This window comes from Bradyrhizobium sp. AZCC 2176 (assembly GCF_036924645.1).
Classification (GTDB): Bacteria; Pseudomonadota; Alphaproteobacteria; order Rhizobiales; family Xanthobacteraceae; genus Bradyrhizobium.
Map to the genome: position 1 here is coordinate 916664 of NZ_JAZHRX010000001.1, position 57671 is coordinate 974334.

The window sequence follows — 57671 nt, forward strand, 5'->3', positions numbered from 1 at the left end:
GCCGCTCGGCGCCATCGATCATCTCGACCAAACGGGACAGCTGAGCGGGACCGGGATGGGCGGCAGCCCGCACGTAGCGACCGGCATTCGCGACCGGGGCTCGCTCTGTAAGCATGTCCTCCGGCAGCGAGACCACGACCGGCCCCGGGCGCCCGGACACCGCAACATGGAAGGCACGGCTGACCAGTTCAGGGATGCGCTCGGCGCGATCGATTTCGACGACCCATTTGGCCATGCCACCGAACATCCGGCGGAAGTCGACTTCCTGCCATGCCTCGCGTCCCAGCATGTTGCGGGCAACCTGGCCGATGAACAGGATCATCGGCGTGGAATCCTGAGACGCCGTGTGAACGCCGATTGCGGCGTGGCTTGCGCCCGGCCCTCGCGTGACAAAGCAGATTCCGGGATGCCCGGTCAGCTTACCATACGCCTCGGCCATGTGCGCGGCGCCCGCCTCATGCCGGGTCACGATGGTCCGGATCGCATCGCCCGCCCCGGCGAGCGCATCGATCGCGGCCAGAAAACTTTCCCCGGGCAGGCAGAATACCGTATCCACGCCGTGAATCTTCAGCGTATCGACGAGAATCTCGCCGCCACTGCGCTGGTTTGAAGTCATCAAGATCGGCAACTCTTCGGCTCAAAATACATGGCAGGTCGAACGGATTGGTCCTGGTGGCCATCTTTTTGTTTGAGCATGACCTTTCCGGAAAACCGGTACCCACTTTTCCGGATCATGCTCTAAGCGCCCCTCGAAGAACACGAGAGATCGCGGCCTCGGGACTGTTCTGCAGGGCCGAAGCGAGATCGACGCGCTCCTCACCCTTGACATGAATGCGCTTGAAATCGAGTTCCGGCGCGTCGACCGGCACGGTCGCATCGAGTCCCATCTTGGCGCTGATGCCATCCTTTGTGGTCGGATCGAGCTTGGACCCGAGCGCGCCCGAAACGACCAGAAGATCGCGATCGGCTTGGAAGCGCGTCGCTACCGCCCATTCGATTTCCTCGGAATCGCCGATATTGACGTCCTTGTCGACGACGACAACCTGCTTGATGTCATAGTGGGCGCCGAAGGCACACATGATGATGTTTTTCGGCTCGCCGTCGGACGTCTTGTCGATCTTGACTGCAAGATGGTAGCGGCAGGTGCCGCCGCGCGGGAGACGTACGTCGAGTACGTTCGGGAAGCTGCGCCGCAGATGCTGCAGCAGCGTCGCCTCGCGCGGCACGGCACCGAGAACGAGGTGCTCGTAGCCCCCGCCGACAATGGTGTGGTAGATCGGCCGGGCGCGGTGAGTGACGGCGTCCACTTCGATCACCTCGCGGTTTGCCCGCGGGCCATAGTATTGGGGAAACTCACCAAACGGCCCTTCCGGCTCGCGCACGCGCGGGAGAATTCGCCCTTCGATCACAATCTCCGCCTGGGCAGGCACGCGGACGGAATTGGTCTTGCACTTCACGACATCGACGGACTGACCTAGGAGCGCGCCGGCAATCCCCATCTCGTCCTCATCGAGCGCAGCAATCGCCTGCGACGCCAGCAGCAGTGCCGGATGGACCCCAATGACGATTGCGATCTCAAGCGCTTCGCCTGCCTCCTCGGCCATGCGGAAATAAGAGAGCGTATGCCTGGGCAACAACAGAACGCCGATCCGGTTCGGACCGCTGATCTGACACCGATGGATCGATACGTTCTGGATGCCGTTGCGCGGATTGCGAGCGATCAGCAGGCCTGCCGTGATATAGGGTCCGCTGTCGCGCTCGTTGTGCTTCGGGATTGGTAGCTGCCTGAGAAGGTCCACCTCGTTGTGGACGATTTCCTGAACCGGGCCGCTGCTCACTTCGCGGCTCGGCAGAGGATCGCGCGCCGCAGCAAGGAAGCGCCCCAGCAACTGATCGGCGCCGACACCAATGGATTCGGCGACCCAGTCCCGCGCTGCGAACAGATTGGCGACCACGGGGATGTCGTGCCCGCCGGGCTTTGGAAACAGCACCGCGCGGTCGCGCTCCAGCCGCTTCGAAATGGCGGCAAGCTCATCGGCGAGTTCCACGCCCTCGCGGGCGACAGCAAGCTTGCCGCGCTCGGCAAGGTGGGCGAGCCAGGAGCGCAAGTCCTTCGGCGCGTCCGCCGCAGCGGTTCTAGCCAGGTTATCGGTCTGCATGATGCGATCTTTCCGTGGTCTTCTGCAGGCGTTCAGGGAGCAATTTTTCGTGGCGAACGACGCTTGAGCGCCTCGTCCTCACCCCAGCGGCGCACGACGCCGATGTCGACATCGAACAGGTCGAGCACGCGCCCGACGGTGTGTTCGACCAAGTCCTCCAGACTGTCGGGCTTGGCGTAGAACGCCGGCACGGGAGGCGCGATGATCGCCCCGATTTCAGAAAGCGCGGTCATGGTGCGCAGGTGACCCGTATGCAGCGGTGTTTCGCGCACCATCAACACGAGTCGGCGCTTCTCCTTGAGGACGACATCGGCAGCTCGCGTCAGCAGCGTCGTGGTGACGCCGGAGGCGATTTCCGACATTGACCGCATCGAACAGGGAGCGACGATCATGCCCGCTGTGCGAAAAGAACCGCTGGAGATCGAGGCAGCCATATCGTCAATGGCATGGTTGAAATGGGCGAGCGCCCTCACCTCGGAGATCTTCAAGTCGGTCTCGTAGGCAAAAGTCTGCTCGGCCGTCCTCGACATCACTAGGTGCGTCTCGATGCCGGCATTTCGAAGCAACTGCAGCAGCCGCACACCGTAAGCCACGCCCGAGGCCCCGGAGATACCGATAATCAACCGCGTGGGTGCGCGATCCTGCATCGCCTTCACTCCCTGTTTCGCGATGCCCGCGACGCCAGGCGTTTGCAGCGCGAGATGATTGCTATTGCCTGAACCGCGTGGCGCTCCGGCCCCGGACCACCCGCGTCCGGTCGTTTGAAGGAAGCGTAAAGGCAAGCTAATATCAGCACAAATAATGATTGATGATATACTCGATCATTCGGAGTGATGAGACGGCCGATGCGGAGCCGGCCCGTCGCCCGACAGGGGGAGACGTCGATGGAATTCAGGCAGATCCAATATTTCCTTTGTCTGGCGGAAGAAAAAAGTGTCACCCGCGCGGCGCGCCAGCTCAATATCGTACAGCCGGCGCTCAGCATGCAGATCGCCAAGCTCGAGGCCGAGCTTGGTCAAAAGCTGTTCGAGCGCAGCAGCCATGGAATGACACTGACGGTCGCAGGCGAAGCGTTCTGCCGGCTCGTTTCGCCGATCGCTCGCGATGTCGAATATGCCAAACAGGAAATGGCGCGGCTAAACGGCCGCATTTCCGGCCGGGTATCGGCCGGACTGATCACCTCGGTGGCACAAAGCACCATGGCGAGTTCGTCCGCAACCGTGGCACATCTCTATCCGGAGATCACGCTCTCGGTCTGCGAGGGCTACACCGAGACATTGACCGACTGGGTGAATTCCGGGCTGCTCGACTTTGCGCTGATCAACGTGCCGCGTCGGCGCGTTTCACTCGCGGCGCATCATGTCATGGACGAGGAAATGGTATTCGTCTGTCGAAAGGATGCGCCGACCAAGCCGCCGGCGAACCTGCGGTTCGGGCATCTGGCCGAGTTCGACCTGGTCATGCCGTCGAAGCGGCACGGCTTGCGCATGATCCTGGAGGAGCACGCTGCCGCGGCGGGCATCGAATTGCGGCCGCGGCTCGAACTCGACACCCTGCCCGCTCTCTGCGATGTGGTTGCCACCACGAACCTTGTGTCGGTACTACCGACGATCGCGCTGCAGCAATCGCTGGCAGATGGCAGGGTCAAGGCGCATCGCTTTGCCGAGCCGCGGATCGTCCGGTCGATCGCCTGGGTTCATCATCCGCGCCGAATGGTGTCCGCGGCTGCGCGGGCAGTACTCGATATCATTCGTCACGACCTGGTCGAGGCCGCGACATCGGCGAGCAACTACATCCAGCCGGTTTCGGAAACGACTGCACGGCACCGGAGCCCACGGCGCGCCAAGTCACGGTCGGTGCGTTCCTGATATCACTGGAAGCTATCGCATTCATCATCGGTAATTATTTGCGGAGATGACACGCCGCACTCTATGAGAGAGCCCTGCACAACGGGGACAGTTCTCATGACAGGCGATCTTCGCATCTCCTCGCCGCGCGCGCGCAGCTGGGGCGCCGGCAGCGGAACGAACCCTGAGGATCGCCTGCGGCAACGCCTGCCAGCGCTTGACGATATTGAGCGCTGCGCCCGCCGCCGTATCCCGCGCTTTGCCTTCGACTTCCTCGAAGGCGGCACGGGAGGCGATCTGAACACGCGGCACAATCGAGAAGCGCTCGATGTCGTGGAACTGGTGCCGCGCTACGGCAGTCCGGCTGCCGTGCAGACGGAGGTTGACCTGTTCGGCGTCCGTTGCGCCGCGCCGATCGGCATTTCTCCCGTCGGGGTCGACGGCATCATCTGGCCCGGCGCCACGCGGATTCTCGCGAGCGCCGCCGGCAAGGCACGAATTCCTTATATCGCCGGCACGCTGGCCACCGCTGCGATCGAAGAGGTCGCCGAGCTTGCCGGCCCCTATGCCTGGTTCCAACTCTATGGATTGCCCGCCAACGACCACGCCGTCACCTTCGATCTGATCAAGCGGGCGGATGCTGCCGGCGTGCGGGTGCTGGCCGCAACACTGGATGCACCGGTCCGCTCCAAACGGCCGCGCGACCTGCGCAACGGTTTGGTGGTCCCGTTCCGGCCCACGCCAAAGACGATCCTGGATGTCGCGCTGTCGCCGTCGTGGCTGCTCGCGCTCGCTACCGCGGGGACCCCGGCCTTTCGCAACATGGAGCGCTATGTTGAACAGCCGGCGACGCTGGCGAACACGGCCGGCTTTGTGCAGACCCAGATCAAGGGCACGTTTTCGTGGGAAGTGCTGAAACGGATGCGGGATGCCTGGCCGGGGGCGCTGGTCGTGAAGGGTGTCATGCATCCCGACGATGCCGAGATGGCCATTGCAGCGGGAGTGGACGGCATCCTGGTTTCCAATCACGGCGGCCGGCAATTCGATGCAGCGCCTGCCGCGATCGATGTCCTGCCCGCGATTGTTGCATCCGTTGGCAGCAGAGCCACTATCCTGTTCGACAGCGGCATCCGCTCAGGCCTCGATGTTGCACGCGCCATCGCGCTCGGCGCCCGCGGCACATTTGCCGGCCGCGCTTTCCTTCTCGGCCTCGGTGCGCTCGGCGAGCGAGGCGCCTCCTATGTGGCCGGACTGTTGAAGGAAGAGCTGGAAACCGCAATGGGGCAATTGGGCGCGCATTCTCTCGAAGCATTAGCGCAACTGACATGTCGCCATCGGGGCGCTTTCGATTTTGCCTGAGTGCGCGACACGTCGCCGGCGAACGGTTGGCGTCTTAGATCGAGCCTATTCGCCGCAGAACCGCAATCGACAGCCTGGCCAGCTCACCCGACTACGCTTTTTGAGACACTTTGGTAAGTCGCGAGACTCGACGGGATCGAGGCGCGTCCGTTACTTGCTCAGAATTGGACCTCAAGTGCACCCAAGTGCGCCAGGAGGAGACGTTCGGGTACGCGTCGTGTGCCACATGGACAGGGCTGTCCGGGTGGTCACGGTCCGCCAGCCCCTCACCCATTGAGGACGCCAATGCTATCTCGCTCTACTGCCATTGCGCTTTGCACATTGTCAGCTCTCTTCATGCACGGTGCTTCGGCAACCGCAGACAATTATCCCTCCCGCCAGATTACGTTGGTGGTGCCTTTTCCGGCTGGGGGCGCAAGTGACGCCATCACGCGTATCCTTGCCGACAAGTTGGGAGAGTCTCTCCGCAGCACCATTGTGGTCGAAAACAAGGGAGGCGCCGGCGGCAACATCGGCACTCACAGCGTGGCGAGGGCTGCTCCGGATGGTTACACGCTGCTGCTGAGCTCTTCAGGTCCGCTCGCGGTCAACAAGACATTGACGGCAGATCTTCCCTATGATCCGGAGACTGCCTTCGAGCCGATCTCGTTGATCTCGACGATGCCCAATGTTCTGGTCGTCAATCCGAACAAGATTCCCGCATCCAACGTGCAAGAATTCATCGATTTTGCGAAGGCGAGCCCAGAGCAGATATCATTTTCGTCGATCGGCAATGGAAGCTCGCAACATCTTGCTGGCGTGCTGTTCGAGCGCCGGACAGGAACGCGTTTGATTCATGTCCCCTACCGTGGGGCCGGCCAACTTACCGTCGATCTTGTTTCGGGCGACGTGCCGGCCAGCTTTCAGCTCATACCCAACATTGCAAGCCAGTTGCAGGCTGGTCAGATAAAGCCACTCGCGGTGACGAGCAAGCAACGCAGCAAGGTCCTTCCGAATGTCCCCACGATGGCGGAAGCGGGAATTTCGGATCTGGAATCCTTTGCATGGTTCGGCCTGCTCGTTCCGAAGGGAACGCCAAAGCCAATTGTCGATCGACTGCATGGCGAGGTGGTCAAGATCATGTCCGATCCGGCGGTGCAGAAACGGATGATCGATATCGGAGCCGATCCGGTCTACACAAGCCAGGCCGAATTCAAGGCTCTGATCTCGTCGGAAGTGATCAAATGGCGCAATCTCATCAAGGAAGCCGGCATTTCCAGCAACTGACGACAATGGCCCTGCCCGAATCTGCTGCTCGTCGGCGCAGGCTGACAGATCATGGCTACAAGATGACTAGCTGGATGGCCGCCTCAATTGTCCCGTCGAATCTGCAAGACCGCCGAGGTAATGCGCGGCTTCCGTGATGTCGGCGACGATCTCGCTTCCCGCGCGATCAGCGTCACCCGCCATGATCGCCTTCAGCGCGGCAGTGTGGTGATCCCATCCTTTCAAGAGCACGACATATTCGGGAATCACGAAGGACAGCACCGGTCCGCAGCGCAGCCACATGTTCTCGATGGTCTCGACCAGCAGCGGGATCCCCGACATCGCGTAAATCCCGAAATGAAATTTCCGATGATGCTCGAGATAGCTTTCGAGCTTTCGCGCCTTGATCAGCGACTGCATTGTCGCCAGCCGCTCCTCAAGACGGCGAAGCGCGGCAGCATCATGTCGATGCACGGCGGCTTCGCGCGCCGCACGTCCTTCGAGCGCGCAGCGCACCACCGTAAGATCTGCCAGTTCCTTGCGTGTCAGGTTTGGCACGATCGCCGAATTGCGCGGTCCCTGCTGCAGTACGCCCTGCGCCACCAGACGGGTGAGCGCGTCGCGTACAGGCGTGATCGACGTCCCAAAACTTTCGGCCAGCGCGCGCAAGGTCAGGACCGTGCCGGGCTCGAACCGCCCGGCCAACAACGCATCGCGCAACTGCGCGTGCGCGAGATCCCACAGCGGCTCGCGTTCGATTCGCTTCAATGACGTTGTCATCGGACGCTCGCTATCGCAGCGCGCAACATGGCGCAAATCCCTCGCAAGGCGGCCTATTGACCACCAGATGTTGTTTATTATAACAAACAACAAAACGGGAGGAAACAAGAATGCTCAAATCACCAGCGATTATTCTGGCGTGGGCGCTGGCCGCGTTTCAGGCCACCGCTGCCCAGGCCCAGACCGCCTATCCGGCGCGAGACATCACCTTGATCGTGCCCTGGAATGCCGGCGGCTCGAACGACGTCGCAGCACGGGCGCTGGATCCGATCCTGCGAGAGCACGGCATCAAGATCGTGATCGAGAACGTGGTCGGCGCCACCGGCACGATCGGCATGCGCCGGGTGGCGAGCGCCGCCCCCGACGGCTACACCATCGGCATGGGCACCAGTTCGACGCTGGCGCTGATCGCGCAGGGCAAGACGCCGCTCACCAATGCGCAGTTCACCCACATCGCCCGCGTCTCCACCGATCCGCTGATCCTGCTGGTGCCGACGAAGGCCGAGCAGAAATCGCTCGACGATTTCATCAAGCTCATGAAGGCCAATCCCGACAAAGTCACGATCGGCACGCCCGGCAACTACAATCTCAACCACATCTTCGCGTCGATGACCGCGCGCGCCGCAGGCGTCAACTATGTCAACGTGCCCTACACCGGCGGATCGAAGGTGGTCGCCGACCTGCTCGGCGGGCACGTCGCTTCCGGCGTGCTCAAGCCGTCGGAAACGCTCGGGCAGATTCAGGAAGGCCTGCTCAAGCCGATCGGTGTCTTCGCCAACGAACGGCTGGAGATGTTTCCGGATGTGCCGACCTTCAAGGACAAGGGATACGACGTGTTCCCCTACGGCCCGGTCGTCCAGATGGCCTATGTGGTCGCGCCGGCCAACCTGCCCGCCGATGTCAGAACCAAGCTGATCACTGCGTTTCGCGCAGCGATCCAGGATCCGCGCTTCAAGGAATTTTCCAAAAAGAACGCGTTCCTCGTCGACGACCTGACCGGCGATGCCCTGACCAAGGAAGTGGACAGCGTCGCCGCCGCGCTCGGCACGGTGGCAGCGCAGGTCTTCCCGAAGGACCAGAAAGAATAAGCGGCGGCATCGCCGCTCTCCCTGTTCCCCGCATTCCAGACAAAGGCCACGCGCTTGCCCATCAAGAAAATCACCTGTCACGTCGTTGCGGCCCCGGTGCAGCGGCCCTTCACCTCCTCGCGCGGCTGGCTCTACAAGACCCGCGGCACTTGCCTGGTCGAGATCGAGACCGATGACGGCATCGTCGGCTGGGGCGAATGCTACGGCCCTTCCGCCGTCGCCAAGGCCTTCATCGACACCCAACTAGCGCCGCGCGTGATCGGCCGTGATCCGTTCGACGTCGAAGTGATCTGGGAAGACCTCTATAACCGGATCAAGGATTACGGCCCGAAGGGCATGTCGATCGCCGCCATCAGCGGCATCGACATCGCGCTGTGGGACATCGTCGGCAAGGCCTGCAACAAGCCGGTTCACAAACTGATCGGCGGCGCGTTCCGCACCGAAGTCGATGCCTATGCCACCGGACTCTACTTCACCGACATGAACCGGCTGGTCGACGAGGCCGTCGAGGAAGCATCGGGTTACGTCAGGAAAGGCTTCAAGGCGATCAAGATGAAGATCGGCCTCGGCGCGATCAAGCGCGATTTCGATCGCGTCAAGGCGGTGCGCGAGGCCATCGGCCCCGACGTCAAGCTAATGGTCGACGCCAATCATTGCCTCACCGTTCCCGCCGCGATCCGGCTTGGCCGCAGACTGGAGGAACTGGATATCGAGTGGTTCGAGGAGCCGATCTCGCCGGAGGACATCGACGGTTATGTCGAGGTATCGCGGGCGCTCGACATGGCCGTGGCGGGCGGCGAGAATGAATTCACCCGCTGGGGTTTTCGCGACGCCATCGTGCGCAAGGCGATGGACATCGTGCAACCGGACGTCTGCGCGGCGGGCGGCATCACCGAATGCAAGAAGATCGCGGCGCTTGCCTCGACGCATGGCGTGGAATGCGTGCCGCATGCGTGGGGCTCCGCGGTCGGTATCGCCGCCACCATCCACTTCCTGGCGTCGATACCGAACCAGCCGCCAAGCCTGTTTCCAATGCCGCCGATGCTGGAATTCGAGCAGGAGGAAAATCCGTTCCGCGATCATCTGGCCGTCGTGCCGATCAACCAGGTCAAGGGCACGATTGCGGTTCCGACCGGCGCCGGCCTCGGCATCGAGATCGATCGCGGCGTGATCGACCGCTACCGCGTCGCCTGAAGTGGTTACCGCATTATGAAATTTGTCAGCTTCAGCGCGCAGGGTTTTGTTCGCGCAGGCGTGCTGCTCGGCGATGGCGCCGACGCGAGCGACCAGGTCGTCGATCTCGCGCATCCGTCGATGCGCGAGGCGCTGCGAGGCACCGCGCCGCAGATGCTGGCCTTGATCGAGGCTGGCCTCGCGGGCGCCGTGGTACGCATCGGCGCCCACGGTTTGGCAGAGGACGCAAGACTTCCAGTCACCTCGGTCACGCTGACGGCACCGCTGCCCGAGCCGCGACGTATCTTCGGCATTGCGCATAACTACCGCGATGCACTGGTCGAGCGCGGCATGGCGCCGCCGGACAAGCCGGTGCTGTTCATGAAAGCGCCGCGAACGATTACCGGACCCGGACAGTTGGTCGTGCTGCCGGCAGGAATCGGCGGCGTCACCTATGAAGCCGAACTTGCCGCCGTGATCGGCTCCCGCGCCGAAAACGTCGGCAAGGACCGGGCACTCGATCACGTCGTTGGCTATGGCTGCTTTAACGACATCAGCGCCAGCGAGATCATCAAGGCAGACAGCCATTTCGACCGCGGCAAGAATTTTGCCACGTTCGGGCCGTTCGGCCCGTATCTCGCATCACGCGACGAAGTGAAGGACCCTCACGCGCTTTCGGTGTCGCTGAAGGTCGACGGCCGCATGCTGCAGTCCGGGTCGACGCGGGACATGCTGTTCGACGTAGCCGATCTCGTCTCCTATCTGTCCAGCTTGCAGGCGCTCGAGCCCGGCGACATCATCGCCACCGGTACACCGGCCGGCGTGGCCGCCCTGCACAAGCCGCCGGCGTGGCTCAAACCAGGCTCGACTGTCGAAGTTGAGGTCGAAGGCCTCGGACGCCTGCACAATCCGATTATCGAGGGACCTGCGCCAGATGCCTGACAAACCGATCGTCCTGCTGACCAATGCGATACATCCCGATGGCGAAGCGATCCTCGCACCGCATGTCAGCCTGATCGTCCCGCCCGACGCACGGCCGGAAACTTTGCGCGAATGGGCCAGGGATGCCGACGGCATCATCGTGCGCGCCAAGCTGCCCGACGATATTATTGGACATGCGCCGCGCCTGAAAGGGATCGTCCGGCACGGCGTCGGTCTCGACTTCATCCCGGTCGCCGCCGCCACCGCGCGCGGCATCGCGGTGGCCAATTTGCCGGGAAGCAACACCAACGCGGTGGCCGAATATGTGATGTCGGCCTTGATGCATCTGCGCCGGCCGCTGCAGCGGGTGGACGGATGCCTGCGCAGCGAAGGCTGGGCGGCTTCGCGCGCGGCCGCGGACGGCCTAACCGAATTGAGCGGGTCAGCGCTCGGCATCCTCGGCGTCGGCACGATCGGCCGCCGCATCGCAAATATCGCCCGCGACGGCTTCGGGATGACGGTCCTCGGCACCTCGCGCCGCAAGGGATCGCTGCCTGCCGCCATCCAGGAAGTCTCGCTCGAAGACCTGTTCGCACGCAGCGACGCAATCGCGGTCTGCTGCGCGCTGACCGACGAGACCCGCGGCCTGGTCAGCCGCGATCTTATCGCCCGGATGCGGCCGTCCGCCGTGCTGGTGAATGTCTCGCGCGGCGCCGTGATCGAGACCCCCGCCCTCGTCGATGCGCTGCGATCGGAGAAGATCCGCGGTGCGGCGCTCGACGTGTTCGACGTGCAGCCCTTGCCGTCGAACGATGTTCTGTTCGATTGTCCGAACCTGCTGCTGACGCCCCACACCGCGGGGATCACCGCCACCAGCGGCCACGCGATGGCCGTCGGCTCGGCCGAGGAAATGCTTCGTATCCTGCGCGGCGAAGCGCCGCTCAATCTCGTTAATCCCGCCTACAAGGCGGCATGAGGTCCAACATGCGCATTACATCGATCAAGGCGGTTCCGATCTCCTATCGCGTACCGGAAGGCCAGAACGTCCGACTGGGCATCGGCCGCGCGGTCAAGCGCGACGCTGTGCTGGTGAAGGTCTCCACGGATGAAGGCCTGACCGGATGGGGCGAGGCCCATCATGGCCGCTGCCCCGGCGCGATCGCCAAACTGATCGACACCACGATCTCCGAACTCGTCATCGGTATGGATGCGATGAACGTCGTCGGTGTCTGGCAGCGCGTCTACCAGATGCAGCTGGCGAGCCACGGCATGGGTTATGCCGCAGCGATGGCCTTGAGCGGCCTCGATCTCGCGCTGTGGGATATCAGGGCCAAGACGGCCGGCTGGCCGCTGTACCAGTTGCTCGGCGGCGCCTCAAAACCGATCAAGGCCTATGCCGGCGGCATCTCGCTCGGCTACCAGCCGCCGGCCTCGCTGGCGCAGGAGGCACTCGGCTACGTCGCCAACGGCTACAAGGCGATAAAACTGCGCGTCGGCGACAATCCGCGCGACGATGTAGCCCGCGCCACCGCGGTGCGCGAAGCGGTCGGCGACGTCATCGAGATCCTGGTCGACGCCAACACCGGCTACACCGTCGACGACGTGCGCCGGGTGATGCCGGCCTATGATGAGCTCGGGATCGGCTGGCTCGAGGAGCCGTTCCCGGCGCAGGATTATCGTTCCTACCAGACCGGCGCATCGCTCGGCACCACACCGATCGCGGCCGGCGAAAACCATTACACCCGCTTCGAGTTCACCCGCCTGATCGAGGAAGGCGCCGTCAGTTTTGTGCAGCCGGATCTGTCGAAGACCGGCGGCGTCACCGAAACCATGCGGATTGCAGCGATGGCTTCGGCTTGGAAGCTGTCGTTCAATCCGCACACCTCGGCGACCGGCATCAACATGGCCGCGACCATCAACGTGCTCGCGGCCGTCGATCTCCCCGGATACTTCGAAGGCGATGTCGCCAGACACAACCCGTTCCGCGACGAGGTCGGTGGCGCCCCCTACACGCTTGACGCCGACGGATGCGTCAAGCCGTCGGAAATGCCCGGGCTTGGCGTCGAGATCGATGAAGCCTTCATCAACGCCCATCCGCTGATCGAGGGACCTTGCTATGTCTGAAACGCAGCGGGCTGAAGTCACGTCGAGCGCACGCCGTCTTGTTCACTTCGCCTGCCGCGCTCTCCTCGCTCTTGTGGTCGGCACCACCGCCGCATCGGCGCAGACCGCCTCAACACCTGTCGACCCGGACAACTACCCGAGCCGGACCATCCGCTACGTCGTTCCCTACCCGCCCGGCGGATTCAATGACACGCTGGCGCGGATTGCATCGCAAAAGCTCGCCGAAGCCTGGGGCGTTCCCGTCGTGGTCGAGAACCGGCCGGGTGGCGGCACGCTGATTGGCACCGAATCCGTCGCCAAGGCCGCGCCTGACGGTTACACCCTGCTCGGCGTGGCTTTCCCCTTCGGCACCAATCCCAGCATCTACAAGAATCTGCCCTACGATACGGTGAAGGATTTCACGCCGCTGATCTTTGCGGGTCAGACGCAAAATCTTCTCGTCATCAGACCCTCGATGCCGATCAACTCCATCACGGAGCTGATCGACTACGCCAGGAAGAATCCCGGCAAGATCAGCTATGGTTCCGCCGGCGTCGGCTCGTCCAACCATCTCTCGATGGAGCTGTTCAAGAGCATGGCCGGGATCGACATCGTGCACGTACCCTACAAGGGGAGCGCGCCGATGGTAAACGACCTGCTCGGCGGGCACATCGATACCGCCTTCGACAATACCCCCAACGTATTGCCCCAGGTCAATGCCGAAAAATTGCGCGCGCTTGGCGTCAGCAGCAAGACGCGCGCGGCGCTCGCCGGAAATGTACCGACGGTGTCGGAGGCAGGTGTTCCCGGATACGAGGTTACCGTGTGGTTCGGCATCGTAGGGCCGGCAGGCATGCGGTCGGAGATCGTGCGCAAACTGAACGCCGAGCTGAATGCGATCTTCGCGATGGACGATGTGAAGCGCAGGTTTGCCGAACAAGGCGTCGAGCCCGTCGGAGGAATGCCGGCTCGATTCACGGATCATATTCGCGCGGAAATTCAGAAGTGGGCCAAGGTTGTCAAGGAAGCCAACATTCAGCCGGAGTGAGTTCTCGTTGCAGCGCTCGATGGCTGCGTCGACATCACAAATTCTCCCCAAAAATGGGCCATTCAAGATTCAACGAGTAAAGTAATTAGCGCTGCATTCCCCAGCGTTGCACCGTGCGTTGCTCGATGGCGCGGAAGATCATCATCGGGAAAGACAGCCGCAAGGCCGACGCGGTGCTCGCTCCAACTAAAATATCGAAAACAACCCCATGCAAAGTAGGATTGTGGTCGTCGGCATGGATGCTTTGGGCGATTCCCTCAAAACCTTTTGACACGTCGGGCAAATCAGGGGCACTACTCGATCATCGCGCCATTTGTAGAACCGCCCCTGGCCCTGCCCGACAAAGGGTTGTTCGGCGCGATTGCAGGCAAAATCCGGACAATTGAAGTTGCACCGGCTCGCGCGCGGTCGATCACTCAATTCACCTCGCCGAAATCGTTGAGAACCAGCTCTTGTCGTAAGTGGCTATGATCCGTCACGACAAGTGCTCACCAAGTAGATGCTGAGCTCGTTTGTCTTGATCAGATCATAGGGATCGTCCACCCCTTGTTCGCGCAGCCATTTGATTTGTAGGTCGTAGGCCTGGCGCTCAAGCGCGGCGAGACAAGGCAACTCTATCTTGTTGAACCGCTGCACATGATGCACCAGTTCATGCAACAGGGCGCTCTTCTGCCGCAGATCATTGGGTCGCCACTCCTGAGGCAGGTAAATTGAGGCCTCGTTGCGATTATAGAGCGCTTGCAACTCCAGCCCGCTATTTTCCGGCGAGCCATGTCGCATTGCCATTTCCGCCGGTGTCACGAAGTGGATCGGCGGATGATCGGGAGCCGACAAACCGGTCTGGGCAACGATCCATGCGATGTAGATTGCGATCAGACTATTCAAGGGAACGACCTCCTGCAGCAAGACCGCAGTCCCCGCGCGGTGCAATGCCGCGGATGAATCAGGACCATCGGTCAGTTCGAATGATGAAGCGCAACGGCTTGCACCATCGCGCAAGCTGCGTTGTGCTTCGCTAATCGTACAACGAGGATATTGCCTGAGAGGCCGTGGTCTCATTCTCGGAAGCGCGCGGCCAGATCGTCCCGGCGACGATGTGAATGATTAAAAATGCCACGGCCACGGCCACGAGCCAGCCCATCCCGTTTCGGGCAGAAGGCTGAGCAGGCAACCTCGGTTGAGCCGGCCTGCTGCTGACGAGCATTTCCCGAGTTTCGGAATCCTGGTTCGATTGGCGCAGAGCGGATTGCTCGGAAGACGCGATCAAGTGTTCGTATTGACGCAGGATTCGACCCGCCTGAAGGCGCCGTGAGCTGTGCAGCGCCGAAGTGATAAAAGCGAAGAAGCTTCGCCTTTCCTTTTCGACGTGAAACGAAGCGAGAGGCGGCAGTACGGCCGAAGGGCGCGAAGTGTTTTTCATTATCAGGACACCACGGTAGATTGATGATTTGATGCGTTGTCAGCACAATATCTGGAACCAATGGCCTCGACGGCTGACCGCGCGATGGCGGCAGTTGCAGGGGCATAAGCTCCCAGGACAGTGCACGATGTCAGGCAATAGATCGCAGCAGCCGCATCATCGGAATCGCTGATGCCGCGGAACCGATTATGGCCGCTTCAGCGTGATCGGTTGCCAGAAAAAGCGGCACGCTTCAGCATGCGCTTCCAGCACGTCGATGCCGACATCGCGCAGAAAATCAGATCTGTCCCTGATATCCGCGCGCAGCTTTGACCGGAAGCGGGCGCGCTCCCACCATGTCAAAGGCAGCCCCAAGATGTCGGCGACCACGATCTCGGTGCCGTCAGGCTGCGGCGGACATTGCTCCAAACGTGTCACTGAATAATTCGAGATTGTCATCGGGTCACCACGCCGTTGTTGCGGGAGCTTTCAACGGAAGCCGACTGAGCGCGGTGGCCATCGGCGAGGGAAGCGCCGGATTTCTGGCCGAATTCTGCATGCAGGATCATCATGACCAGGATGGAACCGTAGAAGCCGACCGCGCCAAAGGTCCATCGCCGCGCAATGGCATGGTCGGCATGACGAAGTTTATTTCTGTAAATTTGCAAGAAAACCTCCTGAGGCAGTTGGTCCGCGATGATTTTTTTGAAACGAAGGCGCTTAAATATTCACCGCTCAATATCGATTGCCGCTCCGGGTGTGAGTATTAAGAAGAAAGGCAACGCCCGCGTTCCGAAGGCGCTAGATCGTGCGATCAACCGCCACTGGAGATACGAACGTCATGTCGTGAAAATTTTCCACCGGAAGATCTTTGATCTCTCGGTGTATCTCGGCGACGTCAATGCTCGCGCTTTTGGTGGAGCGTACGTCCGCCGCAGCCATCGGCGCGGAAAAGAAGGTGAGCTTCACGCCGACCCCGACCAGGATAAGTGTGGCGACCGCGACAACAGGATGTGCGCGCATGACGGTTCCTTCGGTTGCACGTGCCCAGAATTGGCGATGCTTGATGTTATGCAATCGACCGCAGCCGCCGCATCATCGGAACCAATGAGGCTGGTACTGCTGTTGCTGTGCGTCTTCCGGTCGTACTGTTCGGGCCCGCCGGCCACGCAAACCACCTCCAGGTCAACCGTTTCGCTGGCCGTGCCGCCCGACAGTGTGGATGATGGCGATGTGGTCTTCGCAGGCGAAGGGGCCAGCCCAGACCGCAATTGCGCCGGTCCCGTCGCCCATAGGGCGCGGTGCCGATTTAGAGACAGGCCGCCTCAGGAATAATGAACAGCCTGCTGTGGGGCCCGAACCTGAGGCGTCGAGTTCTGCAACAGGCGCAGGAGATCGGCCTGCCGGGTCGTGTCGGTCTTGGAGAAGATGTGCTGCAGGTGGGTGCGCGCGGTCGGCTCGCTGATGCCGAGCATGTCGGCTGCCTCCTTGGCGCCCAACCCCTGGGTAAGCGCCAGCAGCACGCGGAGTTCGCCGCCGGTCAGCCTGTAAAGCCTGGCAAAAGCCTCACCCGGCATCAGCGGCGCCTCAGCAGGATCCTTTGTGAACACCGCTACCGATGCTGCAAACGGCGCGATAATGCCGCTGCGCTGACCGCGATCGACCGGAAGGAGGGTTGCGACATAGCCGGCGCCATCGATATCCGGGATCGCAAGGGAATGCTCGCTTGTATCCAAGTCGATATCGTCGCGCGACGCCTTGTCAATGGCCTTCGACAATGCAGCGCGTGTGGCGGGATCGGTGGGAGAAATCCGGTTGTTCACGATGCGAATGGAGTTGCCGGTTTTGACCTGCCTCTCGGCAGCGGCATTCATATAGACGACGCGGCCATCGCGTGACGTGAGGAAAACACCTGTGACGAGTGCATCAAGCGTCTTTTCCAACATCTCCGACCTCAGCGCCCTGATATCGAGCGCATCCGAGATGGCGAGGGCACGGCAGACGTGCGGGGAAAGAAGCTTGAGCAGGCCGATCTCGAGCTGTTGGTAATGCGGCGCCTTCCCGCTCCGTGAGGCATGCATGGAGGCCATGCGACCGCCAGTCCGCAACGCCGGGAACCAGATTATGTCCAGTAGTCCGAACGGCTCTAGCACTTCTCGAGCGAAACGGCTTCCCAACAGTTCGAGGCGCATCATAGAGAGAGCACTAACGTCGCCGATCTTCGAGACGATATCCGCCGCTGCCATTGGACTTTGTGCATATTGGCTTCCCAGCTTTTCAAGGAATTCCGGCTGGTATCCGAACACGAATAACTGATCATTTTGCACGTGCCGCATGTCGTGAACGCATATTCCGCCCGCTGTGCTCTCGCACAGGTCGGCAATCTTCCGGCAAGTGTCTGGCCACTGATGTGGATCGAGCGCGCAGTCGTAGATCGCGCCGATCGTATCGGATAGCTCCTGGGCGGAGACACCGTCCAAACCGATCACGTAGAGCCCTCCCTGGCAGCACCACTCGATAGTGCGCCGAGGGATGCAATGATCGCGATGGAGCGCATGGTGGTCCTCCGATTCTTGCGGCGGGATGCCCGGTACCTCGCCAATTGAGCCCTGCCGCCGTCGTCGCCAGCGTCAGTCCGGCGTGACAGCGGCGTTAATCTTGCTGGAAGGGGCGAGAAAAGCGTAGAACTTGCCTCTTGGAGGGCTTCGTCGTGCAAATTCCGCGTGCGCCAATGGACGGCGTGCTTTTTCCAAGATTTGGTCTTTCGCTGCTGGGAGGCTTCGAGCTGACCGGGCCGGATGGCGTGGTCGACCTGCCGAGCAAGAAGCTCGCGGGTTTGTTGGCCTTTCTGGCCTGCACCGCGCCCCGGCCGCAGTCGCGTGAGAAGCTGTCGGCCCTGTTGTGGGGCTCCCGCTTCGACGCGCGGGCCAGGCAGAACCTGCGCCAGGCCTTGTTCCGGCTGCGCAAAGTGCTCGGCGAGGACGCTCTGGAGAGCGATGGTGAGGTCGTATCGCTCAATGCGGCGGCCGTCCGCTGCGATGTCAGCCGATTCGAGGCCCTGGTCCGTGACGGCAGCCGGGATGCGTTGAGCGCGGCAGCCGATCTCTACCGGGGTCGGCTGATCGACGACATTAGCGTAGGCGAGGAGGGCTGGACCGAATGGCTGACTGGTGAACGCGAAAGATTGCTGGATCTTGCCCTTGGCGCCATGATGGGGCTCGGCGAACAGGATCTGGCCGCCGGCCGTGCCGAACAAGCGCTGAAGGCCGGCCAGCGCGCCATCGCGCTCAACAACATGCGCGAGGACGCCCACCGGTTGATGGTACGGGCGCTGGCGGCTACGGGACGCAAGGCCGAGGCTCTCAAGCATTACCAGGACCTCGTTGCGCTGCTCAAGCGCGAACTGAACACGGAGCCCGATGCTGCGACCAGATCGCTCGCCGCCGAGCTTCGCGCCACGGAGCCGCCGAGCAGGTCGTCCGCTGAAAGGGAGATCGCCAAGCCCACCCTGCCGCAACCCGACCGGTCATCGATTGTGGCGTTGCCCATTGGCAATATGAGGAGAGACCACGAGGAAGAGAACGCCGACAACCCCGCAGCGGACGGCGATGAAGCATCGTCTGCGGTGGCAGTCGGCTCCGGAAACCCCGAGCGGCGACAGCTGACGATCATGGTTTGCAATATGGTCGGGTCGATGCCGCTTTCGGCGCGCCTCGACCCTGAAGACATGCACGATCTCATCGCCGCCTTCCACAAATCGGTCGCCGATGTTGTTTCGCGATTCGATGGATTTGTTGCCCAGTACCTGGGCGATGGCGTGATCGTCTATTTTGGCTACCCCGCTGCTGGTGAGCATGACGCCGAGCAAGCCATGCGTGCGGGCCTTGCCATCCTTGACACGATCGGCACGTTGAAAGCGTCTCCAGGCGTGACCGTTCAGGTGAGCGTTGGCATCGCCACCGGGCTCGTTGTCATCGGCGAGCGGTCAGGGACCGGCGACACACAGCAGTGCGTTGCGATCGGCGAGGCGCCAAACGTAGCAGCGCAGCTGCAGGCCGCGGCAGCGCCCGGCGAGGTCGTGATCGCCGCCAGCACGCATCGGCTGGCGGGGCGGATGTTCGACTGCCGCGCGCTTGCTGCCATCGACGTGAAGGGGCTGCCGCAACCGGTGGAGGCTTGGCAGGTGCGCGGCGAAACGGCCGGCGTCAGCCGCTTCGAGGTGCGGCGCGCGGGCGCGCTGACCCCGCTCGTTGGCCGGCAGGAAGAGATTGAGCTGCTGCTGCGCCGTTGGAATCAAGCCAAGCTCGGCGAGGGTCGGGTCGTGCTGCTCACGGGCGAGCCCGGCATCGGCAAGTCGCGTATCGCTGAAAGCCTGCTGGCCGCGCGCGAGGGCGAGCCGCATGCTTGCATTCGATATTTCTGCTCGCCCTACCATGTGCAGAGCCCGCTCTACCCGTTCATCGCGCAGCTCGAGCGGGCCGCGGGCTTCGAACCGGGGAGCAGCGTCAGTGTGAAACTCGACAAATTGGAGGCCTTGCTCAAGCCGACGACGGAGAATGTGCTACGCGACGTGGCGCTCGTTGCCGAGCTGTTGGGGGTGCCGGCGGACTGGCGCTATCCGGCGTTGGCGATCAGCCCGCAGCAGAAGCGGGAGCTGACTCTCACCGCGCTTCTCGATCAGCTCGACGGCGCAGCGGCGCAGGGCGCCGTCCTGATCGTGGTCGAGGACGCCCACTGGATTGATCCGACATCCCAGGATTTGCTCGATCGAATGGTTGCCCGCGCCGCCAGCCTGCCGGTGCTGCTGGTCGTCACGGTCCGGCCGGAGCTCCAGCCAACCTGGGTCGGCCAGTCGCATGTGACGATGCTGCCCTTGAGCCGCCTCGGCCGTCGCGACAGCGCCAGCATTATTGGTGGTGTCGCCAAGGGCAAGGCGCTGCCCGACGCGGTCGTCGATCAGGTCCTTGCGCACACGGATGGCGTGCCGCTGTTCATCGAGGAGCTGACCAGCGCGCTGCTCGAGAGCGGGCTGTTGCGGGAGACAACGGACCGCTACCTGCTCGACGGACCGCTGCCAGAGCTCGCCATACCGACGACGCTGCAGGCCTCGCTGGTGGCCCGCCTCGACCGGCTTGGCTCGGGCAAGGATGTGGCGCTGATCGGCTCTGCGATCGGACGGGAGTTCTCCCACGAGCTGATTGGCGCGGTGGCATCTTTGACCCCGGGGGACCTCGACGCGGCACTTGAGCGGCTGACGGCCTCCGGCCTCATCTCCAGCCGCGGAACGCCGCCGGACGCGAGCTACTCATTCAAGCACGCACTGATACAGGACGCCGCCTACGCCACGATGCTCAAGAGCCGGCGCAGGCAGTTGCATGCGAGCATCGCCAATGTGCTGGTCGAGCGGTTCGCGGCGCTGGCCGAAACCCTGCCTGAGATTGTCGCCCACCATTTCACCGAGGCCGGGCTTGCAACGGAGGCGATCGGCCATTGGTTCAAGGCGGGCCAACGCGCCACCGAGCGCTCGGCTGATCAGGAAGCAGTCCGCCATCTTGAGCGAGGATTGGCGCTTCTGAGGACGCTCCCGGAGTCGGAGGACCGCGATCGCCATGAGCTCGATTTCCAGATCACCTTAGGCACACCTTTGGTGGCAGTGAGTGGATACTCAAGTCCTGAGGTCGGGGCTGCGAGCGAGCGCGCAATTCTCCTCTCCGAGAAGCTGGATGATGTCGGACACCTGTTTGCGTCGCTCTATGCCCAGTTCTCTTACTGCAACACGACCGGCAACACTTACAAGGCACTGGAATTCGCAGAACGCTGCCGGACGCTAGGCATCCGCCAAGGCGACCGGGCGATGCAGCTGATGGCACACCGCGGAACCGGGATTGTGTTGTATCAGCTTGGAAAGTTTGCATTGGCTCGGAAAGAACTCGAGCAGTCTCTTGCGCTGTACGATCCCGAGCGTGACCGATCCCTTGCGGCCCGGTACATCACTGATCCATTCGCGTCTGCATCAGCATTGTTGGCGTTAGTCGAATGGATTTCAGGCTTCCCCGACCGTGCAGCAAGAATGCAGGCACAAGCTCTCAGCTACGCAGCCGCACTCAATCACGTCAACACAAGTGGTTTCGCTCACTTTTTAGCGGGAGCCGCGCTTGAGCAGCTTTTCGGGAATACGGCCGCAGTGCTAACTCATACGCAAGCGTTGAGTGCTCTTGCGACGGAGCACGGCGTGTTGGCATGGCGGAGCAGTGGGATCATTTTTGAGGGCTGGGCCCTCTCATTGACTGGTGGACCGGAGAGCGGCATTTCCCTGATGCAAAAGGGCATTGCCGATGTCGACGCCAAGAACCTGACATTTCTTGTTCCGCTTTTCACGAGCCTGTTGGCCCGGGTTCGTGGTCGCGCCGGCGACTTCCGGTCAGCCGTGGCTCTGTGCATCGATGCGCGAGAAAGATCACAGCGCTCCGAACAATACATTTGGGAGGCGGAGCTGCACCGGAATGAAGGCGAGCTGCGGCTCGCCGCGGGTCATTCATTGACCGATGTGGAAGAGTGTTTTGGTAGGGCGCTCGACGTGAGCCGCGCGCAGGGCGCCAGGATGTTTGAACTCCGTGCCGCCACGAGCCTCGCGCGGCTATGGCACGACCAGGGGAGGCATGTTGAAGCCCGTGATCTACTTGCGCCTGTCTATGGCTGGTTCACCGAGGGCTTCGACACAGTCGACCTGGAAGATGCTAAAGCGCTCCTAGCTCAATTGCGAGCATAGGTCTGACTGGGTGGACCATTGCTGAATGGCCACTTGTGTGAAGGGTTTCGGACGTCGGCCGCTTCGGAGATGGCACCGCGTGTTTCGACAGCCGGCGTCCAAAACCCTTCACAGGACCGGCCACTCGACCGACGCGCGCGGACCGCACCAGTTTCGCACCAGAAACGATCTCATTCAAACGCAACAAACGCTATCGAACCCAAACGAAACCACAGCAAAATCAACGAACCTGACCGCTATCCTCCCGCTCATAACGGTCTGGTTGCAGGTTCGGGTCCTGCCGGGCCCACCAAAAATCAATCACCTGGCAGGTTTTCATTTCGCCCCCTCCGAGGCACCGCACCAGAAACGCCTATCTTCATTGCTCCTCGACGTACTTCAGCAGTCGACAAACTACCGGTGCGCGAGTGATCTGGCCACGATGTCTCCACTTGATCGTAGATTTGGTGGCTTCATCGCAAAAAAGCGAAACACCGCGATGCAATTTTATCGGCGCGCGGCCCATAAACGCTCGACTACGTTTCGCAAGTGTCCGCCTGCTCGATAGCAGTCTTCGCACCGGTGTCCGGGCCAAACTCCGTGGAAGAGGGAGTTTTGCAGAGAACGGCCCTCCTTTTGGGTACTCCCTGGTCGAGAGCGAAACGCCGCCGTCTATGGATAGATGATCGCCTTGATAATCCCATCGCGGCGCGCGACCTGTTGCTCAAATGCCAGCGGCGCCTGGTCGAGCGAGAAGCGATGCGTGGCCAAGGGTGCAAGCCTGACCCGGCCGCTCTGCGTTAATGCGATTGCTCGCGGATAGACCTCCGGCATGCGACGCGAAAATTTGATCGACAGGCCTTTGCGACGCGATTCGGCGCCGCTCAGGACGTATTGATTGTTTTCCGGAATGCCGACGATGACGACGCGGCCGCCGATACGGGCACTGCGCGCCGCGTGCTCGAAACCGTGCGAAGAGTCGGTCGCCTCGACCACGAGGTCGGCGCCGCGGCCATCGGTCGCGCTCGCGACCTCTTCCTGGCTGCGGCAAGCAACGTCGGCGCCGAGATCGCAGGCCAGCGCCGTGCGTTCATCGACCGGGTCGATCGCGACGATCTTGCCGGCACCGGCCAACCGCGCCAGTTGCACCAGCAGCAAACCTACCGGCCCGCAGCCGAGCACCGCAACCGTTTCCATCAGCCGCGGGCGCGCCAGGTCCATGGCGTGGATCGCAACTCCGAGCGTCTCCAGGATGGCGGCAGCGGCCGGATCGATACTGTCGGGCACGATATGCACGGCGGACTTCGGCACGCAGACGAACTCGGCCATCGCGCCGTCGTTCGGCGCGTAGCCCAGGAAGCGCACGTTCGGGCACAGGTTGGTGTGGCCGCGGTGGCACCATTCGCAGCGGCCGCAGGAAATCGCGGGGTCCACCGCCATCAGCGCATCCGCCGGCAACCCTGCCCGTCGCGCGGTGTCGGGGGTCAACGTGCCCGAGAATTCATGGCCGAGCACAAAGGGATTGATCCGGGTCGGGCCGGTGGTGCCGCCTTCGAGATAGGAATGCAAGTCGCTGCCGCACACGCCGACGGCCTTGACCCGCACAATCACCTCGTCCGCCGCCGGCGTCGGCGCCGGAATGTCAGTGACGCGGATGTCGCGAATGTCGTGAAGAACCGCTGCGCGCATGTCCAAGCCTTGATCCCTGCATGTCGTTGGCACCACGACGGGCAACCGTCGGCACCATACATATGTCCTTTTACAATTACAAATGTTCTACCAGCCGCCGAAGGCTCAGGAACCTCGCATTTTTGCATAGTGCTGCCGGTAGATCGCCCGCCGTTCCTGCAGGCCGGCGCGGGATGGCGCGTCCGGCTCGAGTGTGATCGTGGCGTTCCTCTCCGCCTCCCCGGTCAACGCGCCACCGCTGGCTTGCCGCGCCAAACGCGCGGCGCCGAGCGCCGGCCCGAGCGGGGCGAGTGGCGGCAACTGCAAGGGGCGATCGATCACCGTGGCAATGATCCGTCCCCAGAAACGGCTGCGCGCTCCGCCGCCGATTAGCGCGATCGTTTCAATGGGCGCGCCGGCTTCCGTGAGCGCGTCGTGGCAGTCGGCCATCGCAAAGGCGACGCCTTCCAATACAGCGCGGCCGATATGAAGCGGGCCCGCTGCGGCGCGCAGGTTCGACAGCGTGGCGCTGGCGAGCGGATCGTCATGCGGGGTTCGTTCGCCGCTGAGATAGGGCGAGAACACCGGGATCTCCGCCGGCGAAAAATTCGCGGCCTCGATCTCGGCGAGGAACCGCTCGATCGACGCGACGCCGAGGATACAAGCGATCCATGTCAGCGCGCTTGCAGCGCTCAACACGCATCCGTGCTGGCCGAACAGACCAGGCACGGCGTGCCGGTGGGTGTGCATGCCTTGGCCTCGGGCCGGCACGAAGCGATCATTGGCGACGAAATAGACGCCTGACGTGCCAAGACTGATGAAGGCGTTGCCGGTCCGAACCACGCCGGCGCCGACCGCACCCGCCATGTTGTCGCCCGCGCCGCCGGCGACCGGAAGATGCGCCCGCAACCCGAAGCGCTGCGCCAGCTCCGGCCGCAGCGTGCCACCAATCATGCCGCTCTCGACTAGCTCTGGCAGGACATCGGTCGCGATCCCGCACGCTTCGGCAAGCCGCGGCGACCACACGCCGGCCCGCGTATCCATCAACAGCGTCGCGGAAGCGTCGGCACGATCGGATACGGCGTCGCCGGTGAGACAGAGCCGTACATAATCCTTGGGCAGCAGGATCCGGCGCGTGCGCCGGATCGCATCCGGGTCATGGCGCGCCAGCCACAGGATCTTCGGCGCTGAAAAGCCCGGCATCGGCCGGGCACCGGCGAGTTCGGCGAAATCGGGGAGCCTGGAGTCGAGCTCGGTGCATTCGGCCGCCGCCCGCCCGTCATTCCACAACGGCGCTGGCCGGATTGGCCGGCCGGAAGCGTCGACCAGCGCGACACCGAGCATTTGACCCGACAGGCCGATCGCTGCGATACCGGACATCAGCTTCGGATGGTCTGCGGCGAGACGATCGAGAACGGCAGCCGCCGCCGTCCACCACGCGTCGGGATGCTGCTCCGACCATAGCGGTCGCGGACGATCGATCGAGAGCGGCGCCTCGGCGCTCGCCTGCTCTCGGTCCTCGGCGTCTACGATGATCGCCTTGACGGCGGAGGTCCCGATGTCGAGCCCGAGATACAAGCTCACCGCCGCTTGCCGATCAGCTTAAGTGCGCCGGCCGCGGCCTTTTCATCCGTCACCAGCACCTTGCCGATCCGTCCCTGCAGCGCCGCCGCAATGATCGGCGCCTTGTTGGTCCCGCCGGCAATCAACATTACGGTCGGCGCCCGCGCGAGCTTTTCGATCGGCAACGCGATGGCGCGCGCGTTGATGCCGTGGCTGATCTGCCGGCCCGACTGGTCGAGGTACTGTCCAAGCACGTCGCCGACGGCGCCGGCACCGCGCAGATCCTCGATGCCGACGTCGGGCGGAAGTCCGTGGCGCACCAAGAGCGAGCGCGGCGAGAGATCCCCCATGCTGAGCAGCGCGAGATCGATCCGGTCGACGCGGTCCAAGACCTCCGCATAGACTTCCTGGGCCATGAAGGTATCGCGCGAGCGGCGGCTGCTGGCATAGATCGGTGCCGCCAGGTAACTACATTTGGCATGCAGCCGGCGCGCGAGCTCACCCGCGATCTCGAAAGTGTTGAGTTCGAGCCCGCGCGAGAGCCCGCCCATCATCGAGACGATCCAGAGGTCGGGATACTCCGCAGGTGTGACGTGACGGATGGTTTCGCGCAAGGTCGCGCCCCAGCCGATGCCGATGGTGCGCGGCTTCTTCTCTTCCAGGAATTTCGACAGGTAGGCCCCCGCCGCCATTCCGATCAGGCTCGCCACCAGTTCGGTATTTTCCGGGCTCGGAATCACCACCGCATCGTCGAGCCCGCATTGCTGCCGCAACTGATGCTCAAGCTCAGTGCAGCTTGCGAACGCCGAATTGAGCCGGATACTGACGATGCCACTGTGGCGCGCTTCCGAGAGCATGCGGTTGACCCGCGCGCGCGTCAGTCCGAGCCGCTCGCCGATCTCGGCCTGGGTCAGGTTCTCCATGTAGTAGAGCCAGGCGACCCGCAGGATGGTCTGGTCACTCAAGGTGTAATCTCCTGCAGCAGCCTCAGAAGCTCGTCATGGATGTGACCATTTGAGGCGATCTTTTCCAAATCGTCAAACTGCGAATCGGCGCCGGCGACCGTGGTCACGCGTCCGCCCGCCGCGCGCACCAGCGGCATCGCGGCGGCATGCGAGACGAGATCGGCCTTGATCGACACAAAGGCATCGAGCCGGCCGGCCGCAATCCATGTCATTTCGAGCGCGCCCGAGACGACGATGCGGACACCGCGCACCGCCGAGCCAAGCCGCTCGATAATGGCCGCGGCCGTCCGGACTTCGTCGGGCTGGTAATGCGAGGTCAGGATCACCGACACCACCGCGTCTGCAAGCGCGCGCGTGTGCGACACCCGCACCGGCTCGCCATTCACCGTCGCCAGCGCGCCCAGCACGTAGCGGCCACGGATATCGGCCAGCGGCGACTCGATCAGGCCGACCAGCGCTTCGCCGCCATCATGATAGGCGGCGCTGACCGAGAACCACGGCAGACCGACAGCGTAATTCACGGTACCGTCGAGCGGATCGATGATCCAGCGCGACGGGCTTGCGCCACCGCTAAAACCCCTCTCCTCCGACAGGATCTCCGCCCCCGGTGTCAGCGCTCTTAGCCCATCGATCACGATCCTCTCCGCGGCGAGATCGGCATCCGTAACGATGTCGCGCAGTTCCTTGCGCGCTGTCGCAAGCGGCGCGCGCTGCATCGCGACCAGCGTCGCGGCCGCCTCTGCTACCACCGGCTCGGCGCCGCGCATCAGCGCCATTAAATCCTTCTCAGCAGACATCGGCATCAAGCTCTGTTGGTGGAAGCTGTTCAATTCAGGCTGCCTTCACGCCGGGCACGCCATCCTCGACCACGAAGGTTGCGAGCCGACGCACCGCGCTGTGCGCGTCCTTGACGTCGTCGACCGCCTCGAAGCCGACCGTGCAGGATCGCGAATCGAGCTCCATAACCGCGTAACCGCGCTTCTCGCCATTGGCATAGATCAGTTCCGGGTTGCCGGCGAGCGCGCTGCGCACGCCGCTCTCGCCTGGCCCTTGCGAGGTGATCGAGGTGCCGACGAATTCGGCCGCGATGGTCGGCTCACGCGGTCGCGAAAACTCGCGCTTGAGATCGGCAGCAAAGTAAGCGTGGCGGTCACCGCCGATGACGACCGGATTGCGCACCTTGTGTGTGACGATCGAATCGAGCAGGCGGCGGCGGGCATTGGGATATCCATCCCAGCCATCCATCCAAAAGCGGTCACCGCTCTCGGCGTCTTTTCGCTTGGCTTCAGCCATCAAGGTCTGCTGCGCCACGACGGTCCAGCGCCCGCGCCTGTCTTGGAACCGTGCATCAAGCCATTGCTCCTGCGGACGCCCGAGCATGCTACGCATCTCTTCCGTGCGCTCCGGGCAGTCCTGTACCCATGTCGGACGTCCGCCATTCACGCAGGCTGGCGCGGAGCGATATTGACGGTCATCGAGCAGCAGCATGTCCAGCATGTCGCCGAAACGATAATGCTCGTAGATGGTCGCGTTTGGGCCATGCGGACGCGCCGACGGCGGCAACGGCATGTGCTCGTAATAGGCCTGATAGGCGGCGGCCCGGATTTTCAGGAAATGCTCCGGATCGCGCGTCGTGTAGGAGCGATCATTGGCATAGTCGTCCGCTACCTCGTGGTCGTCCCAGACCGACAGCCACGGAAAGGCGGCGTGCGCGGCCTGCAGGTCGGCGTCGGATTTGTAGAGTGCGTAGCGATTGCGGAATTCAGCAAGCGTTGTCGGAATCCCGACGCCGTGCTGGCGGACGTGGCGCGAGCCCCAGGACTTCTCGTAGATGTAGTCGCCGAGATGCACGACCAGATCGAGGTCGCGCGCGGCCATGTCGCGATACGCGGCGTAGTAGCCCTGCTCGTATTGCTGGCAGGAAGCGAAGGCAAAACGGAATCGGCTATTGCCCCCTGCCGGCGCGGTGCGGGTGCGCCCGACCGGGCTCACCGCCGACCCGGCGCGAAACCGGTACCAGTAGACGCGGCCCGGCCGCAGGCCTTTCGCCTCGGCATGCACCGAATGCGCAAGCTCCGCGGTCGCGCGAACGACGCCGTGTGCTGCGATGCGCGCAAATCCTTCATCCTCCGCAACCTGCCACTCGACCTCGACCGGCGAAGCCGGCATCCCGCCCTCCTCGAGCGGTCGCGGCGCGAGGCGTGTCCATAGGATGACGCTGTCCTCGCGCGGGCAGCCGGACGCAACGCCGAGCGTGTATGGATCCGTGCTGAACGTCACCGGCGCACCGCGCACGATCCCGAATGGCGAAGCCACCGCGGCGCTGGCCAGCGAGCCGGTGAGGAATCGCCGGCGTGGAATCATGACGCTGCTCATGATGGCGCGGCCGCGGATATCATCTCGCGCCGGATATTCACCGCGAGATCGGGCCGGTCTGTTGTGATCTGCCGCACCGGCTGCGCCAGCCAGTGGGCGATCTCCTGCGGCTCGTTCGTCACCCAGGCACCGAGCCGGTCGCGACCCAGAACTTTCAGCGCCAGCGGCAGCGCCAGCGCCAGCAGCGACTTCTCGATCGCCACGATGCAGTCGGGAATGGCGGCCAGACGGTCGAGCGCCGTCGCCATGCCGCCCATCATCTCCGCCGACCGGCGGTCCAGCGAGACCAGCACCCGCGCCTGCGGGTTCAGCCGTCGCACAATCTCGATCGCGCCAGGCACGAAGCAGGTGAGCACGGCGCGTTGCTCGAGTCCGCGCCGCTTCACCGCGTCGACCAGACGCTCTTCGATGCCCGGATAGGGATTGCCGAAGGCGTCGGTCTTGATCTCGATGTGAAGTTCGAGCGGTGAATCGCTGAACAGGTCGAGCACGGCATCAAGCGTCGGAATGCATTCCTCGCCGGCGTCGCGCAGGCGCGTCGCGGTCAATTGCTTCAACGTACGGACCCCGACCGGTCCGGTGTCATGCGTGGTGCGATCGAGCAGCGGATCGTGAATGACAACGAGCCCACCGTCGGCGCTCTGGTGAATGTCGAACTCGACCGCCTCGACGCCAAGTCCGCTTAGATTGCGGAAGCCGAGCAGACTGTTCTCCGGCCAAAGGTCGCGAGCGCCGCGGTGTCCGGCGATGAAAACCATACTTCGTTCCTATTTGCTGCTGTCGATGAGCCCTTTGAGGAACCAGCGCTGCAACAGCAATATCACCATCGTCGGCGGCAGCATCGTAAGCAGCGCGCCGCTCATGGCGATGTTCCAGGCCGGCTCGCTGTCGGAGCGCGGGATCAGGTTCTTCAGCGCGATCACGGCGGTCGCCATGTCCTTGTCGGTGGTGAACAGCAACGGCCACAGATACTGGTTCCAGCCGAACAGGAACAGGATGATCGCGAGTGCGATGATGTTCGAGACCGACAGCGGCAGCAGGATGCTCCAAAAGAAACGCAGCGGCGACGCGCCGTCGAGCCTTGCGGCCTCACACAATTCATCCGGTACGGTGAGGAAGAATTGCCGGAACAGGAAGGTTGCGGTGGCCGACGCTATCAGCGGCAGGATCAGCCCCGGATAGGTATTGACCATGTTCCATTCCAGCGTGATCGTAACATCGTGACCGCTGATCCATTTCCAGAAATCGGCAACGTGAAGCATATCGGCGAGCCATTGCAGCGGCAGCGCGGCATTCGCCACCGCTTCGAACGTCGGCACGATCCGAACCTCGATCGGCAGCATCAACGACATAAAGATCAGCCAGAACGCCAACATCCGGTAACGGAAGCGGAAATAAGTGATGGCGAAGGCGGAGAGTAACGACACCGCGATCTTGCCGGCGGTGATGCCAACCGCCACCACAATGGAATTGAGGAACGTGCGGCTGAAATCGGCCTTGGCCCATGCCGCCTGCAGATTGGCGACAAACTGGCCTCCCGGCAGCCACGGCAGCGGCACCTTCTGCACCTCGGCGATCGTCAGCGACCCCGCGACAAACGCAAAGTAAAGCGGCACGCACACCAATAGCGCGCCGGCGATCAGGATCGCGTGGCAGATCGTGTCGAGGACGGGCGCTCGTTCCACCATGCGGTCAGACCCCGTAGTTGACCTTGTGGTCGAAATAGCGGAATTGCAGCAACGTGCAGATCAGCGCGAACGTCATCAGCAGCACCGACTGCGCCGCCGAGGAGCCCAGGTCGAGATTGATGAAGCCGTCGACATAGACCTTGTACACCAGGATGTTGGTCGCGCCGGCCGGCCCGCCATGGGTGACCGCATCAATGATGGCGAAGGTTTCGAAGAAACCGTAGATGAAGTTCATCACGGCGAGGAAAAAGACGGTTGGTCCAAGCATGGGAAGCGCAATCAGGAAGAAACGCCGTATCGGCCCGGCGCCGTCGACGGCAGCCGCTTCCATCAGCGAGGCCGGCACCGCCAAAAGGCCGACGGCCAGGAAGATGTAGTCGTAGCAGATGTGCTTCCATGACGCCGCCATGATCACAAGCCACAGCGCGTCGTTCGGATTTCGGTTGGGATCCCAGGAAATCCCGAGCGCGTGCAGCATGTGTGCGAGCGGGCCAACGACAGGATTGAACAGGAACGCCCACAGGATGCCGGCGATCGCGGGCGCGATCGCATAGGGCAGCAGGATGAGGGTCCGGTAGACGGAACGTCCGCGCACCACCCGGTCGCTGGCGAATGCCAGTACCACGGCGACCGCAAGCGTAATCACATTCTGCGTCACCGTGAACCAGATCGTCGTGACAATCGACTGGCGATATTCGCCGCTTGCGAACAGCGCCTTGAAATTGTCGAACCACACAAACTGGACGTTGCTGCCGAACGGATCGCTCAGCAGCACGGACTGCATCAGCGCGCGCAGCGACGGGATGAAGAAGAAGCAAACCAGGATCAGCAACTGCGGCAGCAGCAATAGCGTCGGCAAGCCGGCCTCACGGCCGAAATTCGCCCGCTTCAGCCCCGGCTCGCGATCGGGCTGGCCGCGCTTGGGCGTCCGCGCCCTGATGGGCCGGGGCGTCACTGGGCTATGCTCGGCAACGGTTGCGCCGGGCGATGGGTGCTGCGATCTGGCCAGGCCGGAAGGCTGCGCTACCTGCACCGCGGGCGATTCCGGCCAGATCGGCGCGCTTGCGATCGGCGAGCTTGCATTCATTTCGGCTCGCGGCCCGCCTCGGCGTCTTTTCCGGCGTTGAGCTTCTCGAACTGCCGCAGGATTTCGTTGCCACGCTTGACGGCGTCATCCATCGCCTGCTGCGGCTGCTTCTGGCCGGTGAACACCGCTTCGACCTCGCTGCGCTGCGCCAGCATCGTCTGTACGAAATTGCCGAAACGGAATCCGCGCGAATTGTCGTTGGGCGTGCCGCGCGAGAGCTGCAGCACCGCGATCTCGCGAGTCGGATGCTCCTTGTAGTAGCCACGCTCGCGCGCCAGCGCATAGGCTTTGCTGGTCGCCGGGACGTAACCGGTCACGCCATGCCACCACACTTGCGTCTCCGGTTGAGCGACGAAATCGAGGAAAGCGGCGACCGCGTCGTAGCGCTCCGGCGTATGGCCTTTCATCACCCAGATCGCGCCGCCGCCGATGGTGCTGTTGAGCGGCGGATTGATATCGTTCTCGTGCGGCAGGAAGGTGGCGCTCCACTCGATCTTGGCGTTGCGCTCGATATTGCCGTGCGACGCGGTCGAGTTGACGAAGGTCGAACAGCGTCCGGAGGTGAACAACTGCTCCGGGCTTAAACCCTGGCCGGCGATCTGCAGGACGCCATCGTCAAGCCATTTCTTCAGGCGCGCGACTTGCGAGACCACCTTGGTCTTGTTGTACACGAATTCGGTGCCGAGCCCACCGAAGCCGTTGGCGAGCGTGCCGTAGGGCTGGTTGTTGATGGCGCTGTAGTTCTCCAGCAGGCTCCAATAGAAATCGCCCGGCAGTACCGTGCCGCACTCGCTGACGCCCTTGGCCTTGATGGCGTAAAGCTGCGCCTCCAGCTCCTGCCAGGTGTCAGCCGGCTTGTCGAAGCCCGCTTTGCGGAAATGCTCCTTGTTGTACCAGAAGATTGGGGTCGAGGAGTTGAACGGCATCGCCGACATCCGGCCCTTGTAGCTCCAGAAGCTCGCCACCGGCTTGATGAAGTCGGGCCAGTCGATCTTGTAGCCCTTCTGATCCAGGAGATCCTGCACCGGCACGATCGCGCCGGAGAGCAGCATCGTCATGTAGCCGCGCTCGGCGATCTGCACCATTTCGGGCGGCCGCTTGGCGCGATAGGCCGCGATTACGCCATTGGTCACCTCGTCGTAATTGCCCTTGGCGACCGCAACGACGGTGTATTTGTCCTGCGAGGCGTTGAATTTCTCGACAAGTTCGTTGAGCCGGTCGCCCAGCACGCCGCTCATGGCGTGCCACCATTGCACCTCGACGCGTGCCGCCTGCGCAGGTGCTGCCAATGCCAAAACCCCCAACAAAACCGCCATGAATGCCGTTTTCTTCATGGGTAATCCTCCCTCCCGCGGTCCGGCGAGCTGGCGCCTCAAAAAACCCGTCCGCGATCATTTGTATTTCTACAATGACATATGTGTCGGTATGATGAAAGGGCCCGGGTGCGGTGATTTTTGGGCGACTTCAGCGCCGCTCGCTAAGTCCGGTTGGTCCGTGCGCCAGGTGCCTGGCACGATCGACCGCGAGCACGGCCGGACATTGGCTCAGGAAGGCCCCCTACTCGATCGCTGGAGCGACGCGCCATCTGCTCAATCAGCGAGTTCGATGAGGATGGGTTGATGATCGGAGGCGTCGGTCTTGCCGTTGACTTCGACGCGGCGGACCAGACCGGTCAAATCTTCTGTCGTGAAAATAAAATCGCGACAGTCGGGGCCATCAACCCACTGCGCATGATCGTAAAGTCCGCAGGTCGGCGATCTCGATTGGCCCGGGTGACAGATGGTCCATGCGTCCCGATAGTTGAGGCCGGAACGCACCGATTGATGAATCAACGCGTGCTGCGAATCAGACACATCGAAGTTGAAATCACCGCACAGTAGGCTCGACGCTGCCACCGTCTGACCTCCGTAAGGGTCGTTGTGTTGGGAATCGGACACTTTGGGGCTCGTCGAGGCTTCCTGCTGCAGGTCCAGCAGCCGGGTAATCTGGGCTTCGCGCTGGCCTGCAGAGTGATATTCGAGATGCGTGTTGACGATCCGCAGAGCGCCGAACGCGGCCTGAACCGTGACCTCCAGCGCGTGACGGCGCATGCTGCGCATGGCACCTGCTCCCGGCCACGGCAGAAGGTGATTGGCAATCTGCAAGATCGGCAAGCGCGACAGCGTCATGTTCCCGAATTGGTGTAATACGTTCGCGCTGTCCATCGTTTCGATAGCCGGTCTAAACACCGGCAGATAACCGGGTAGCAGTGCAGCAATTTGCGCACTTTGATCCATATCGCCATCGAGTTTGGAAAAACCGGAAGATACCTCCTGGAAACAGAAGACATCGGCGTCGGCCATTTCCTTCGCGACGGCAACGATCCGCGCCAGGTCGGTCACGCCATCGCAACCCTTTCCGCACTGGATATTCCACGTGACCAACCGCATCAGCGGATACCCGCGCGCATGAAGGATTGGACGAACTGCCGCTGGAACAGCAGGAACGCGAACAACAGGGGCGCCATCGTCATTACAGTCGCGGCGGTGATGATCGACCAGTCTACGCCGGTTTCCGGTGCGCCGAACACCGCCAACCCTACCGTCAGAGGTCGCGCCTCGACCGAATTCGTGACGATCAGCGGCCACAGGAAATTGTTCCAGTGATAGCTGACCGAAACGAGACCGAACGCGACATAGGTGGGCCGCGCCAGCGGAACGTAAACCCGCCAGAGGATCTGCAACGGCCCTGCCCCCTCGACCCGGGCCGCTTCCACCAGCTCCAGCGGAACACTCTTGAATGTCTGGCGTAACAGGAAGATGCCGAACGCGCTCGCGAGATACGGCAGCGCGATCGCCGGAATGGTGTCCAGCAATCCGAGCTTTCCGATCATGCGGTAATTCTCGACAATCAGTACGTCGGGCATAATCATCAATTGGAGCAGGACGAGCGCAAACGCGATGCCGCTGCCTTTGAACTTGAAGCGCGCGAAGGCGTAGGCCGCCAGCGTTGAGAGGACGAGCTGTCCGATCAGGATCAGAACAACCAGGATGACCGTATTCAAGTAGTAACGACCGAACGGCGCCTGATGCCATGCCCGCACAAAATTCTCCAGCGTCCAGGGCGCAGACAGGCTGAACGACGTTGCATAAGCGGCAGGATGCAGTGCGCTCCAGAACGCGTAGGCCAGCGGCGCAAGCCACAGCAACGCCAAAAGCCACGCGGCAACTGCCTCAAGAGGATGCGTCCGCCCGTTCATTGATAGTGGATCCTGCGATCAAGATAGCCGAACTTGATCAATGCGACGGTGCTCAGCAAGACCAGCAGCACGACGGTCAGCGTTGCTGCATAGGCCGAATCCTGGAACGTGAATGCAACTTCATAGATGTAATACAGCAGCAACGTACTTGCGTTATTGGGGCCGCCTTTGGTCATGATGACAAGGTGATCCACCAACTTGAATGAATTGATGACCGCGTTGATGGCCACAAATAACGTGGTCGGCATCAGCAACGGGAAGGTGATCCGCCGGAACGTGTACCAGCGGCTCGCTCCTTCCACGGCCGCCGCCTCCTCGAGGTCAGGCGAAAGCTGCTGAAGCGCGGCGAGATAGAAGATCATGAAGAAGCCGGCCTCCTTCCAGATCACCATGACGATCAAACAGCCCATCACCGTGCTTGGATCGCCAAGCCAATTCCAGCCCCCGAAACCGAACAATCCGCGCAACTGATCGAGCAATCCATAGTCCGGCGTATAGAAGAACAGCCAGATGTTTGCGACCGCTATCATCGGCAGCACGGTGGGCGTGAAATAAGCGAGCCGCAGGAAGCCGCGTCCTCGCATATTGCGGTTGACCCAGATCGCCATCAGCAGCGCCAGCGCGATCGACGTCGGAATGGTACCGAGCGCGAACCAGAAATTGTTGGCTAATGCTCTCCAGAAAATCGGATCGGCTGCCATCGAGTGATAACTGTCAAGGCCGACGAAGGCCTCGGTGCCATTCCGGCGCGTGATAAAGAAGGAATGCCGGATTGTCGCCAATATCGGGTAGTGCGTGAACGCAAGCAGCAGCACGGCCGCCGGCAACAACAGCAGCCAAGCGTTCACTGCGTTCCACCACGCGTGCGATCTCGCCTGGCGCGCAACTGATGACATGACGAGTTGATCGGACATTGGCTTATTGGGCCGAGTGGCGGCGAATCCCTACCCGGCCCCTTCTTTTTATTTATACGCGCGGAGTACGCGGTCGGCCTGCTGCTGAGCAGCAGCAAGTGCCTCCTGCGGCTTCTGCGCGCCGGTGACCGCCGCCTGCACGGCATCTCCCAGAAACTTGTAGATGCGGCCATTTTCGTGAACCGACAATTCCGGCACGGCATGCTCAAGCTGATCACGGGCAACGGTCGCGGCAGGGAAACCCTTTGCATACGCCTCCATCGCCGGGGTCTTGTAGGCCGCCGGAGAAACCGCGACGTAACCGGTTTTCATGCTCCACTCCGCTGCGCGCTCAGGAGCTGTCATCCACTGGATGAATTTCACGGCGGCCTTCTGCTGCTCGGGGGAAGCGCTCTTGAATATGTAGAAATTGCCACCGCCGGTCGGCGAACCGCGCCGCTCCTTGGCAGGCAGCATGGCAACGCCAAAGTTGAACTTGGCAGCGTCCTTGACCGCAGTCAGGTTACCAGTGGTGTGCCACATCATCGCGGTCTTGCCTTCGAGGAAATCGGTGCGCAGCGTCGCCCAGTCGATAGTGCCCGTCGGCATCACATTATGCTTGCGCGACAGGTCGACCCAATAATCCAACGCGCCCACCGTCTTTGGTGCCGTGAGATAAACCTCGTTACCGGGTTCGTTCATCAATTTCTGGCCGTTCTCGATGGCAAGCGCCTGCAGCATCCAGTAGGCGTAGCCGGTTGTCGGAATTTCGACGCCCCAGCGCGTGGTGTTGCCCGATGCATCCTTCTTGACAAGTTTCTTGGCCATTTCGGCCATTTCGTCCCAGGTCGCAGGCGCCTTTTCCGGATCGAGGGCCGCTTCCTTGAAGGCGTCCTTATTCCAGTACAGCACGATCGTCGAGCGCTGGAACGGAATGCTCCAGGTCTTGCCGTCGATCTGTCCGTTCGCCATGAACGCCGGATAGAATTCCTTGAACCACGTCTTGTCAGTGACAAGACTATCCATTGGCACGATGGCGTTCTCGTCCATCAGCGTGAAGACGTCGGTCGACAGCAGCACTGACAATTGCGGCGGTTGACCGCCCTTCATTGCCGTCATCGCCTTGGTCATCGTATCGGTGTAGTTGCCGGCGTAGACCGCGGTCACTTTGATGTCCGCATTCTCTTTCTCGAAGCGGGAGACCATGTCGTCGATGATCTTCGTCACCGGTCCGCCCACCGCGACCGGATAATACATGGTCAAATCGACAGCCGCAGCGGGACGCGCGCCCAAAAACAGCACCGCGACTGCAGTCGCCGCCAGCATTGTTCGTCGAACCAATATCATGTCGTCCTCCCATGTTAATTTTTTGCCGCGCCGAGACCGTCGTTTCAGTTTCAGCCAGTTGCAATACGCCTTGCCTCATTGAGCATCGGCTCCAGCCGCCGTTCCGATTTTTGGTCAAACTGATGTTCATGGCCGGCGTCCCAGGCCAGCCTGACGTCATCGCCTGGCTGGGCCTTGCTGAAACCGTCCTGCCGCACCGAAACCGGCTGACCCGCGATTTCGCACAGAATGATGCTGTCGGCACCCAGATGCTCGACGGTCTTTACGCGCGCGGCTTGACCGTCCTGCGCCACGATCTGAATATGCTCTGGTCGAATGCCGATGAGGCGGTCGCCCTGCGAGATCAAGTTCATCGGCGGCGTTCCGATAAATCGCGCCGTGAATGCCGTCGCTGGCCTATTGTACAATTCTTCCGGTGAGCCGTTTTGCTCGACACGGCCGTCGCGCATCAGCACGACGCGATCTGCCATAGTCATGGCCTCGGTCTGATCGTGCGTCACATAGACCATCGTCATTCCAAGTCGCTGCTGCAGCGCCCGAATCTCGGTCCGCATCTCGTGACGCAGCTTGGCGTCGAGATTTGAAAGAGGTTCGTCCATCAGGCAAACCCGCGCCTCGGCGATGATGGCACGTCCGAGTGCGACACGCTGGCGCTGGCCGCCGGACAGCTGAGACGGCTTGCGCTCGAGCAAATGTCCGAGGCCGACGATATCCGCAACACGCTTGAGCCGCGCATCGCGCTCGGCGCGGGACACACGCCGCACGCGCAGGCCGAAGACAATATTCTCCGCCACGCTCAGATGCGGAAACAGCGCATAGGACTGGAACACCATGGAGATTTTGCGCTGGGCCGGCGTGAGATTGGTTACGTCCGTGCCGCCGATCGTAATTGTGCCCCCGTCGAGTTGCTCAAGACCTGCAATCAGGCGAAGCGTCGTGGATTTGCCGCAACCCGATGGACCGAGCAGCACCAGTAGCGAGCCTTCCTCCGCCGTGAGACTCACGTCGTCGACGGCCCGCATGGGACCCCAATTCTTGGAAACGTGATCCAGCGTAATCGCCGACATGATCTATCCAGTTCAACGTTGTGCCGCTGCCGCGCACGTTAAGTCGCGCGAAAGCATCTTGGTCCGCTGCTTCTTTTGTCCTGACATCACTCTCAATCAGCCAGCCAGCGCAGGCGAGCGATCCGGCCGTGACGAGGACCTGTTCTACGGTTGGTCGACCGTTCCCGCGCCCATCGCCCGGGAAGCCTTCCAAGGCTTTTCTCCGCGCACGCGCATTTTCTATTCCTCCGTTGTTCATCTGAACACAGAGTGCGAGCAAATGAAATAGAAATTGCGCAATTTATGTTCGAATGATACTTTTTGACGACAAGAAGGATTTCATGCTCACGACCGTCACCAAGCGACAGGCCCGTATTTTGGAGATCGTGCGCGAGCAGGGCTTCGCCTCGATCGAACATCTTGCCGGGCATTTCGATGTCACGCAGCAGACCGTTCGCCGCGTGGTGAACCAGCTATGCGACCAAGGCCTGCTGCGACGGATCCACGGCGGCGTCGGCCTTCCAGTTCAGAACCAGAATCTTGCTTATGGAAGCCGGCAGGGATTGAACCCCGACGCCAAGCGACGGATCGCTCATGCGGTATCCAATTTCATTCCCGACGGCGCATCACTCATGATCGGCCTCGGGACCACGCCCGAATATGTCGCGCAGGCGCTGTCCAATCGTCAGGATTTGAGGATCATTACCAACAACCTGAACGTGGCAGCGGCGTTCGCGCGCAATCCCGACGTCGAAATCACGATCGCCGGGGGGACACTGCGTCCGCTCGACCGTGACATCGTCGGCGACGCCGCAGTACGGTTTTTTTCTGGTTTCAAGGCGGATTTCGGAATTTTCGGCGTCGGCGGCATAGATCAAGATGGCGCCCTGCTCGATTTTCACTCGGACGAGTTTCAGGCGCGTCAGGCCATCGTTGCCAATTGCCGGATCGCCCTGCTGGTCGCCGACGTCAGCAAGTTCGGCCGCAACGCTACAGTGCGCGGCGGCCATCTTGGCGAATGCCATCATTTCTTCACCGACAAGCCATTGCCGGCAGGGTTTCGCTCGATCGCCGAACAATACGCGGATCGGATACATACCGCCAGCGATGGCGCCGTAGACGCCGCGTAAGTCAGACGGCTCAGTTCGTCGACGCGTTCCAGGAGAGCATCGATCATGTCCCCGCTGATTTCCCTGATCGATCTCGCCGGCTCGATCGCGCTTCTGCTTTGGGGCACACACATGGTGCAGACCGGCGTGCAGCGCGCGTTCGGCTCGAAGTTGCGCTCCATTCTGGGTCGTGCCTTGCGTAACCGCCTTCGCGCCTTCCTCGCCGGCGTGGGCGTTACTGCTCTGCTCCAAAGCAGCACCGCCACCGGACTGATGACGGCCGGCTTCGCAGCAGGAGGTCTGGTGGGGTTGGTCCCGGCTCTCGCGGTCATGTTGGGTGCCAACGTGGGGACGACCCTGATCGTGCAAGTTCTCTCGTTCGATGTCGTGCTGATCTCTCCAGCACTCATTCTGCTCGGCATGGTGATGTTCCGTAGGGATTCGCGAACCCAAGCACATGATCTCGGTCGCGTGTTCATCGGCCTTGGCTTGATGCTGCTTGCGTTGCACCAGCTTCTTAGTCTCATGACTGGCTACGAGGATTCACCCGTCTTGAGCATGGTGTTGGGCGCCGTTTCCGCCTCGTGGCTTCTGGACGTGTTTCTGGCGGCTTTGCTGACATGGGCTGCCCATTCGAGCGTCGCCATCGTCCTGTTCATCATCTCGTTAGCGATGAAGGGCGTGGTTCCTGCTGACGCCGCGTTTGCTCTTGTTCTCGGTGCAAATCTCGGCACGGCCATCAATCCCCTCTTGGAGGGTCCCCGAGGCGACGATCTGGCGGCAAAACGGCTTCCAATAGGCAATCTGATCGGACGTATCCTGGGTGTTGCCATAACGATAAGTTTTCTCGGCCCGATCAGTCATTTCATGGCCGCGATCGAGCCAGCCAGCGCGCGTGCAGTGGCCGATTTTCACACCCTTTTCAATGTTGCGGTGGCTGCCGTATCCCTGCCGCTTCTGGGGCCCTATGCGTCGCTGTTGCGCCGCTGGCTCCCAGAAAACAGCAACCCGGCTGACCCGGCACGGCCACTCTATCTCGATTCCGCGGCTAAGGAGACACCCATCGTCGCGCTCGGCGCAGCATCTCGCGAGGCGCTACGGCTTGCCGACGTGCTTGAGGAAATGCTCCAAGGAGTGAACGCGGGACTGGCGAAGGGAAACCGAAGATTGCTGGTTGAGACCCGCCGGCGTGAAGACGTGCTGGATAAGCTGAATATCGCAATCAAGGCCTACCTTACGTCGCTTGATCCAGAAGAGTTAAATCCCGCGGATCATCGTCGTCTGAATGAGATTTTGACATTCACGATGAATATTGAGCAGGCCGGCGACGTAGTCGACCGAAATTTTTTGCCGCACGCCTCCAAGAGGCTGAAGCGAGGCCTGGTGTTTTCCGAGGAGGAGCAAAAGGAGCTGACTGCCATGATCGAGCGCCTATCCGTCAATCTGAAAACGGCAGCATCGCTACTCGTCACTGAAGATCAGCGGACCGCTCGCCTGCTGGTGGACGAAAAAGTCGCGTTCAGGGACGCCGAAACCAAAGCGACAGCTTCGCACGTCAACCGACTGCGCAATGGCGATCTCCAGGCCGCTCAGGCCAGTTCGATCCATCTCGATCTATTGCGGGATATCAAGCTGATCAATTCCCATATTGTAGCTGCCGCGGCGTATCCGGTGCTGGAGCGCAGCGGCGCGCTTCTGCCAAGCCGCGTGACGTAGTCGCCGCACGAGCACGCATCACCATCCAAAAATGCGTTCGCCCAGCCAGTAGCTGCCGACGATGGCGACCGCAACGGACGCGATCCGCGGCGTCAATGATGCGCCGCGTCCGCGCATCAAAACGGCCAGCGTCGGCAGGAACAGCGCGACAAAGATCAGTTGCCCGATCTCGACGCCGACATTGAATCCGACGAGCGCCCGCACGATCGCCGCCCCTTTCAGGCCGAGTTCGCCAAGTGCCGATGCGAAGCCGAAGCCGTGCACGAGGCCAAAGACAAAACTCCAGATCCAGCGGCGCCGATCGGGTTCGGTGACAAGCAGATTTTCCAGCGCGACCCAGACGATGCTCGCCGCGATTAGCGGTTCGATGATCCGCTCCGGAATGGTCAGAATATCAAGTGTGGCAATTGAGAGTGTCACGCTATGCGCAAGCGTAAACGCTGTGACAATGCGGACGACGGACCAAAGACCTTGAGCGGTTGCAAGCAGTGCTACCAAGAACAGCAGATGGTCGTAACCGGTGATGATGTGCTCGATGCCCAGCTTGACGAAATCGAACCATCCGGTCGCCACGGGGCGGTCCACGTCGATCGCGACTTTCCGTAATGGTTCCTCAAAGCTAACCTGCCGCTCGCCGTTGGCTGTCCCCAAATTTCCCAACGTTCGATAATGCTCGCCCAGAAGCTCGCTCCAGTCCTCGGCAATCTCGAGGCGGCCGTGCGAGGCATCACAGCCGAACTCGATCTCGATCGTGGCGCGAGCATCGTTGGCGCCGGCACCGCCGATCCGTACGCGGCCCATCCGGCAGCGCGCACTGCCGAGTTCGACCGAAAGTGTCTGGCGGGCGTATTCGGCAATTCGCTCCGCTGCTGGCCGATCGCCGTTGACCGCAGACGCAAGCAGTTCGACGGATCTGTTCGGTATTTCGGGCAGCACGATCGACAGCGCGTAATGCAGCCGATTGTCGATGAGTTCGATTCGCACAAGCGCCGTCGTGGTCGCGTGGGCAAGCGCGAAGGCCGGCCACAGTAAGGCCAGTGCCAACCACGTCCGCAAGACGCGTCCGATCATGGCGCGCCTCCCAACTGCTCCCACGCCTCTGGGACGAAGCCGGGGAGCAATGCGATCTCGCGCTTGTCGTCGAGCCTCGCGTAGCGTGACAGGCCGAGCAGATTGGCTGCGCCAAATGAGATCGCAAAGCTGTCGGCCCCGGATCCCCTGAGGATCACACGGGACCGTGGCGGATCCAGGCCGAACTGCGCAACATCGACGCCGGCAAGTTCGGCATCGGTCAGGATCCGCTCCGGCCCTGAATTGCGCAGGAGCGTGACCGCACCCTCGAGGCGCGCCTCGAACCCTGCCGTTACCGTCCCTCGCTCCGCCCGCCAACCGCTCTCACCGCGCACAAAGTGCCACTGCCTATCACCACTGGTCACCTCGACCTCGCGGACCTGCTCGGCCGGAATGGTCAGGAGTCCGGCGGGCGTGAACGGCGCGAGTCCCGGACCACCTCGACCGCCGGTGAAGGCAAGCGCTGCGAGGAACGTCGTCGCGGCGAGCGCAGCGGCGATCCAGGCGAAGCGGTTCATCGCCGCCGCCACCACATCGCAACCCCGGCAAGGGCGACCAGGCCCGGCATCAGCAGTACCGTGACGATGAAGATGCCGCGCATCTGTGCGCCGGTAAGCGTCACCGTCGGCAAGACCTCGACCGGGGGCTTCATGGTCGGCGCCCTCTCCTCGCGCGTCAGCCAGGCGATCCCCGCGAGCACGACATCGGAATTGCCGAGATAAGGAAAGAAAGAATTGGAAACGAAGTCAGCGTCGCCCGCGACGATCAGGCGAAAGGGCTTGGCTGCTTCGGTGATGCGTCCTTCGGACGCAAGCACGATGATCCGCGCTGCGGGCGGTCCGGTCTCCGGCTCCACCCGCTTTCCGAGACGATCGCTGATGATGTAGCTCTCCGTGCTGCTGGCCGCCAGCGGTACGACCCGCACGTCGGCTGCCGCCACAGTCTCAAGCGGCCGCGCACCCGGATAGAACGATAGCGAAAGTCCGCGCGTGACCGGATGGGTCCCGTAGCGTGATACGGCGATCATCTGTTCATCCGTAAAATAGTGATCCCTGGGGTCGACGATCACGCCGTCGCCGATCTTGACACCAGCCCGGGCCAGAACTGCTGCGATGCTGTCGTCCAGCACATAGTCTGGCTCGACGAGAACCATCGCCGAGCCGCCGCGCTCCAGATAGCGGCGCAACAGTTCGCTTTCCTTCGGGCTATAGGCAGTTCGGGGATTGGCCTCGACCAGCACAGCGCAATCATCCGGGATCGCCTGTCCGGTCGCGAACGATACTTTTCGCGCGACCAGCCCGAGCTTCTCCAGCGCACGCCGGAGCCGTCCGATGCCATGATGCTCCATCTGCACGACCGCCAGCCCCGAGGCATCGTGATGGTGACTCTGAGCGCCCTCGAAATGCGTATGGAATTCGAAATTATCGATATCGTACTCACCATGGCCGGCGGCGAAGCAAACCACCATCTCGCGCTGGCGCATCAATCGCAGCAAGCCGAGCGCAATCTCCCGGTCGTCAGTGGTGATCACCTCGATGCGGCGGTCGCCGGCGCGCAGCACGGCGGAATTGTAGGTGCGGACACCGAGGCTGTTCGCCAGTGCCGGGCTCTGGTCGGCATCGATCAGTTGCACGTGAAAGTTGGGGTTTTGCCGCTCGAGCTGGCTGAGCATGGTGGTCAGCGCCCGGGCGCCGGGATTCTGCTTCTGGTAGAAATAGGCGACGTCGATCGGCTCCTTCAGTGCGAGCACCAGGTCACGCGCCTCGGCTGACGGCGTGAACGCCTTCTCGCGCGTGAGGTCGAGATAGGCGTCGTGGCGAAACAGCGCGACATTGGCGAGAATCGCGACGGTCAGGGCAGCACCGACAACAAGCACCGCGGTGACGACACGGCTCGTTGACCCAATCCGGACCGGCAGCGTGAGCCCCGCCGCGAACAGGAGTGCAAGCGCGGCGACGACACCGAAAAACCAGCCGATGTTGGCCAGCTCCGCACTCATCGCTGCGCCAGTCCCCACGTTGCGAGGAACAGCGCGAGCATGCTCGCGGTGACGAAATAGCCGACATCCGACAGGAAAACCGAGCCCGAGACCATCGGCTTGAAATGGCCGATCAGCGACAGGTTGATGGCAACGCTGTCGAACGGCGGCGGCAGCAGATAGGAGACCGAATCGGCGAACCAAAGCATTAGAAACGTGCCGATCGACAGTGCTGCGGCGACGACCTGATTTTCCGTCAAGCTCGACATCAGGAGACCGACTGCAACAAGAAGCGAGGCGTGCAGCATCAGCGCCAGATAACCCGCATAGATCGGCCCCCAATCCGGCTCGCCGTAGCGATCCAGGATCAATGCATAGACCAGGGATGCTGCAAACATGCCGAGCACGAGCGTCAGCGTGGCCGCATACTTCGCAAGTACGATGGACAATTCGCCCACCGGGGCGGTGAGCAACAGCTCGAGCGTTTCCGATCGCCGCTCCTCGGCAAAGCTGCGCATGGTCAATACCGGTACCAGCAGGATCGACAGCACGTACATCTGGTGGAAAATGTACTGCAGATTGGCGACCTTGGTTGTGAACAGCGTGAGGCTGAACGTGTAGCCGAGCACCAGCAGGAACACGGCGGAAACCGTGTAGCCGATCGGCGATGCCAGAATCGCGTTCAATTCCTTGGCAAACAGAATGCGCAGCGTTTTCATGTCAGGGACAAGAACCACTCTTCAAGATCGGGCGTATCGGCAATAGCCCGCACGCCGAGCAGACGGCCATTGAGCAGCACCGCGACCCGATCGGACGTCTTTTGCACTTCGCTCAGGATATGCGAGCTCATCAGCACCGTGTGACGACCGGCAAGCGAGCGGATCAATTGCCGCATCTCGATGATTTGGCGTGGGTCGAGACCATTGGTCGGCTCGTCGAGAATGAGAATATCTGGATCGTGGATCAGCGCCTGCGCAAGCGCGGTCCGCTGGCGATAGCCGCGCGATAGCTTCCCGGTGGGCTTATCGAGCACGGCGGACAGCGCCAGCCGAGCGACCACGCGCGCAACCGCGCTTGCGATTTCTCGCTCGGGTACGCCGCGCAGCCGCGCCATGAAGGTGAGGAATTCACCGACGCGCATGTGGTGATAGAGCGGCGCCGATTCAGGCACGTAACCGATACGCCGGCGCACCGCGAGCGAATCGTTGAGGACGTCCAGCCCGGCCACGGTCAGGCGGCCGGCAGATGGTAGAAGATAGCCCGCAAGCAGCCGCATGAAAGTGGTCTTGCCGGAGCCATTTGGCCCGAGCAATCCGAATATTTCCCCCGCTCGGACGTCGAGCGTCAATCGGTCAAGCGCCGAGACCGAGCCGTAGGTTTTGCTCACATCGATCGCGGAGATGGCCGGCGCATCCGCCCTCGCGGTCGATATACCGCCAGGCACTGCATCGCTCGGCATGATGGTCATGCAAGGTCCCAAAAACGCAACGCCGGTCGGCCGGGCCGACCCGAAGGAGCCCAGCCGAATGAGTCCTCAATCGTAGAATTCGGGCGCCTTCTTCGTTGCCTTGAAGATCTCGGGGTCATGCCCGTAGAAGATCTGAGCGTTGTTGGCGTCGCGGATGAGACGAATGCGCTGATAGCTGTTGTACGCATCTCCTGGGGATTGCGTACCCGGGATCGGCGGAATCAGATTCTTGTCGAGATTTTCCTTCAGGTAGACAACGTCACTCGTGAGGATGACGGACCCCGTCTTCGGAAGTTTCACTACCACGAACTGACTGCCGGGCGTATGGCCGGGCGCGCGCATGACGCGCACGGAACCATCATCGAACAGGTCGAGATCGCCATTGAGGCGGACGATGTTCATCTTCTTGGTGTCGGCGAAGTCGCCTGGGATGTAGTAAATCGAAAACCCGACATCCGGCCACCAGGCAGCCTTCAGCTCGTCATTCTGCACCACGAGCGTGGCATTGGGAAACTGTCCGACATTGCCGCCATGGTCGAGGTGGAGGTGACCTGCCACTACGTACTTGATGTCATCCGTCTTCAGGCCGATCTTTGCGAGTTGAGCGGGGATCGCGTCATCCTTAGTCATCTTTAGGCCAAATCCCTTGGCCAGCGGTCCCCACCAGCCTTCGGGATCCGTGATCGTCTTGTCGTTGTTGCCGGTATCGATGATGACGTTGCCCTTGGGATGCTTCAGCACATAGAAGCTCACGGGCGCCCAATCGATGTTGCCCTGGCCGCCCATCTGCAGGGCGGCCTTCGGGAAGCCTCCCAGCGAACCGGATGTGAAGACGTAAAGTTTCGGACCCTCTTGTGCGGGGGCCGGCGCGGCCATCGCCGCAAGGCCGAGCGCCATAGCTAGACTCAAGGCAACATGCTTCGTCATAGCGTGTCCTCCTTTGCCTTTGTTTTACGGGCTGTCTGTGCAGCCACAGAGCTTGACCCGAAGCGGTCGGACCAGCCATCCAAGAATAGATTGAGGACCCCACCAAACGCAAGTTGGGAATGCCATCGAAAACAGGCCCCGCTCGGTCAAAGCTGCCATTTGCCGGCCTTTTTCCTGACCTTCAGGACGTTCGCCGGCGGCGTGGCCGTGAGCTGTGGCGCCTCTTCACCTCGCACTCGCCGGCACTTTCAATCCAACGGTGCGTCCTGGGAAGCCAGCGGCGTCAAAGTAGCGCGTCCGGCCGACAAACTGCATATTGACGATGGTGCGCAGGCCGTTATTTGAGCGCAGTATGAGATAAAGAGGCGTTTGCGCCAAGCACCCTCGCGGCACGGCTGCGGAAGGTCCGCTTTACCCCCGACAGTCGACATCAACCGTCACCAGATCGGCGCCGCTTGGTGCTAACAGCAGACATTCTCAGGCCTCCCGGGCAGCGGCCTGACTGCGCCAACGCGATGTTAGCTCGAAAGTTGGAGCACCCTGCCGCACCAGTTTCGCACCAGAAACGACTTCAATAAAGCGCAACGAACACGATCGAAATCAAACAAAAATGCTGCAAATTCAGCGAAGCTGATCGATATTCTGCCGCTCATAACGGTCTGATTGCAGGTTCGAGTCCTGCCGCGCCCACCACGCTTCGCCCTTCGGGCTACGCGTGGCGCAGTCACGTGGGGCCGAAGGGTGAAGCGTGGTGTCCGGCGTAGCTTGGGCAAAGCGAAAGCGAAGACGGACTGGAGCGGCGAAGGCGGGCCGCGCTGCGCTCCCAACTAACAATATCGAAAACAACCCCATGCAAAGTAGCCGGTGGCCGCCGGCATGGATGGTTTGAGCGAAGCCTGCGAAAACATTTTGACACGTCGCAGGCAAATCAGCGGCATTGTTGCATCGTCGCGCAATTCGTTAAACGCCGCCCCACCCAGCAGCAGGCTCTCCGGCGCGATTGCAGGCAAAACCTGTACAAACGTGCATGATCTCGATCAAGAACTGCTGATTTTACTTGGTTTCCCGACAGAGCCCGCTGCCGGACCTGACGCATTGGTTGCGGGCAAGCTGTCACGTGCCTCTTGAGCGGCCTCTATCACCGTCTGGCGATCGGCCGGCGCGGTACGAACAAGCGTCCGCCCACCGTGCCGCTGCCGGACCGACCGCTCGTCCACATGCGTCGCTGGTACGACAAGAAGATCATCGCCAACCACTTCGTCGAGTGGCAGGGCACGGGCGTGAAGTCGGTCAAGAACGGGCTTCGCTCGCGCCGTGGAGGTGGCGAAGCTCGACCTGTCGGAGGGCAACGTCACTCCGCACACGCGATGTCACACGGCGGCGACCTGGCTCATGCAGCTGGGTACTGACCCGTGGGAGGCAGCCGGATTCCTTGGCATGTCGGTGAAGGTTCTGATCGACACCTACGGTCGTCACCATCCCGATTACATGAAGGAGGCGTCCGGGGCGATCACTCGCAAGAGGGAGACGACCAAGCGCGTCGTCGGCACCACCCAGACTACCAAGCCGGCCGTCCGCAGTCGCAGCATTCGAGCAATCTAGGCCGTGAAACTATAAATCTGCCGGGCGGACGGCTTGCCAAAGTCCGCTATGCCCGGATAGCGACCAAATTCCGCAGCGCAGCGAAATGACGCGATGTGCCACAAGCGACCGTCCGACGACACAGATGATCAGACGTCGTGTGCTTTTCGTTGTGCGCCATTCGGCCGTGCTGCCAACCGGATTTGCTGCGACGCAGAAAGGTGCAATTCGCTTTGGCGCACCAGCTTATGCGTCTCTCTTGGCCCACACGCGCGCCCATTCGTGAAGCAGTTTCAGAGTGACTGACAGCGAGTGTCCGGGCTTTGTCAATCAGCCGCGCGTTTGCTCGTAGGCCTTCAGATGCGTGTAGGCCGTGCGGAGCCGCGGCACCGGAACCTTTGCAGTGTCAGCGCGCGCAATCAGGTCGCCAATCACATGATCGGCTTCGATGGGTTGGCCCGCCTTGATATCGCGGAACATCGATGCGGTGAGTGGCGACCCTTCCGCGGTCAACATCCCTGTCGCGCGTTCCAGCGCAGGCGCGCGGGGCGGATAGCCTTCCGCGGTCGCGACTGCCCTGCATTCGTCGAGAATGCGAAGCAGAAAGTCCTTGCCGCCGGGCGCCGCCAGGATCATGCCGATCGGGGCGCGCATCAGGCTGGTCGAGGCCGCGTTCGACGCGAGGAAAACCCATTTCTCCCACATGTCCTGCAGGACGGTCTCGCTCGCCGCGCCGTCGAAATTGCAGCTTTTCACGACGTCCGCGATGGCGCGAATCCGATCTGACATGTTGCCGTCGCGCTCGCCGAAACCAAGCGACTGCACCGGGCCCAGCTGCACCACTTCGCGCTTCTCGTTCAGTGTCACCGCAGTCAGGCAGAGCCCTCCGAGCACGTGGCTCGCGCCAAAGTTTTTGTCGAGAACGTCCAGATGACGCATACCGTTGAGCAGCGGAATGATCGCGGTCCTCTCGCCTATCGCCGGCGCGAACGACTTGACCGCCTCGTCGAGGTCGTAAGCCTTGCAGCTCAAAAGCACCGCGTCAAACTTGTCCTTGATGGTGTCGGCCTGGACGACAGGCGGATCCTTCAGCGTTACGTCGCCGTTCGGGCTCTTGATCACGAGGCCTGCGGCGGCAAGCTCCGCGGCACGGCGCGGCCGCACGAGAAAAGTGACGTCGCGGCCGGCTTGCAGCATCCTGCCGCCGAAATATCCACCAATGGCCCCGGCGCCAACGATGAGAATACGCATCTCTCAGTTCCTCCTGTTGTTGGATAGGTAACGTTTGGCTTTTTGGGACGATTGCTGCAACGCGTCAGCTAGGTCCGCGATCAGCTGACATCCCGTTACGACCAATTAGCACAACACCGGCCGCCGCGACTTGAATGGCCGCCGCAATGGCAAACGACGCAGTGTAGCTAGACGCGAAATCACGCACAGCGCCTAAGATTGCCGGCGCCAAGGCGAAGACCGCCTGATTGATGGCAACGACGAGTGCGACGACGGTGCCGACGTCGGCCGCTCGAAACTCCTGTTGGGCGATCAGTGTAGGCATCGATACCACATTGCCAACGCCAAGGCCGAAGAGCACACAACCCAGCAGAAGCATTGGCGCCGCATCGGCTACGCAAAGTATGCTGACGCCGATGGTCTGCACGAGGAAATTGGCGCAGGCCGCATATCGTCGGTCGTTGTTCCCGATCAGTCTCGCCAGCAGCATGCGTCCCGCGACGGCCGATAGCGTCGTAACGCTAACTGCAATGGCCGCTCCGCTGGCTTCCAAGATGGTCGACAAGCGCGGCAGCAGGTGGGACAGCACGCCGACTTGGGCGAATAGAGCCAACGCGAACGCCGCTGTGAGCGTCACGAATGCGCGTGAGTTCATAAGGACGCGACGTGATGATCGAACGGAGTTCCCCGCGCCCGAGGTCGCGGCCGCACCACCCGGCATGCCGTCTGCGGCCAAGCTCGGCTGCTCTGGACCGTGACGCAGCCATTGATGGGCGAGCGGCGCAACGAGCAATACCATCGAGCTGCCAACGATGAGCGCGGTTTGCGGGAAGCCAAGTTGCGAGATCATGGCGACAAGCAGTGGTGCGAATATCACGCCGCCGAAACTAGAGCCATTGAAGGCGTGACCGATCGCCTTCGGCCTTTCCTTGTCGAACCACGGAACAATCATCGCGTTGATCGCCGCGCCACTGGTCAGCGCCCAACCGCTGCCGGAGAATATCGCAGCCGCGAACAGATGCGAAGGTGATGCAGAGATCGACCAGCTCACGATTCCGAATGCCGTCAGCGCGGCGCCCAGTATCGTCGACTTTGCCAGACCCAGCTTGCGGTGCACTTCCGGTAGGTAGACCACGATTGCGGCGCCGATCAGAAAGTGCGCAGTGATTGCTGCCGAGATCGTCGCGATAGGCCAGCCTTTCGTTGCATGAAGCGTCTGAAGAAAAACGCCCATCCCGTGGAAACCGATGCCCCAGGCGAAAAAAGCAACGATAAAGGCGACCCAGACGACGGACCAACCCGGATAGCGCTGCTGTGCGGTCATGCCGGCACTATAATGGGCTTGCGCGACAGCGCTGGCGGAAACGGCGCGTCCAAAAGACGGTGCCGGGCAAAACTATGCCTCAGGGCCACATTGGCATGTGGACCATTCAATGCATTACAAACTGGATTGTCGAGCACGTGGCGCATGCGTCCTCCTGCGTTGCTGGACACGTGCATATCATAGAGGATATTCTCGATGCTCGCCGGATTCGGACTCTGTCATCGGTCGAACATGAGTGCCGCTATGCTCGACATCAATCAGTGCGAACAAGCACGCGTCAGACGGGACCGCCGCTTCGATGGTATGTTTTTTTCTGGCGTGCGGACGACACGCATCTATTGCCGCCCAGTTTGTCCGGTGAAACCCGCTAAGGCAGCCAACGTGACGTTCTATCCGTCGGCAGCGGCCGCCGAGCTTGCGGGTTTCCGACCGTGCCTGAGGTGTAGGCCAGAGGCCGCGCCATTCTCGCCGGCATGGATGGGGACACGGACAACCGTCGAGCGCGCACTCCGGCTCATCGCGGACGGCGCCCTTGATGACGGCAATGTCGAGGCATTGGCCGACCGCCTCGGGATCGGTTCAAGGCATCTGTCCAGGTTGTTCCAGAGACACTTGGGCGCCAGCCCGGTGCAAGTCGCTCAAACCACCCGCGTCCAGCGGGCCAAGCGGCTTCTCGACGAGACCGACCTTACGATGTCGGAGATTGCCGTGCACGCTGGTTTCGGCAGCTTGCGTCGATTCAACACCGTGTTTGCGGAAGTATATCGACGTCCGCCAACCGAAATCAGGCGCGCTCGCAATCCAAGTAGTTCGTAATGTCGGCTCGCGGTGAATACCGCAGATCGCGCACTTGATCTTAATTCGAAACAGCTACAGAAAATTCCCTTAGCTAGGTAGATCAGATTCCTTCGATTTGCGATGTACAACGTGCTTGTGAGAGCTCCGCGCGCTTTGCCACGCAGGTGTTGCCCACCGGCACTGAGTCTGCTTCGGGTCAATCGCGACCGGGTCGCGGCAATAGCAAGTCTAGCCATGTCCGCTATGCCGCCGAAGACGGAAGTAGATTCAGAGCATTGGCGGTAACGCATAGGCATGGCGGGTTGATCTCATATGACGGAATCAGCCGTTCTCCTTTGTTCTTCGGATCCTGTCGGGGTCCCGGTTGGGTCCCGCATGAACGTGAACGAACGCAGAAGATCGGAAATTATCGTCGTAAAAAACTCCGAGAAAACAAGGGTGTTCTGCTGAACCCGAACGCTCATAACGGTCTGGTTGCAGGTTCGAGTCCTGCCGGGCCCACCAGCCTTCGCTCGCGAAGCGAGTGAAGGCTGCCGCGCCGAAGCCTCCGGCGAAGGCGGGCTGTGCGGACCACGAGCTATGGTTCGGCAGGCCATCCTACGATCACCATCGGGAAACATCATCACCGGGAAAGACAGCCGCAAGACCGGCGCAGGTCCCGCTCCCAAGCAAAATATCGAAAACAACCCCATGCAAAGTAGCATGGCCGTCGCCGGCTGGCGCTTCGAGCCACGCCGACGGCATTTGAGATGTCAGGCAAATCGGCGGGGAGACTGCATCATCGGGCCGACGATTGAGCGTCGGATTGTCCTGCGATCACGCACTTCCTCCCGTCCATTTGACGGCCATGGCAGCGGCCCCGGCACCTTATCAAACAATGTGAAAGTCCGACTGAGGCAAGCTGGTTAGAGTCACATTCTGCAGAACCACACTATTGTTGGCGTCGATCATCATCGCGATATTGCCCATTGACTTTATAGACGACCGGTCGTATGTTGAATACGACCGGTCGTCTTGACCACTGCGCGTTCCGAAATGCCCTTGTAAGGAGAGCTGTATGAAGCTGATTGGCACCTATCTGTCGCCCTATGCGAGGCGGGTCGCAGCGGCCCTGATCTCTCGCGGTATGCCTTTCGAGCATGAGGCCGTGAACGGCTACCGGGAGTTCGAGATCGCCAGCCGGTATAATCCTGTGGCGAAGGTACCTTCGCTCGTGCTCGACGATGGCGAGGTCCTGATCGACAGCACGGCCATCCTCGACTACCTCAATGAACTGACGCCTTCGGCGCCGCTGATTCCCGCCGGGTCGAGAGCGCGCCGGACGACGCTCAAGCTCGCGGCCATTGGTTACGGCGTCTATGAACAGGCCGCCAGCCTCTCGTTCCGCGGACGCGAGGTACCTGAGACCGAGGCCAGGCGCTGGAAGGCGCAGATCCTCGGAGGCTTGCGCGCGCTCGACGAGGCCGCGCGCGACGGCGGACCGCTCAGGGCGACGCCAATGGACGCGGCAGCGATCACCGCCATCGTAGCGGTGGAATACCTCGCGCGGACGAATCCGGATTTGGACGCCCTTCCCGCAATCCCCGCCCTGGCCGCGCTTGCGGCCGAGTATCGCGACGCACCGCCCTTCGCGCTGACAAGGGCAACGGCTTGAGGCGCATGGAGGAAAGCATGACTGATCGGATTGCTCTTATCGCAGGTGTCGGCGGCGCCACCGGCGCTGCGCTCTCGCGGCGCTTCGCGCAGGGCGGGTATCGTGTGGCGATGATCGCCCGCAACGCCGAGCGGCTCGCGGAGCTCGAGGCCCAGATACCTGGTGCGCACGGCTATCCTTGCGACGTAGCCAACCTTAACCTGCTCGGCGAAATTGTCGAGCAAGTGCGGACCGAGCTAGGGGCACCCCATGTGCTCATCCATAACGCCGTGGCGGCGACATTCGCCAAGATCCTCGATGCATCGGTCGAGGATCTCGAGCGAAATTTTCAGGTGAACACTACTTCCCTGTTCTTTCTGGTGCAGAAGCTCGCGCCGGCGATGATCGACCGCGGCGAGGGAGCCATCATGGTCACCGGAAACACGTCGTCGTTCCGGGGCATCCCGCTGCGCCCGGCCTTCGCGCCGACCAAGGCCGCCCAGCGCATCCTCGCCCAGTCCCTCGCAAAGGATTTGGGCCCGAAGCGCGTGCATGTTGGATACATCACCATCGATGCCGCGATCGACGCGCCGTGGAGGAGGAACACCTCGCCGCTCCCGGATTGGCAAGATAAGCCGGGCGACTATTTCGCGCATCCCGATGCGATTGCCGACGAGGTTTACCACATCGCGCATCAACACCCCTCAACCTGGTCGTTCGATCACATCATCCGGCCTTTCGCTGAGAACTGGACCCTGAACTGACCATGCCGAAACCTAATCATAAGGAAGCACTCCTCGACGCGGGCCTCGCGGCGTTTCATCGCCGCGGCTATCACGCGACCGGTGTTCAGGAGATCGTCTCGTCGGCTGGTGTGCCGAAGGGCTCTTTCTACAGCCATTTCGAAAGCAAGGACGCCCTCGGCCTGGCAGCGCTCGCGCGCTACTGGGAGGACCGCGCCAAGGCGCGTGCCATGCTGCGGGACGCGAGCCTTCCCGGGCTAGAACGGATTGACCGATACTTCGCGGCGCTCGGCTATAGCGAAGACGGCTGCCTGATCGGCAACTTCACGGCCGAACTCGCGCAACTCGACGCCTTCCGCCAAGATTTGTCGCGCCTGTGGCGTCAGTGGACGGATGCGCTCTCCGAGTGCCTGGCGGATGGGCAGCGCGACGGCAGCGTGCGAACCGACGTGCCTGTCACCGAGCTCGCGCGCACGGTTCTGGCGCTTTGGGAAGGCGCTGTGCTTTCAGCAAAGGTCGAGCGCGGCCCCAAGCCGCTCAACACAGCGCGCCGCACGCTGCGGCGTTTGCTGGCACCGTGACGCATAGCCCACGCCCCGCACCAGTTTCGCACCAGAAACGACCTCGCCAAAATGCTGAGGGCAGCTGTTGCGGTGAGGCGAACGTCACACGTGAAGTCGAAATTGTCTCTACGCATCGAGCAGATAGCCGACTCCTTCGTAGCTCTCTGGCCAAACTCTATCTGACGCAATCGTCTGGAGGTGTTTTCCCGGCAAAGCGGTCAGTCAGCCAGTTCACCGCCGCCATCGTGCTCGCTTGCGCGGCGCGTCCGTGGCCGATGCCGGGCAGGATGACCATCCTGACCCTACTACCAGCCTTGCACAGCTTGTCCATGTAGGCCTGGGTAACCGCGGGCTCAATGATCTGGTCATTAGTCCCCTGCGCCAGAAAGATGGGGATCTCAGGGGGGAGCACGCCGGTGCTGTTCTGTTCGAGAAGCGAGCGCCAAGGTTCGGCCTTGGTCGGATCTTGCACCGTCAAAAAATATTGCTCGAGCGGCCTCCCTGTTCTCTGCCTGACGATCAGGTCGAAAGGCCCTTCGATGCATTCTTGAGCCAGCCTGTCGATCACGGGCATGGCGCGCCGATCGACGACGTTGTCGATGGCGGCTCCGTAGACCCGGTGCCACGACCATAGCGTCATCGCCGTGATGTTCTTGCCGCCGATCGAGTTGATATCGTCGCTCATCAGCTTCGCGAGGTCCGTTGCCGGCGCTGCCGCAGCGACGCCGAGAAGCCTCAGCTCAGAAGCGTACGCTTTTGCCATCATCCCGGCAAAGAGCGCGGCTTGCCCGCCTTGCGAATGTCCCCACACCGTGAAGTCCTTGCCCTGACCCGCGCGCGGAAGGGAGCGTGCCGCGCGCACGACATCGATCACGGCGCGACCTTCGCTCTCACCTACCAGATAAGGATGCGGGCCCGGCGTGCCGAGCCCCGGATAATCGGTCGCCGCCACGACGAAGCCACGGGAGACCATCGAGCGAAGGCCCTGGATCTGCTGAAACAGAAAAATGGCAAGCGACGGCGCGCAGCGCGGGACGATACCCGATGTAGGATGTGCCCAAGCAACGATCGGACGACCGCCAGGCGGGGGCGCGCCTTGCGGAACAATGACGACGCCGGACACAAAGATCGGCCGGCCGTTCAGCCCCGTCGACCGATAGAGCACGCGATAGGCGGAGGCGCCGAGCGGAGCCCCGTCCATCGGCTCCTGTCGCACCAGGGCCCCCGGGGCGCCGGCGAGCAATGATTCCGGCGCATCATAAAATGCCGTCTGGGCCGACGCTATTCGTGCCAATGCAAAGACAGCCGCGACCGCGACGAGCCCATTCAGCATCCATTTGCGCCGGCAGCGGCGCATGCGATTGGTGGTGAAGCATCGCATGGTCCAGCTCATGTGCTCACAGTCCGTAAAGTATCTTCAGACCGCCGCTGGCATGAAGGGCAATCAGGATGCCTTCGCGCAGCAACTGCACCTTTTCGAGCCTTGCCGAGTCGAGGTGGCCTTCCATTCGAAAGCCGTCCTTCAGCGGGCGCGTCAGGCGTTCGTTCGCCGCCATGAGCATGTTCTGGTAGGAGATGCCGTAGTCGAGATTGGCGACATTCTTCAATTGCGCCGCTAGCTGTTGCACGGCAGATCCGATCTGGCTGTCGTCTGATGAAGTTGTCAGGTCGATCTCGGAGAGGCCGACCGTCTTATTGTTAGTATCGACTTTTGGCATGGTGGAGAGATAGGTCCATTGGCCCGCGTTGGAATCAGTGTCCGAGCTCTTTGCGATGCGCAGGCCGATCACGAGTTTACCCGACGACGGATAAACCTGGACCTCGCGCACGGACGTGTCCTGCGCCGGCAAGGCTGCGATCGCCTGGCTTATCTTGTCCTTGAGCGTGTCGTAGTTGATGCGGACGGGAAGAATGACATCGAAGGCTCCCGGCTCGGCCACCGCGGTGCCGAGCGGCGGCAGCGCCGTCGCCGCGACAGCCGGCGGCTGCTGCCCGATCACGGTTTCGGCGGAGCCGGCAAGCTCAAGTGATCCCCACAATACCTTGGCATTGGCGCGGACACCCGCGAAAGCCGCGCTCTTCGGGGTCAGTTGCAGCCAGACCGGCGGATCCTGCGCGAGTTTGATGGGTTCAAACGCGTGCCGCCACGCCATCTCCGCCTTGCCGTGCAGGTCGAGTGCGCGCGCCGCCGCCAGCGCCCGCGACCGGATGCGGTCCAGCTGCGTCCGGATGTTGGGCTCGACATAGGGCGCAAGGTCAAACTCGCGGCCGAGCACGTGAAGGTAGGGATGTTCGCTCCAGTGGAAGAAGTCGCTGATGTTTAGCTGGAGCGACCCATCCCGCCGCAGCTCGGGGCGCGCTTCAACCTCGATCGTCGCGCGCGCCTCGGTCTCGCCGCGAATGCGCGCCGTGAAACGATTGGCTCCCTGGCCTTCGGCGGCGCCATGTATGGAGACCGCCCCGAAGACGCGGTCGCCCCGGCCATACAGCGAGACCGGGCTGGTCCGGTCGACGAAACCCCAGACGTCGCAATTGGCGTTGACGCGGAAGATGAAAACACGACGATGAACGCAGTTGACGCGCTCGTCGATGGTGGCAAGCCGCTTTGGAATATCCCGCTCGATCGCCGCAGCAAGAACCGGCAGGCCGAACTCGACCGTCGCAGAGATGCGCGAACTCGCTACGAGTGGCGTTGCTGCGTCCGGGCTCAGCGGCGGCTTTTCGGCGCCGACGGCGATCGACGGGAGCGCCCCAAGAGCGAGCGCGGCCAGGCGGGCTATGCCCACGCGTGATCTATTCGCGATCGAATCGTATTCCGGCTGATATGTGCGTGATGGAGGAATCATTCTAGTGCTCCAGCTTCAGGAAAAACCAGAACCACAGTCGGTACTCAGTGCGCTCGCGAGCAATAACGGCGCTATACGTTAGGAGTGCACGAACGGCGGAAGCTGTTTTGCAATCCGGGCTCGCCAGGTTGGCAACACTCCCAAAATCGAGCTGTCGCCATTCTGTATCCGTTTTCGACAAGTGCCGGGCGGATCCCCCGGGCTCAACTTAACGATGAGCGCCTGAAGTCTCGCAAGTCAAATGACAAATGGCGCAAAAACGATGGCCTTGCAGCCCTCCGCGTCACCGCACCAGTTTCGCACCAGAAACCGCTTCGAAAAAGCGCAATGAACGCGGCTGAAATCGACCGAAACCGGAAAAATCAACGAAACCGACCTCTGTCCTCCCGCTCACAACGGTCTGATTGCAGGTCGAGTCCTGCCGGGCCCACCAGCGATCCCTGCCGCTTCTCGAACCTATGTTTGCTGGACAAGCGAATGCAACGCCTTGACCGCGGCCTCCCGGTTCTCCACGGGGACAAACAGACTGACCGAATGCGGCGACAACACGTACTTGTCGGGGACAATCCCGTGATGTCCGAGAACCTGCAACGCCCTGAACGGCAATTCCGACGAAACGCCGCCGAAGCAGGTGAGACTCACCGAGCTTGAAGCCTCGCGCTGGCTGCGCAGATCATTGCTTTTCTCCACCGTGCGCAACAGGGCGTCGAGCCACTCTGAATCACAGGCCACGGTCATGCTGGTTTTTCCCGCGGTGAAGTGTGATGCCAGAAGCTGCGGCCAGGACAGGCTGTTTTGCTTGAGATGCTGCGCGAATTTCTCGAAACCGTGATTGAGATCCCTGGAATCGATTTCCACATGCTCAATGCGAGCCATCGAGTTGACGGCCAGAACTTTTCCGTTTTCCATGCCTGCAACCTCTTTCATCACTTGCGTGCTGTGC

The 57671-nt window shown here is 61.9% G+C and carries 55 protein-coding genes (2 of these 55 running past the window's edge); 20 read left to right on the forward strand and 35 right to left on the reverse strand.

All coding sequences use genetic code 11. The annotated features are described in order from the left end of the window. The 3 genes from V1288_RS04125 to V1288_RS04135 all read right to left on the reverse strand — a co-directional run. Nucleotides 1-616: the beginning of a thiamine pyrophosphate-binding protein gene (locus tag V1288_RS04125; protein WP_334355857.1), read on the reverse strand. It extends 1112 nt beyond the left edge of the window; only the first 616 of its 1728 coding nucleotides appear in the window; the start codon lies at nucleotides 614-616; the stop codon falls past the left edge of the window. A gap of 115 nt (nucleotides 617-731) precedes the next feature. Further along, nucleotides 732-2159, reverse strand: a complete 1428-nt coding sequence (locus tag V1288_RS04130; protein ID WP_334355858.1) for a UbiD family decarboxylase — start codon at nucleotides 2157-2159, stop codon at nucleotides 732-734. A 32-nt stretch (nucleotides 2160-2191) separates the two neighbouring features. Beyond that, nucleotides 2192-2806 carry a UbiX family flavin prenyltransferase gene (locus V1288_RS04135; RefSeq protein WP_334355859.1) on the reverse strand — a complete coding sequence of 205 codons (615 nt, stop codon included), beginning with the start codon at nucleotides 2804-2806 and terminating at the stop codon, nucleotides 2192-2194. 237 nt (nucleotides 2807-3043) lie between these two features. On the opposite strand from V1288_RS04135, the gene V1288_RS04140 reads away from it, so the two are divergent. From V1288_RS04140 to V1288_RS04150, 3 genes are all read left to right on the forward strand, one after another. After that, complete coding sequence (locus V1288_RS04140) at nucleotides 3044-4027, forward strand: LysR family transcriptional regulator (protein ID WP_334355860.1); 984 nt, start codon at nucleotides 3044-3046, stop codon at nucleotides 4025-4027. A 96-nt stretch (nucleotides 4028-4123) separates the two neighbouring features. After that, nucleotides 4124-5365 carry an alpha-hydroxy acid oxidase gene (locus tag V1288_RS04145; protein ID WP_334355861.1) on the forward strand — a complete coding sequence of 414 codons (1242 nt, stop codon included), beginning with the start codon at nucleotides 4124-4126 and terminating at the stop codon, nucleotides 5363-5365. 273 nt (nucleotides 5366-5638) lie between these two features. Further along, nucleotides 5639-6631 (forward strand): Bug family tripartite tricarboxylate transporter substrate binding protein, encoded by a 993-nt coding sequence (locus V1288_RS04150; RefSeq protein WP_334355862.1) that lies wholly within the window; start codon nucleotides 5639-5641, stop codon nucleotides 6629-6631. 66 nt (nucleotides 6632-6697) lie between these two features. On the opposite strand, the gene V1288_RS04155 is transcribed toward V1288_RS04150, so the two are convergent. Further along, on the reverse strand, nucleotides 6698-7390 hold the full coding sequence (locus V1288_RS04155) for a GntR family transcriptional regulator (RefSeq protein ID WP_334355863.1): 693 nt from the start codon (nucleotides 7388-7390) through the stop codon (nucleotides 6698-6700). A gap of 110 nt (nucleotides 7391-7500) precedes the next feature. On the opposite strand from V1288_RS04155, the gene V1288_RS04160 reads away from it, so the two are divergent. The 6 genes from V1288_RS04160 to V1288_RS04185 are packed head-to-tail and all read left to right on the forward strand — an operon-like array spanning nucleotide 7501 to nucleotide 13723. Further along, the gene (locus tag V1288_RS04160; RefSeq protein WP_334355864.1) at nucleotides 7501-8478 is read left to right on the forward strand and encodes a Bug family tripartite tricarboxylate transporter substrate binding protein; all 978 of its coding nucleotides are present in this window, start codon (nucleotides 7501-7503) and stop codon (nucleotides 8476-8478) included. A gap of 54 nt (nucleotides 8479-8532) precedes the next feature. Further along, nucleotides 8533-9672, forward strand: coding sequence for a mandelate racemase/muconate lactonizing enzyme family protein (locus tag V1288_RS04165; RefSeq protein ID WP_334355865.1), 1140 nt, complete (start codon nucleotides 8533-8535; stop codon nucleotides 9670-9672). A gap of 15 nt (nucleotides 9673-9687) precedes the next feature. Continuing rightward, nucleotides 9688-10593 (forward strand): fumarylacetoacetate hydrolase family protein, encoded by a 906-nt coding sequence (locus V1288_RS04170; protein WP_334355866.1) that lies wholly within the window; start codon nucleotides 9688-9690, stop codon nucleotides 10591-10593. Then, entirely contained in the window at nucleotides 10586-11548 is a 963-nt protein-coding gene (locus V1288_RS04175) for an NAD(P)-dependent oxidoreductase (RefSeq protein ID WP_334355867.1), read from the forward strand. The genes V1288_RS04170 and V1288_RS04175 overlap by 8 nt, the downstream gene beginning before the upstream one ends. Before the next feature lie 8 nt (nucleotides 11549-11556). Beyond that, the gene (locus V1288_RS04180) at nucleotides 11557-12696 is read left to right on the forward strand and encodes a mandelate racemase/muconate lactonizing enzyme family protein (RefSeq protein WP_334355868.1); all 1140 of its coding nucleotides are present in this window, start codon (nucleotides 11557-11559) and stop codon (nucleotides 12694-12696) included. Continuing rightward, nucleotides 12689-13723 carry a Bug family tripartite tricarboxylate transporter substrate binding protein gene (locus tag V1288_RS04185; protein WP_334355869.1) on the forward strand — a complete coding sequence of 345 codons (1035 nt, stop codon included), beginning with the start codon at nucleotides 12689-12691 and terminating at the stop codon, nucleotides 13721-13723. The genes V1288_RS04180 and V1288_RS04185 overlap by 8 nt, the downstream gene beginning before the upstream one ends. Nucleotides 13724-13808: 85 nt before the next feature. On the opposite strand, the gene V1288_RS04190 is transcribed toward V1288_RS04185, so the two are convergent. From V1288_RS04190 to V1288_RS04205, 4 genes are all read right to left on the reverse strand, one after another. Further along, nucleotides 13809-13997, reverse strand: coding sequence for a hypothetical protein (locus V1288_RS04190; protein ID WP_334355870.1), 189 nt, complete (start codon nucleotides 13995-13997; stop codon nucleotides 13809-13811). 191 nt (nucleotides 13998-14188) lie between these two features. Next, nucleotides 14189-14608 carry a DUF6647 family protein gene (locus tag V1288_RS04195; RefSeq protein ID WP_334355871.1) on the reverse strand — a complete coding sequence of 140 codons (420 nt, stop codon included), beginning with the start codon at nucleotides 14606-14608 and terminating at the stop codon, nucleotides 14189-14191. 130 nt (nucleotides 14609-14738) lie between these two features. Continuing rightward, a complete protein-coding gene (locus V1288_RS04200) occupies nucleotides 14739-15143 on the reverse strand; it encodes a hypothetical protein (RefSeq protein WP_334355872.1) in 405 nt (134 codons plus the stop codon). A gap of 186 nt (nucleotides 15144-15329) precedes the next feature. Beyond that, a complete protein-coding gene (locus tag V1288_RS04205) occupies nucleotides 15330-15581 on the reverse strand; it encodes a hypothetical protein (RefSeq protein WP_334355873.1) in 252 nt (83 codons plus the stop codon). Between the two features lie 53 nt (nucleotides 15582-15634). Here V1288_RS04205 and V1288_RS04210 point away from each other — a divergent pair, with 53 nt between their 5' ends. Next, a complete protein-coding gene (locus V1288_RS04210) occupies nucleotides 15635-15892 on the forward strand; it encodes a hypothetical protein (RefSeq protein WP_334355874.1) in 258 nt (85 codons plus the stop codon). A gap of 31 nt (nucleotides 15893-15923) precedes the next feature. Here V1288_RS04210 and V1288_RS04215 read toward each other — a convergent pair whose 3' ends face one another. Together V1288_RS04215 and V1288_RS04220 are read right to left on the reverse strand one after the other, a co-directional pair. After that, entirely contained in the window at nucleotides 15924-16145 is a 222-nt protein-coding gene (locus tag V1288_RS04215; protein WP_334355875.1) for a hypothetical protein, read from the reverse strand. Between the two features lie 302 nt (nucleotides 16146-16447). Then, nucleotides 16448-17611: a helix-turn-helix transcriptional regulator gene (locus tag V1288_RS04220; RefSeq protein ID WP_334355876.1), complete on the reverse strand. Its 1164-nt coding sequence runs from the start codon at nucleotides 17609-17611 to the stop codon at nucleotides 16448-16450. Nucleotides 17612-17817: 206 nt separating this feature from the next. Here V1288_RS04220 and V1288_RS04225 point away from each other — a divergent pair, with 206 nt between their 5' ends. Then, on the forward strand, nucleotides 17818-21891 hold the full coding sequence (locus V1288_RS04225; RefSeq protein ID WP_334355877.1) for a BTAD domain-containing putative transcriptional regulator: 4074 nt from the start codon (nucleotides 17818-17820) through the stop codon (nucleotides 21889-21891). 651 nt (nucleotides 21892-22542) lie between these two features. Here V1288_RS04225 and V1288_RS04230 read toward each other — a convergent pair. From V1288_RS04230 to V1288_RS04295, 14 genes are all read right to left on the reverse strand, one after another. Beyond that, on the reverse strand, nucleotides 22543-23559 hold the full coding sequence (locus V1288_RS04230; protein WP_334355878.1) for a zinc-dependent alcohol dehydrogenase: 1017 nt from the start codon (nucleotides 23557-23559) through the stop codon (nucleotides 22543-22545). 105 nt (nucleotides 23560-23664) lie between these two features. Further along, nucleotides 23665-25122 (reverse strand): xylulokinase, encoded by a 1458-nt coding sequence (gene xylB / locus V1288_RS04235; protein WP_334355879.1) that lies wholly within the window; start codon nucleotides 25120-25122, stop codon nucleotides 23665-23667. Then, on the reverse strand, nucleotides 25119-26066 hold the full coding sequence (locus V1288_RS04240; protein WP_334355880.1) for a sugar-binding transcriptional regulator: 948 nt from the start codon (nucleotides 26064-26066) through the stop codon (nucleotides 25119-25121). Before V1288_RS04240 ends, xylB begins: the two co-directional genes overlap by 4 nt. Next, entirely contained in the window at nucleotides 26063-26842 is a 780-nt protein-coding gene (locus tag V1288_RS04245) for an inositol monophosphatase family protein (RefSeq protein ID WP_334355881.1), read from the reverse strand. Before V1288_RS04245 ends, V1288_RS04240 begins: the two co-directional genes overlap by 4 nt. A gap of 55 nt (nucleotides 26843-26897) precedes the next feature. After that, a complete protein-coding gene (locus V1288_RS04250) occupies nucleotides 26898-28442 on the reverse strand; it encodes an alkaline phosphatase D family protein (protein WP_334355882.1) in 1545 nt (514 codons plus the stop codon). Continuing rightward, nucleotides 28439-29200: a glycerophosphodiester phosphodiesterase family protein gene (locus tag V1288_RS04255; RefSeq protein WP_334355883.1), complete on the reverse strand. Its 762-nt coding sequence runs from the start codon at nucleotides 29198-29200 to the stop codon at nucleotides 28439-28441. Before V1288_RS04255 ends, V1288_RS04250 begins: the two co-directional genes overlap by 4 nt. A gap of 9 nt (nucleotides 29201-29209) precedes the next feature. Beyond that, nucleotides 29210-30130: an ABC transporter permease subunit gene (locus V1288_RS04260; protein WP_334355884.1), complete on the reverse strand. Its 921-nt coding sequence runs from the start codon at nucleotides 30128-30130 to the stop codon at nucleotides 29210-29212. 4 nt (nucleotides 30131-30134) lie between these two features. Beyond that, entirely contained in the window at nucleotides 30135-31217 is a 1083-nt protein-coding gene (locus V1288_RS04265; protein ID WP_334355885.1) for an ABC transporter permease subunit, read from the reverse strand. Further along, a complete protein-coding gene (locus V1288_RS04270; protein WP_334355886.1) occupies nucleotides 31214-32551 on the reverse strand; it encodes an extracellular solute-binding protein in 1338 nt (445 codons plus the stop codon). Before V1288_RS04270 ends, V1288_RS04265 begins: the two co-directional genes overlap by 4 nt. A gap of 255 nt (nucleotides 32552-32806) precedes the next feature. After that, on the reverse strand, nucleotides 32807-33646 hold the full coding sequence (locus V1288_RS04275; RefSeq protein ID WP_334355887.1) for an endonuclease/exonuclease/phosphatase family protein: 840 nt from the start codon (nucleotides 33644-33646) through the stop codon (nucleotides 32807-32809). Next, entirely contained in the window at nucleotides 33646-34455 is an 810-nt protein-coding gene (locus V1288_RS04280; protein WP_334355888.1) for a carbohydrate ABC transporter permease, read from the reverse strand. Before V1288_RS04280 ends, V1288_RS04275 begins: the two co-directional genes overlap by 1 nt. Next, nucleotides 34452-35369, reverse strand: a complete 918-nt coding sequence (locus V1288_RS04285; RefSeq protein WP_334355889.1) for a carbohydrate ABC transporter permease — start codon at nucleotides 35367-35369, stop codon at nucleotides 34452-34454. The genes V1288_RS04280 and V1288_RS04285 overlap by 4 nt, the downstream gene beginning before the upstream one ends. Before the next feature lie 48 nt (nucleotides 35370-35417). Next, on the reverse strand, nucleotides 35418-36695 hold the full coding sequence (locus tag V1288_RS04290; RefSeq protein WP_334355890.1) for an ABC transporter substrate-binding protein: 1278 nt from the start codon (nucleotides 36693-36695) through the stop codon (nucleotides 35418-35420). Between the two features lie 50 nt (nucleotides 36696-36745). Further along, complete coding sequence (locus V1288_RS04295) at nucleotides 36746-37762, reverse strand: ABC transporter ATP-binding protein (RefSeq protein WP_334355891.1); 1017 nt, start codon at nucleotides 37760-37762, stop codon at nucleotides 36746-36748. Between V1288_RS04295 and V1288_RS04300 the strand changes: the two genes are divergently transcribed. The 3 genes from V1288_RS04300 to V1288_RS04310 are packed head-to-tail and all read left to right on the forward strand — an operon-like array spanning nucleotide 37761 to nucleotide 40566. Continuing rightward, entirely contained in the window at nucleotides 37761-38030 is a 270-nt protein-coding gene (locus V1288_RS04300) for a hypothetical protein (RefSeq protein ID WP_334355892.1), read from the forward strand. The genes V1288_RS04295 and V1288_RS04300 overlap by 2 nt on opposite strands. A 52-nt stretch (nucleotides 38031-38082) precedes the next feature. Continuing rightward, nucleotides 38083-38871, forward strand: a complete 789-nt coding sequence (locus tag V1288_RS04305) for a DeoR/GlpR family DNA-binding transcription regulator (protein ID WP_334355893.1) — start codon at nucleotides 38083-38085, stop codon at nucleotides 38869-38871. A gap of 45 nt (nucleotides 38872-38916) precedes the next feature. Continuing rightward, nucleotides 38917-40566: a Na/Pi cotransporter family protein gene (locus tag V1288_RS04310; RefSeq protein WP_334355894.1), complete on the forward strand. Its 1650-nt coding sequence runs from the start codon at nucleotides 38917-38919 to the stop codon at nucleotides 40564-40566. 18 nt (nucleotides 40567-40584) lie between these two features. Here V1288_RS04310 and V1288_RS04315 read toward each other — a convergent pair whose 3' ends face one another. The 6 genes from V1288_RS04315 to V1288_RS04340 form a co-directional block, all read right to left on the reverse strand. After that, nucleotides 40585-41637, reverse strand: coding sequence for a HupE/UreJ family protein (locus tag V1288_RS04315; RefSeq protein WP_334355895.1), 1053 nt, complete (start codon nucleotides 41635-41637; stop codon nucleotides 40585-40587). Beyond that, nucleotides 41634-42155 carry a hypothetical protein gene (locus V1288_RS04320; protein WP_334355896.1) on the reverse strand — a complete coding sequence of 174 codons (522 nt, stop codon included), beginning with the start codon at nucleotides 42153-42155 and terminating at the stop codon, nucleotides 41634-41636. Before V1288_RS04320 ends, V1288_RS04315 begins: the two co-directional genes overlap by 4 nt. After that, nucleotides 42152-43636 (reverse strand): GldG family protein, encoded by a 1485-nt coding sequence (locus V1288_RS04325; RefSeq protein WP_334355897.1) that lies wholly within the window; start codon nucleotides 43634-43636, stop codon nucleotides 42152-42154. Before V1288_RS04325 ends, V1288_RS04320 begins: the two co-directional genes overlap by 4 nt. Next, on the reverse strand, nucleotides 43633-44334 hold the full coding sequence (locus tag V1288_RS04330) for an ABC transporter permease (protein ID WP_334355898.1): 702 nt from the start codon (nucleotides 44332-44334) through the stop codon (nucleotides 43633-43635). Before V1288_RS04330 ends, V1288_RS04325 begins: the two co-directional genes overlap by 4 nt. Then, nucleotides 44331-45083: an ABC transporter ATP-binding protein gene (locus V1288_RS04335; protein ID WP_334355899.1), complete on the reverse strand. Its 753-nt coding sequence runs from the start codon at nucleotides 45081-45083 to the stop codon at nucleotides 44331-44333. The genes V1288_RS04330 and V1288_RS04335 overlap by 4 nt, the downstream gene beginning before the upstream one ends. A gap of 66 nt (nucleotides 45084-45149) precedes the next feature. Then, entirely contained in the window at nucleotides 45150-46010 is an 861-nt protein-coding gene (locus V1288_RS04340) for an N-acyl homoserine lactonase family protein (RefSeq protein WP_334355900.1), read from the reverse strand. Nucleotides 46011-46874: 864 nt separating this feature from the next. Here V1288_RS04340 and V1288_RS04345 point away from each other — a divergent pair. After that, complete coding sequence (locus V1288_RS04345) at nucleotides 46875-47138, forward strand: hypothetical protein (protein ID WP_334355901.1); 264 nt, start codon at nucleotides 46875-46877, stop codon at nucleotides 47136-47138. A 192-nt stretch (nucleotides 47139-47330) separates the two neighbouring features. Beyond that, a complete protein-coding gene (locus V1288_RS04350; RefSeq protein ID WP_334355902.1) occupies nucleotides 47331-47612 on the forward strand; it encodes a hypothetical protein in 282 nt (93 codons plus the stop codon). Nucleotides 47613-47921: 309 nt separating this feature from the next. Here V1288_RS04350 and panE read toward each other — a convergent pair whose 3' ends face one another. Both panE and V1288_RS04360 read right to left on the reverse strand, forming a co-directional pair. Continuing rightward, on the reverse strand, nucleotides 47922-48842 hold the full coding sequence (gene panE, locus V1288_RS04355) for a 2-dehydropantoate 2-reductase (RefSeq protein WP_334355903.1): 921 nt from the start codon (nucleotides 48840-48842) through the stop codon (nucleotides 47922-47924). 64 nt (nucleotides 48843-48906) lie between these two features. Continuing rightward, nucleotides 48907-50145, reverse strand: coding sequence for an MFS transporter (locus V1288_RS04360; RefSeq protein WP_334355904.1), 1239 nt, complete (start codon nucleotides 50143-50145; stop codon nucleotides 48907-48909). A gap of 243 nt (nucleotides 50146-50388) precedes the next feature. On the opposite strand from V1288_RS04360, the gene V1288_RS04365 reads away from it, so the two are divergent. From V1288_RS04365 to V1288_RS04380, 4 genes are all read left to right on the forward strand, one after another. Then, entirely contained in the window at nucleotides 50389-50961 is a 573-nt protein-coding gene (locus tag V1288_RS04365) for a bifunctional transcriptional activator/DNA repair enzyme AdaA (RefSeq protein WP_334355905.1), read from the forward strand. Nucleotides 50962-52000: 1039 nt separating this feature from the next. Next, nucleotides 52001-52597, forward strand: a complete 597-nt coding sequence (locus V1288_RS04370) for a glutathione S-transferase N-terminal domain-containing protein (protein ID WP_334355906.1) — start codon at nucleotides 52001-52003, stop codon at nucleotides 52595-52597. Between the two features lie 5 nt (nucleotides 52598-52602). Then, nucleotides 52603-53340 carry an SDR family NAD(P)-dependent oxidoreductase gene (locus tag V1288_RS04375; RefSeq protein WP_334355907.1) on the forward strand — a complete coding sequence of 246 codons (738 nt, stop codon included), beginning with the start codon at nucleotides 52603-52605 and terminating at the stop codon, nucleotides 53338-53340. A 2-nt stretch (nucleotides 53341-53342) separates the two neighbouring features. Beyond that, a complete protein-coding gene (locus tag V1288_RS04380; RefSeq protein ID WP_334355908.1) occupies nucleotides 53343-53900 on the forward strand; it encodes a TetR/AcrR family transcriptional regulator in 558 nt (185 codons plus the stop codon). Between the two features lie 157 nt (nucleotides 53901-54057). Here the strand turns inward: V1288_RS04380 and V1288_RS04385 are convergent, their stop codons facing one another. The 3 genes from V1288_RS04385 to V1288_RS04395 form a co-directional block, all read right to left on the reverse strand. After that, nucleotides 54058-55125, reverse strand: coding sequence for an alpha/beta fold hydrolase (locus V1288_RS04385; protein WP_334355909.1), 1068 nt, complete (start codon nucleotides 55123-55125; stop codon nucleotides 54058-54060). A 154-nt stretch (nucleotides 55126-55279) separates the two neighbouring features. Beyond that, entirely contained in the window at nucleotides 55280-56668 is a 1389-nt protein-coding gene (locus V1288_RS04390) for a DUF4403 family protein (protein ID WP_334355910.1), read from the reverse strand. Between the two features lie 516 nt (nucleotides 56669-57184). Continuing rightward, nucleotides 57185-57671: the 3' end of an aspartate kinase gene (locus tag V1288_RS04395; RefSeq protein ID WP_334355911.1), read on the reverse strand. 716 nt of this gene lie beyond the right edge of the window; 487 of the gene's 1203 nt are visible here — the last part of the coding sequence; the start codon falls outside the window, past its right edge — the gene reads right to left on this strand; its stop codon occupies nucleotides 57185-57187.

Bases quoted from the DNA above. Each gene is read 5' to 3' on its own strand.
- V1288_RS04130 (WP_334355858.1), bottom strand. From the start codon at position 2,159: ATGCAGACCGATAACCTGGCTAGAACCGCTGCGGCGGACGCGCCGAAG.
- V1288_RS04135 (WP_334355859.1), bottom strand. From the start codon at position 2,806: ATGCAGGATCGCGCACCCACGCGGTTGATTATCGGTATCTCCGGGGCC.
- V1288_RS04140 (WP_334355860.1), top strand. From the start codon at position 3,044: ATGGAATTCAGGCAGATCCAATATTTCCTTTGTCTGGCGGAAGAAAAA.
- V1288_RS04145 (WP_334355861.1), top strand. From the start codon at position 4,124: ATGACAGGCGATCTTCGCATCTCCTCGCCGCGCGCGCGCAGCTGGGGC.
- V1288_RS04155 (WP_334355863.1), bottom strand. From the start codon at position 7,390: ATGACAACGTCATTGAAGCGAATCGAACGCGAGCCGCTGTGGGATCTC.
- V1288_RS04160 (WP_334355864.1), top strand. From the start codon at position 7,501: ATGCTCAAATCACCAGCGATTATTCTGGCGTGGGCGCTGGCCGCGTTT.
- V1288_RS04170 (WP_334355866.1), top strand. From the start codon at position 9,688: ATGAAATTTGTCAGCTTCAGCGCGCAGGGTTTTGTTCGCGCAGGCGTG.
- V1288_RS04175 (WP_334355867.1), top strand. From the start codon at position 10,586: ATGCCTGACAAACCGATCGTCCTGCTGACCAATGCGATACATCCCGAT.
- V1288_RS04180 (WP_334355868.1), top strand. From the start codon at position 11,557: ATGCGCATTACATCGATCAAGGCGGTTCCGATCTCCTATCGCGTACCG.
- V1288_RS04185 (WP_334355869.1), top strand. From the start codon at position 12,689: ATGTCTGAAACGCAGCGGGCTGAAGTCACGTCGAGCGCACGCCGTCTT.
- V1288_RS04200 (WP_334355872.1), bottom strand. From the start codon at position 15,143: ATGAAAAACACTTCGCGCCCTTCGGCCGTACTGCCGCCTCTCGCTTCG.
- V1288_RS04205 (WP_334355873.1), bottom strand. From the start codon at position 15,581: ATGACAATCTCGAATTATTCAGTGACACGTTTGGAGCAATGTCCGCCG.
- V1288_RS04215 (WP_334355875.1), bottom strand. From the start codon at position 16,145: ATGCGCGCACATCCTGTTGTCGCGGTCGCCACACTTATCCTGGTCGGG.
- V1288_RS04230 (WP_334355878.1), bottom strand. From the start codon at position 23,559: ATGCGCGCAGCGGTTCTTCACGACATTCGCGACATCCGCGTCACTGAC.
- V1288_RS04245 (WP_334355881.1), bottom strand. From the start codon at position 26,842: ATGGCGCTGATGCGCGGCGCCGAGCCGGTGGTAGCAGAGGCGGCCGCG.
- V1288_RS04250 (WP_334355882.1), bottom strand. From the start codon at position 28,442: ATGAGCAGCGTCATGATTCCACGCCGGCGATTCCTCACCGGCTCGCTG.
- V1288_RS04255 (WP_334355883.1), bottom strand. From the start codon at position 29,200: ATGGTTTTCATCGCCGGACACCGCGGCGCTCGCGACCTTTGGCCGGAG.
- V1288_RS04260 (WP_334355884.1), bottom strand. From the start codon at position 30,130: ATGGTGGAACGAGCGCCCGTCCTCGACACGATCTGCCACGCGATCCTG.
- V1288_RS04265 (WP_334355885.1), bottom strand. From the start codon at position 31,217: ATGAATGCAAGCTCGCCGATCGCAAGCGCGCCGATCTGGCCGGAATCG.
- V1288_RS04270 (WP_334355886.1), bottom strand. From the start codon at position 32,551: ATGAAGAAAACGGCATTCATGGCGGTTTTGTTGGGGGTTTTGGCATTG.
- V1288_RS04275 (WP_334355887.1), bottom strand. From the start codon at position 33,646: ATGCGGTTGGTCACGTGGAATATCCAGTGCGGAAAGGGTTGCGATGGC.
- V1288_RS04280 (WP_334355888.1), bottom strand. From the start codon at position 34,455: ATGAACGGGCGGACGCATCCTCTTGAGGCAGTTGCCGCGTGGCTTTTG.
- V1288_RS04285 (WP_334355889.1), bottom strand. From the start codon at position 35,369: ATGTCCGATCAACTCGTCATGTCATCAGTTGCGCGCCAGGCGAGATCG.
- V1288_RS04290 (WP_334355890.1), bottom strand. From the start codon at position 36,695: ATGATATTGGTTCGACGAACAATGCTGGCGGCGACTGCAGTCGCGGTG.
- V1288_RS04300 (WP_334355892.1), top strand. From the start codon at position 37,761: ATGATCTATCCAGTTCAACGTTGTGCCGCTGCCGCGCACGTTAAGTCG.
- V1288_RS04295 (WP_334355891.1), bottom strand. From the start codon at position 37,762: ATGTCGGCGATTACGCTGGATCACGTTTCCAAGAATTGGGGTCCCATG.
- V1288_RS04305 (WP_334355893.1), top strand. From the start codon at position 38,083: ATGCTCACGACCGTCACCAAGCGACAGGCCCGTATTTTGGAGATCGTG.
- V1288_RS04310 (WP_334355894.1), top strand. From the start codon at position 38,917: ATGTCCCCGCTGATTTCCCTGATCGATCTCGCCGGCTCGATCGCGCTT.
- V1288_RS04315 (WP_334355895.1), bottom strand. From the start codon at position 41,637: ATGATCGGACGCGTCTTGCGGACGTGGTTGGCACTGGCCTTACTGTGG.
- V1288_RS04320 (WP_334355896.1), bottom strand. From the start codon at position 42,155: ATGAACCGCTTCGCCTGGATCGCCGCTGCGCTCGCCGCGACGACGTTC.
- V1288_RS04325 (WP_334355897.1), bottom strand. From the start codon at position 43,636: ATGAGTGCGGAGCTGGCCAACATCGGCTGGTTTTTCGGTGTCGTCGCC.
- V1288_RS04330 (WP_334355898.1), bottom strand. From the start codon at position 44,334: ATGAAAACGCTGCGCATTCTGTTTGCCAAGGAATTGAACGCGATTCTG.
- V1288_RS04335 (WP_334355899.1), bottom strand. From the start codon at position 45,083: ATGACCATCATGCCGAGCGATGCAGTGCCTGGCGGTATATCGACCGCG.
- V1288_RS04340 (WP_334355900.1), bottom strand. From the start codon at position 46,010: ATGACGAAGCATGTTGCCTTGAGTCTAGCTATGGCGCTCGGCCTTGCG.
- panE (WP_334355903.1), bottom strand. From the start codon at position 48,842: ATGCGTATTCTCATCGTTGGCGCCGGGGCCATTGGTGGATATTTCGGC.
- V1288_RS04360 (WP_334355904.1), bottom strand. From the start codon at position 50,145: ATGACCGCACAGCAGCGCTATCCGGGTTGGTCCGTCGTCTGGGTCGCC.
- V1288_RS04365 (WP_334355905.1), top strand. From the start codon at position 50,389: ATGCTCGACATCAATCAGTGCGAACAAGCACGCGTCAGACGGGACCGC.
- V1288_RS04370 (WP_334355906.1), top strand. From the start codon at position 52,001: ATGAAGCTGATTGGCACCTATCTGTCGCCCTATGCGAGGCGGGTCGCA.
- V1288_RS04375 (WP_334355907.1), top strand. From the start codon at position 52,603: ATGGAGGAAAGCATGACTGATCGGATTGCTCTTATCGCAGGTGTCGGC.
- V1288_RS04380 (WP_334355908.1), top strand. From the start codon at position 53,343: ATGCCGAAACCTAATCATAAGGAAGCACTCCTCGACGCGGGCCTCGCG.